29 protein-coding genes and 1 pseudogene (1 of these 30 running past the window's edge) are annotated in these 42929 nt (G+C 63.4%); 17 read left to right on the top strand and 13 right to left on the bottom strand.

Features of this window, described 5'->3' with window-relative positions; all coding sequences use genetic code 11:
* The 6 genes from accC to YY7_RS0116315 all read right to left on the bottom strand — a co-directional run.
* Window positions 1-985 carry the 5' portion of an acetyl-CoA carboxylase biotin carboxylase subunit gene (gene accC, locus YY7_RS0116285; RefSeq protein ID WP_028164174.1) on the bottom strand. It extends 368 nt beyond the left edge of the window, so the window shows 985 of its 1353 coding nt (coding positions 1-985); its start codon is at window positions 983-985; the stop codon falls past the left edge of the window.
* A gap of 83 nt (window positions 986-1068) precedes the next feature.
* Window positions 1069-1560, bottom strand: coding sequence for an acetyl-CoA carboxylase biotin carboxyl carrier protein (accB, locus tag YY7_RS0116290; RefSeq protein WP_028164175.1), 492 nt, complete (start codon window positions 1558-1560; stop codon window positions 1069-1071).
* A gap of 41 nt (window positions 1561-1601) precedes the next feature.
* The gene (gene aroQ, locus YY7_RS0116295; protein ID WP_028164176.1) at window positions 1602-2069 is read right to left on the bottom strand and encodes a type II 3-dehydroquinate dehydratase; all 468 of its coding nucleotides are present in this window, start codon (window positions 2067-2069) and stop codon (window positions 1602-1604) included.
* A 288-nt stretch (window positions 2070-2357) separates the two neighbouring features.
* Window positions 2358-3170: a DUF1236 domain-containing protein gene (locus tag YY7_RS0116300; protein ID WP_028164177.1), complete on the bottom strand. Its 813-nt coding sequence runs from the start codon at window positions 3168-3170 to the stop codon at window positions 2358-2360.
* A gap of 194 nt (window positions 3171-3364) precedes the next feature.
* The gene (locus tag YY7_RS0116310) at window positions 3365-4132 is read right to left on the bottom strand and encodes a DsbA family protein (protein WP_028164178.1); all 768 of its coding nucleotides are present in this window, start codon (window positions 4130-4132) and stop codon (window positions 3365-3367) included.
* Window positions 4133-4184: 52 nt separating this feature from the next.
* On the bottom strand, window positions 4185-5588 hold the full coding sequence (locus YY7_RS0116315) for a M48 family metalloprotease (protein WP_028164179.1): 1404 nt from the start codon (window positions 5586-5588) through the stop codon (window positions 4185-4187).
* A 135-nt stretch (window positions 5589-5723) separates the two neighbouring features.
* Between YY7_RS0116315 and YY7_RS0116320 the strand changes: the two genes are divergently transcribed.
* The 7 genes from YY7_RS0116320 (at window position 5724) to YY7_RS0116350 (ending at window position 13616) form a co-directional block, all read left to right on the top strand.
* Window positions 5724-6911, top strand: a complete 1188-nt coding sequence (locus YY7_RS0116320) for a pyridoxal phosphate-dependent aminotransferase (protein ID WP_028164180.1) — start codon at window positions 5724-5726, stop codon at window positions 6909-6911.
* Between the two features lie 92 nt (window positions 6912-7003).
* Window positions 7004-7561, top strand: a complete 558-nt coding sequence (locus YY7_RS0116325) for a biotin transporter BioY (RefSeq protein WP_028164181.1) — start codon at window positions 7004-7006, stop codon at window positions 7559-7561.
* A gap of 103 nt (window positions 7562-7664) precedes the next feature.
* A complete protein-coding gene (locus tag YY7_RS0116330) occupies window positions 7665-9002 on the top strand; it encodes a dicarboxylate/amino acid:cation symporter (RefSeq protein ID WP_028164182.1) in 1338 nt (445 codons plus the stop codon).
* 327 nt (window positions 9003-9329) lie between these two features.
* Window positions 9330-10367 carry a 2-keto-3-deoxygluconate permease gene (locus YY7_RS51820; RefSeq protein ID WP_035690246.1) on the top strand — a complete coding sequence of 346 codons (1038 nt, stop codon included), beginning with the start codon at window positions 9330-9332 and terminating at the stop codon, window positions 10365-10367.
* A gap of 2 nt (window positions 10368-10369) precedes the next feature.
* Window positions 10370-11677 (top strand): four-carbon acid sugar kinase family protein, encoded by a 1308-nt coding sequence (locus tag YY7_RS0116340; protein ID WP_080663717.1) that lies wholly within the window; start codon window positions 10370-10372, stop codon window positions 11675-11677.
* Window positions 11674-12672 (top strand): 4-hydroxythreonine-4-phosphate dehydrogenase PdxA, encoded by a 999-nt coding sequence (gene pdxA, locus YY7_RS0116345; RefSeq protein WP_028164184.1) that lies wholly within the window; start codon window positions 11674-11676, stop codon window positions 12670-12672. Before YY7_RS0116340 ends, pdxA begins: the two co-directional genes overlap by 4 nt.
* Before the next feature lie 176 nt (window positions 12673-12848).
* Window positions 12849-13616: a DeoR/GlpR family DNA-binding transcription regulator gene (locus YY7_RS0116350; protein ID WP_028164185.1), complete on the top strand. Its 768-nt coding sequence runs from the start codon at window positions 12849-12851 to the stop codon at window positions 13614-13616.
* Window positions 13617-13778: 162 nt separating this feature from the next.
* Here the strand turns inward: YY7_RS0116350 and YY7_RS0116355 are convergent, their stop codons facing one another.
* Window positions 13779-16283 (bottom strand): Rne/Rng family ribonuclease, encoded by a 2505-nt coding sequence (locus tag YY7_RS0116355; RefSeq protein ID WP_433994501.1) that lies wholly within the window; start codon window positions 16281-16283, stop codon window positions 13779-13781.
* Window positions 16284-16316: 33 nt separating this feature from the next.
* On the opposite strand from YY7_RS0116355, the gene YY7_RS65040 reads away from it, so the two are divergent.
* The 4 genes from YY7_RS65040 to prfB all read left to right on the top strand — a co-directional run bounded on the left by YY7_RS65040 (window position 16317) and on the right by prfB (window position 22944).
* Window positions 16317-17027, top strand: a complete 711-nt coding sequence (locus YY7_RS65040; RefSeq protein ID WP_433994502.1) for a hypothetical protein — start codon at window positions 16317-16319, stop codon at window positions 17025-17027.
* Between the two features lie 755 nt (window positions 17028-17782).
* A complete protein-coding gene (locus YY7_RS0116365; protein ID WP_433994503.1) occupies window positions 17783-18988 on the top strand; it encodes an N-acetylmuramoyl-L-alanine amidase in 1206 nt (401 codons plus the stop codon).
* Between the two features lie 229 nt (window positions 18989-19217).
* On the top strand, window positions 19218-21704 hold the full coding sequence (locus tag YY7_RS0116370; RefSeq protein ID WP_028164188.1) for a penicillin-binding protein 1A: 2487 nt from the start codon (window positions 19218-19220) through the stop codon (window positions 21702-21704).
* 108 nt (window positions 21705-21812) lie between these two features.
* Window positions 21813-22944 (top strand): peptide chain release factor 2 gene (gene prfB, locus YY7_RS0116375; protein ID WP_130227885.1). Its coding sequence is split into 2 segments (ribosomal slippage): window positions 21813-21881 and window positions 21883-22944, totalling 1131 coding nucleotides; the frame shifts between segments, so codons are not numbered across the junction.
* Between the two features lie 17 nt (window positions 22945-22961).
* Here the strand turns inward: prfB and YY7_RS0116380 are convergent.
* From YY7_RS0116380 to YY7_RS0116390, 3 genes are all read right to left on the bottom strand, one after another.
* Window positions 22962-25118, bottom strand: coding sequence for a carbamoyltransferase C-terminal domain-containing protein (locus YY7_RS0116380; protein ID WP_035690307.1), 2157 nt, complete (start codon window positions 25116-25118; stop codon window positions 22962-22964).
* A gap of 204 nt (window positions 25119-25322) precedes the next feature.
* Window positions 25323-26684, bottom strand: coding sequence for a M23 family metallopeptidase (locus tag YY7_RS0116385; RefSeq protein WP_028164191.1), 1362 nt, complete (start codon window positions 26682-26684; stop codon window positions 25323-25325).
* A gap of 99 nt (window positions 26685-26783) precedes the next feature.
* Window positions 26784-27488 (bottom strand): peroxiredoxin, encoded by a 705-nt coding sequence (locus YY7_RS0116390; protein WP_080663719.1) that lies wholly within the window; start codon window positions 27486-27488, stop codon window positions 26784-26786.
* A 227-nt stretch (window positions 27489-27715) separates the two neighbouring features.
* Here YY7_RS0116390 and YY7_RS51825 point away from each other — a divergent pair, with 227 nt between their 5' ends.
* The 4 genes from YY7_RS51825 (at window position 27716) to YY7_RS0116410 (ending at window position 37521) form a co-directional block, all read left to right on the top strand.
* Entirely contained in the window at window positions 27716-31450 is a 3735-nt protein-coding gene (locus YY7_RS51825) for a hypothetical protein (RefSeq protein ID WP_035690253.1), read from the top strand.
* 364 nt (window positions 31451-31814) lie between these two features.
* On the top strand, window positions 31815-34244 hold the full coding sequence (locus YY7_RS0116400) for a phosphoketolase family protein (RefSeq protein WP_283807006.1): 2430 nt from the start codon (window positions 31815-31817) through the stop codon (window positions 34242-34244).
* 104 nt (window positions 34245-34348) lie between these two features.
* On the top strand, window positions 34349-35104 hold the full coding sequence (locus YY7_RS0116405; RefSeq protein WP_051396742.1) for an HAD family hydrolase: 756 nt from the start codon (window positions 34349-34351) through the stop codon (window positions 35102-35104).
* A gap of 35 nt (window positions 35105-35139) precedes the next feature.
* Window positions 35140-37521, top strand: coding sequence for a glycoside hydrolase family 65 protein (locus tag YY7_RS0116410; RefSeq protein WP_028164195.1), 2382 nt, complete (start codon window positions 35140-35142; stop codon window positions 37519-37521).
* 79 nt (window positions 37522-37600) lie between these two features.
* Here YY7_RS0116410 and YY7_RS51830 read toward each other — a convergent pair whose 3' ends face one another.
* The gene (locus YY7_RS51830) at window positions 37601-39373 is read right to left on the bottom strand and encodes a CYTH and CHAD domain-containing protein (protein ID WP_035690255.1); all 1773 of its coding nucleotides are present in this window, start codon (window positions 39371-39373) and stop codon (window positions 37601-37603) included.
* Between the two features lie 701 nt (window positions 39374-40074).
* Here YY7_RS51830 and YY7_RS0116425 point away from each other — a divergent pair.
* The gene (locus YY7_RS0116425; RefSeq protein WP_028164196.1) at window positions 40075-40470 is read left to right on the top strand and encodes a nuclear transport factor 2 family protein; all 396 of its coding nucleotides are present in this window, start codon (window positions 40075-40077) and stop codon (window positions 40468-40470) included.
* A gap of 40 nt (window positions 40471-40510) precedes the next feature.
* Here the strand turns inward: YY7_RS0116425 and YY7_RS0116430 are convergent, their stop codons facing one another.
* Window positions 40511-42205: a methyl-accepting chemotaxis protein gene (locus tag YY7_RS0116430; RefSeq protein ID WP_028164197.1), complete on the bottom strand. Its 1695-nt coding sequence runs from the start codon at window positions 42203-42205 to the stop codon at window positions 40511-40513.
* Window positions 42206-42232: 27 nt separating this feature from the next.
* On the opposite strand from YY7_RS0116430, the gene YY7_RS60385 reads away from it, so the two are divergent.
* Window positions 42233-42457, top strand: a complete 225-nt coding sequence (locus YY7_RS60385) for a hypothetical protein (RefSeq protein ID WP_155255210.1) — start codon at window positions 42233-42235, stop codon at window positions 42455-42457.
* Window positions 42458-42584: 127 nt separating this feature from the next.
* Here the strand turns inward: YY7_RS60385 and YY7_RS0116440 are convergent.
* Window positions 42585-42929, bottom strand: a pseudogene (locus YY7_RS0116440) (methyl-accepting chemotaxis protein); the annotation flags it as partial.

The raw sequence follows: 42929 nt of genomic DNA on the forward strand, positions 1-42929 counted from the left end.
TCGCGACCTCGTCCTGCTTCGCGGGCAGGTCGCCGCCGGCGGCAATCCGGATCTGCTCAAGCACGAGGTCGATATCGGTGATGCTCTCGGTGACGGGATGCTCGACCTGGATGCGGGTGTTCATCTCTATGAAATAGAACTCGCCGTCCTCGTAGAGGAATTCGATCGTGCCAGCGCCGAGATATTTCAGATCCCGCATCGCCTTCGCGCAGGTTTCGCCGATCTTTGCGCGCTGGGCGGCCGAGAGGACCGGCGAGGGACCTTCTTCCCAGACCTTCTGGTGGCGCCGCTGCAGCGAGCAGTCGCGCTCGCCGAGATGAATGGCGCCGCCGCGGCCGTCGCCGAGCACCTGGATCTCGATGTGGCGCGGCTTCTGCAGGTATTTCTCCAGATACACCGACGCGTCGCCGAAGGCGGATTTCGCTTCGGTTGCGGCGGTGGAGAGCGCCAGCGCCAGATCGGCTTCGCTGTGCGCGACTTTCATGCCGCGCCCGCCGCCGCCGGCGGCGGCCTTCACCAGCACCGGGAAGCCGATCGACCTGGCGATCGCCATTGCATCGTCATCAGAGCTTACGGCGCCGTCGGAGCCGGGAACGACGGGAATGCCCAGTCGCTTGGCGGTCTTCTTGGCCTCGATCTTGTCGCCCATCAGGCGGATGTGCTCGGCCTTCGGACCGATGAAATGCAGATTGTGCTCGGCCAGGATCTCGGCGAAGCGGGCGTTTTCGGAGAGAAAGCCGTAGCCGGGGTGCACCGCCTCGGCGCCCGTGATCTCGCAGGCCGCGAGCAGGGCGGGAATGTTGAGATAGGAGTCCTTCGACGGCGGCGGCCCGATGCAGACGCTCTCGTCCGCAAGCCGCACATGCATGGCATCCGCGTCAGCGGTCGAATGCACGGCCACCGTCGAAATGCCGAGCTCCTTGCAGGCGCGCAGCACGCGAAGCGCGATTTCACCGCGGTTGGCTATGAGGATCTTGTCGAACATGTGCTTCCAGCTCGCGGGCGGCGAATGGCGACTAGCGAGTGGAGTTGTCTCTTCACCATTCGCTATCCGCTACGCGCCATTCGCTATTCGATAATTACCAGCGGCTCGCCGAATTCGACGGGCTGGCCGTCCTCGACGAGGATCTGCGTCACGGTGCCCGCGCGTGGGGACGGAATCTGGTTCATCGTCTTCATCGCTTCGATGATCAGCAGCGTCTGTCCGGCTGATACCTTGCTGCCGACCTCGATGAAGGGCTTTGCGCCCGGCTCCGGCGCCCAATATGCGGTGCCGACCATGGGCGAGGGCACTACGCCCGGATGTTTGGCGAGGTCGGTCGCGGCAGTGGCAGCCACGGGTGCAGCCACCGACAGGGCCGGTGCGACGGCCGCCGGCACGGCCGCGGCAATGCTGACGTTGCGCGCGACACGCAGGCGGACGCCCGCGCGCTCGATCTCGATCTCGGTCAGTTGGGTCTCGTCGAGCAGGAGCGCGAGTTCGCGGATGAGCGCGGCGTCATCCTTGTCGTTGTCTTTGCCGGGCTTTGCGGCGGATTTGTCGTCTGGCTGGCGCGCCATGATCTTGGTCCGAAACTCTCTGTCTGATGACGGGGAATGCGTCAGGCTGTCGCCTTGGCGCCGATCCTGGCGGCGAGGCCTGATATCGCGAGGCGATAGCCATCGATGCCGAAGCCGCAAAGCGACGCAAAGGCGGCTTTAGCAGTGAAGGAATGATGCCGGAAGCTCTCGCGGGCATAAATATTGCTGATATGCACCTCGACGGTCGGAATTTTCACCCCGACCAGCGCGTCATGCAGTGCGATCGAGGTATGGGAATAGGCCCCAGCATTGATGATGATGCCGACCGCCTGCTTCGCCCGCGCCTCATGGATGAAGTCGACCAACTCGCCCTCGCGATTGGACTGCCGGCAGTCCGCGATGAGGCCAAACTGGGCCGCGGTATCCCTGCAGAGCTTCTCGACATCGGCGAGCGTGGCATGGCCATAGGTCTCGGGTTCACGGGTCCCGAGCAGATTGAGGTTCGGGCCGTTGAGCACGTAGATCGTTGCGGCAGGGACCTGGGCCATCCGGAATTCCAAGAAATAGCGCTAAAGCGTTCTGGCAGGACCCTTTCGGAAACCGGGGGGTCCGGGTCCTGCTCCAAGTCGCGGGTTTATAGGTAACAACGGACCAGAGGGAAAGCTTTAGGTTTGTGGGAAACCGGTTCAAGCGGCTCATTCGCGCCGTCAGATAAGCCGGCTAACTCATGGAAAACGCTAATTAACCAACTTCTGTGGAAAAAGCCCCACGGGCGGCGCCCGGCGGGCAGGAAAAAACGAGGGCGGGTCTAACCCGCCCTCGTTTGGGAGCTGCCGTTAACCCTCAAGAATGTAGACGATCTCATGCGTCTCGGGACGCACGATCACGTAGCGGCCGCCAACCAGGATGAACTGATAGCCGCGCCACTCCGGATAGATCTCGACGATCCGGGACGGCAGTGGATGGAAACGCACCGTCGAAGGCACGGCGGTGCCGACTGCGACGTTGAAGTTCACGTTCTTGACTTCCTCGACCCGCTCCGACCTGATCGCGGAGACGATCTGGGTCCGCTTCTCGGGCGGCGGAGCCGCGGTTGCCGAGGTTGCGGCATTACCGGTCGTGGTCTGCGAGCGGCTGGTGTCGGTTGCACCCTTCTGCGTCTCCACGCCGCTCTTGTCGCGGCTTTCGGCGGCGGTGCCGCCGCTCTTGTCGCGAGTCTCGGCATTCATGCGATCGCGACCTTCGGCGTTCATGTTGCTCCGGTCACGATTGTCGCGACCTTCAGCCTTCATGTCCTTGTCGCCTCTGGTCCTCTCGTTATCCGAGCTCATGCTCTTCGACTTCTGACCGGGCGCGTTGGTATCCTGCGCATTCCTGTCGGCCGCGCCAGCCTTGTCGGAATCCGACCTCATGCCGGACGAGCCTGAGCTCTTTCCAGACTGCTCGGCGCCACTCGTACCCGTGGTGCCGTGTTCACGGTTCATCGTGCCCGAAGACGCGCCGCCACCGGATGGCGAGCTGTGCTGCGTTGTGGCGCCGCCACCGGACGACGGTGACTCTCGACCCATGCCGGTGCCCTGCGCGTTCGCAAAGCCGGTTCCCGCGATCAGGGCCGCTGTCGCGACCGAAATCAACAAGCGGTTAGTCATTTCGATTCCTCCTCACAAAGTCCTGCATTGCCCGCGCCGACAACGAAAGCAGGAGAGCGATGTTCCGAGCTGAGAGCGGTTCCACGCGGTTTGTTTTGTGAATGCGCGATGAACGGAAGCGTGCAGAAACGCTCAAACAAAAAGGCCGGCTGCGAAGCCGGCCTTTGCGCATCCGAGATTGTCTCGCAGTGATGTCAGCACGTCGCCTTGCCGCAACGGGCGATGCCGATCTTTTCTTTCAGATTCTCCAGCCCGACCGCGCCGATCACGACCTGCTTGCCGATGACGTAGCTTGGCGTGCCGTTCATGCCCATGGCTTCCGCGAGCTTGAAGTTCTCCTCGATGGTCGCCTTCGCTTCCGGGCCCGCCATATCCTTCTCGAGCCTGGCCATGTCGAGGCCGACTTCCTTGGCGACCGCCATTGCGCGTGCCTTGTCGGCCGCGCCGCGACCGCCGAGCAGCTTCTGGTGGAAGTCGAGATATTTCTTGCCTGTCGGATCCTGCATGCGCACGGCGACGGCGACTTGCGCCGCTTCCACCGAGCCCTGGCTCAGCACCGGAAATTCCTTCAGCACGACTTTCAGCTTGGGATCGGCCTTCATGAGGTCGATCATGTCGACCATCGCGCGTTTGCAGTAGCCGCAGTTGTAGTCGAAGAATTCCACGAAGGTGACGTCGCCGTCCTTGTTGCCGAGCGTCACGCCGCGCGGCGAGTTGAAGATCACATCCGCATTCTTCGCGATGCTCGCCTGATGCTTCTCGGCCTCGGCCGCGGCCTGGCGCTTGGTCAGCTCGGTCATCGCCTCCTCGAGCACCTCGGGATGCGTGATCAGGTAATTGCGCACGATGCTCTCGATGTCGCTGCGTTGCGTATCGGAGAAGCCTTGCGCGGATGCGGGCAGGGAGGCGCCTGCGAGCGCTGCGGTGAGCAGGGCGGGAGCAAGAAAACGGAGCGGGCGCATGTGCAAATCCTTGTGAGGTTTGGCAATCGTTGTAGACGATTTACGTTGATGGCTAGTTGTTTTTCTGACCCGGCAGCGGCTTGGCGCTCACAATATCGTCAGCCTTGACCCAGCCGGGGGTTCCGACGGCAAAGCGCGTCTTGGCACGCGAGGCCAGCTCGCGCGCGGTCTTGCTGTCGCCGCGCAGATAGGCGGCCTGGGCGGAAGCGAGGTCCGCTTGCGCATAATCGCCCTTGCGGCCATAGGCCATGGCAAGCTGGGTATAGCCGATCGGCGCCTCGCTCTCGCGCGCCACCGCGGCGCGCAGGATGTTGATGGCTTCATCGGTGTAGGCGTTGTTGCTGGTCGCGACCAGCGCCTGGCCCAGCAGCATCTCGATCAGGGGCGCGTTGCCCGAGAGCTGCACCGCCCTTCGCAATGGCGCGATCGCCTCCGCCGGCCTGCCGCCCTCGAGCAGCGCCTGGCCGCGCAATTCATAGAAATAGGCGTTGTTGGGCTGCGCCTGAATCAGGCCGTCGATTTGGGCCAGCGCACTGCGGAGATCGCCGTGCAGATAGGTCGAGATCGCCCGCGCATAGCGGGCGGGCAGGCCGTTGTTGGACGAAGGATAGCGGCGATAGACGGTGTCCTGCCGCTCCATGAAAGCGGAGATCTTGGCGCGCACCATGTCGTGGCGCATTTGCAGCGCGGGATCGTCCTTCTTGTCCCAATAGGCGCTGGAGCGCGCGATCTCCGCCAGCGCCGCCACGCGATCAGCGGGCATTGGATGCGACATCAGATACGGATCGGCGCCGCGAGCTGCGAACAGGCTTTCGTCGGTGAAGCGCTTGAACGTTTCGTACATGCCCTTGGCGGACTGGCCAGTCGCGTTCAGGAATTTCACGCCGGCGCGGTCGGCGTTCTCTTCCTGCTGGCGCTGATAGGAGAGCAGCGTTCGGCGGATCACTTCCTGCGGCGCCGCGACCGCCGCGGCACCGGCATTGGCGAGGCCGTTGCTGCTGCCACCGCGTGCGCCTGCGACCATCGCGCCGGCGCCGAGCAGCATGGCGATGATCATCTGGGTCTGCGCCTGCGCCAGTTGCTCGCGGAGCTTTGCGAGATGGCCGCCGGCAAGATGTCCTGTCTCGTGCGCGAGCACGCCGATGATCTGGTTCGGCGTCTCCGACTGCATGAGCGCGCCGTAATTGACGAAGATACGCCGGCCGTCCGCAACGAAAGCGTTGAACGTGCCATCGTTGATGATGACCATCTGGATGTTCTGCTTCTCCAGTCCCGCAGCGCGCAGGATCGGCCTCGTATAGTCGCGCAGCAATTGCTCGGACTCGGTGTCGCGAAGGATCGGCGGGCCCTTGTTCTCCTGCGCCAGCGCCATCGTCGGCGCGACCGCCAGCGCGATCGCGGTGGCGAGTGCGGTCAATTTCAGGGTCTTCTTGCGAAGCGCGAAACGGAGCAGCATGGAGCGGTCTTAGCGATTGGCGGCGGGCCACGGACAATATATGCCCTAACAAACCGCCGAATGCGGCCAGTCTGGGGCGCAACCGGTCGTTACGGAACCCGAAACCGGCGACGCCGGCCCAAATAGCAGATATCCATGCCCGAAGCGACATTTAGAGACCGCGTGAATCACCTTTTGACCGCTTCGGGCAGGAGCGAGGTTCCGCCCTTCATGGTTATGGACGTGATGGCGGCGGCGGCGCGAATCGAGGCGGCCGGCGGGCATGTGATCCACATGGAGGTCGGCCAACCGGCGGCGCCGGCGCCGAAAGCGGCGATCGCGGCAGCTCACGCGGCGCTCGACGATGGACGCATCGACTACACCTCCGCGCTCGGTATTCCCTCGCTGCGTGCGCGCATCGCGCGGCATTATCGCGAGACGTATGGATGCGAGGTCGATGCCGAGCGCGTCGTGATCACGACGGGCTCGTCGGGCGGCTTCATCCTGGCGTTTCTCGCGATGTTCGAGCCGGGCGATCGCGTTGCGGTGACCGTGCCCGGCTATCCGCCGTACCGGCATATCCTGAGTGCGCTCGGCTGCGAGCCGGTGCTGATCGAGACGACGAACGAAACGCGGCATGCGCTGACCGGCGAGGCCCTGCTCGACGCGCATCGCAAGGCGCCGCTCAAAGGCGTTCTGGTGGGCAGCCCCGCCAATCCGACCGGCACGATGATGTCGCGCGAGGCTCTTGCAAGCCTGATGGCGGCTGCCGAGAGCGCCGGCATCCGCTTCATCTCGGACGAGATCTATCACGGGCTCGATTACGCCTTTCCGGCGGTCACTGCAGCCGAATTGTCCCCACACGCCCTCGTGATCAACTCGTTCTCGAAATATTTCTGCATGACCGGTTGGCGGGTCGGCTGGATGGTCGTGCCCGAGCCGCTGGTGCGCCCGATCGAGCGGCTGCAGCAGAACCTCTCGATTTCGGTGCCGACGCTGTCTCAGATTGCAGCCGAAGCCGCCTTCGATGGCCGCGAGGAGATGGAAGCGATCAAGCGCGGCTATCAGGAGAACCGGCGTATCCTGATCGAGGGGCTGCCGAAGGCGGGGCTGACCAAGTTCCTGCCCGCGGATGGCGCATTCTACCTTTATGCCGATGTGTCGGACTTTACGTCCGACAGCTTCGAATTCGCCCGCCAGATGTTGGAAAAGGCTCATGTCGCGGCGACGCCGGGTGTCGATTTCGACCCGATCCATGGCCGCGCCTTCATCCGTTTTTCCTATGCGCGGTCCGCAGAGGAGATGCAGGAAGCGGTTGCGCGGATCGCTGGTTGGCTTAAATAGCGCGCCAGCTTGTCACACCCCCGGAGTTGGCCTTGTCCGTCAGATCGGTATCTGTTTCCGCCGCCGCCAGGCATTTTCCTCTTGCTTCGGTGCTGTGGCCGAACCGGTCGGGCGATTTCTCCGGATTGTTGCGCGGGATCGTCCTGGTATTCCTGGGCACGGCGCTGCTGACGCTGTCGGCCAAGGTCAATCTGCCGCTGCCCTATGTGCCGATGACGCTGCAGACGCTGGTGGTGCTGATGATCGGCGCTGCCTACGGCTCATGGCTCGGAACGGCGACCGTGATCGCCTATCTGGCGGAAGGCGCGATCGGCTTTCCGGTGTTTGCCGGACCGGTCGGCGGCCTCGCACCGCTGATGGGGCCGACGGCCGGCTATCTGTTCGGCTTCGTGGCGGCGGCGTTCGTCACCGGCTGGCTCGCCGAGCGCGGGTTTGACCGAAGCGTCGTCCGGCTGTTTGCAGCGATGGCGCTCGGCCACATCATCATCCTCGCGGCCGGTTTTAGCTGGCTCGCCTTCGGTGTCGGCCTGGGGGCCGAGAAGGCATGGCTGGTCGGGATCGTGCCGTTCATCGCGGGCACGCTCGTCAAGACCGCGCTCGGGGCCGCGCTGCTGCCGGCCGCACGGCGGCTCGCCGATCGCCGCCTGTAAGCGAGCCTCGGGCGAGGCGCCTGCCAATCTGATTTTTCGAGATGGTCATCGCCGCATCGCTCGGCGGATCGACCTTGCGCATCTTCGAGTAGGAGTGAGACTCATGGCAACGATTGCGACGAGCGAGCCTGCCGAGGCCAGCACATCAAAACCGTGGTACCGAATCCTCTATGTCCAGGTGCTGATCGCGATCGTGCTCGGCGTCGTGGTCGGCTGGTTGTGGCCGGCGCTCGCGACAAATGACTGGATCAAGGCGCTCGGCGACGGCTTCATCAAGCTGATCAAGATGGTGATCGCTCCGATCATCTTCTGCACGGTGGTCTCGGGCATCTCCCATATCCAGGACGCCAGTAAGGTCGGGCGCGTCGGGATCAAGGCGCTGCTCTATTTCGAGATCGTCTCCACCTTTGCGCTGATCCTCGGCCTGATCATGGGCAACCTGTTCCAGATCGGCCATGGGCTCGCAGCAAAACCCGGGGCGGCGGACGTCGCGAACGCCACCAAGTACGCGGATCAAGCGCACGCTCAGAAGTCGGTCGATTTTGTCCTCAACATCATCCCCGACAGCGTGTTCGGCGCGTTCGCGCGCGGCGACATCCTGCAGGTGCTGCTGTTTGCGATCCTCTTCGGCTTCGCGCTGATGGCGATGGGCAAACGCGGCGAGCGGCTGCGCGATATCATCGACGATGGCGCACATGCGGTGTTCGGCGTGATCAGCATCGTCATGAAAGCGGCGCCCGTCGGCGCGTTCGGCGCGATGGCCTTCACCATCGGCAAGTTCGGTCCCGCGGCGCTCGGCAACCTGATCGGCCTGATCGCGCTGTTCTACGGCACCGCCGCGCTGTTCGTGGTGCTGGTGCTCGGCCTGATCGCGCGGGTGATGGGCTTCAGCATCTTCAAGTTCATCGCCTACATCAAGGATGAGCTGTTGATCGTGCTTGGCACCAGCTCGTCCGAGAGCGCGCTGCCGCAATTGATGGAAAAGCTGGAGCGGCTCGGCTGCTCCAAGCCGGTGGTCGGGCTGGTGGTGCCGACCGGCTACTCCTTCAATCTCGACGGCACCAACATCTACATGACGCTGGCGACGCTGTTCATCGCGCAGGCACTTGGCGTCGATCTCTCCTTCGGCCAGCAACTGACCATCCTGGTCGTCGCGATGCTGACCTCGAAGGGGGCGAGCGGCGTCACCGGGGCGGGTTTCATCACGCTCGCGGCGACGCTGAGCGTGGTCAATCCGGCGCTGGTGCCGGGCATGGCCATCGTGTTCTCGATCGACAAGTTCATGAGCGAGGTGCGCGCACTGACCAACATCACCGGCAACGGCATCGCCGCGGTGTTCGTCTCATGGTGGGAGGGCGAGCTCGACCACAAGAAGCTGCACGCCAACCTGAACAAGCAGATCGATCCGTCCGACGTCGAGACGGCGATCACCACGGACTGACATGCCGGCGAGCTTTTCTGCGCGGCAAACGCAACGATAACGGGGCGCACCATTTCCCATGGTGCGCCCCGTTCCACATGGAGCAAATCGTTCTGAAGGAAGCCAGCTAGGACTGGCGGTAGACGACCAGGCGAAGATCAGGCCCGCCGACACTCCGTCCAAGTGTCCCGTTTGGCGGTCGATCGCCCGTATGGCCATTTTGCGCGAAATGCGCAATAAACCTTGAATATTGCGTAATGCGAGCATATACGGGCGGCTGTTTGCTCGTTTCTCTGGCGGAAATGCGCAAAATGATCGAATGAGTGCTTTGCGCGGGAGAAAACAGAAATGCAGGTTCCAATTAAGCGGGCGATCGAGAAGGTCCCTGGCGGGATGATGGTGGTCCCGCTGTTGGTCGGGGCGCTTATTGCGACCTTCTTTCCCGATACTCCGAAGTTCTTCGGCTCCTTCACCGGCGCGCTGTTCTCTGGCGCACTGACGATTCTCGCCGTGTTTTACGTTTGCATGGGCGCGAGCATCGATTTCCGCGCGACCCCCTACATCGTGAAGAAGGGCGGCACCCTGCTGATCGTGAAGGTTGGCGTTGCCGTTGTCCTCGGCCTGATCTTCGGCCGCATTTTGGGAGAAGCGCCGGTCGCTGCTGGCATGTTCGCGGGTGTGTCGACTCTCGCGATCGTCGCCGCCATGAACGACACCAATGGCGGCCTCTATATGGCGTTGATGGGCCAATATGGACGTCCGCGTGACGTCGGCGCCTATACCATCATGTCGCTGGAGAGCGGTCCTTTCCTCACCATGATCACCTTGGGCGTCGCCGGCCTCTCGGCATTTCCATGGCAGACCCTCGTCGGCGCTATCTTGCCTCTGATGGTGGGCATGATCATCGGCAATCTCGATCGCGAGATGCGCGACTTCCTGAGCCGCGCGGTGCCTGTGATGATCCCGTTCTTCGCCTTCGCGCTCGGCGCCGGCCTCGATCTGTCGAAGGTCTGGCACGCCGGTCTACTCGGCCTCGGCATGGGAGTGGCCGTGGTGGTTCTGACCGGCATCCCGCTGTTCTTGGCCGATCGCATCACTGGCGGGAATGGTGTCGCGGGTGTTGCGGCGGCCTCGACGGCCGGTAATGCGGCGGCAGTCCCGGCGATTGTCGCCGCGGCCAATCCGGCCTATGCGGACGCGGCGCGGCCTGCGACCATCCTCGTCGCGGCATGCGTCGTGGTTACCGCAATCCTCGTGCCGATCGTTACCGCCTGGACGGCGCGCGTTGTTGGTCGCGACGTCGAGGAGCCTGCAGAAAAGGACCAGGCTTCTGCCGGCAACATGACCCCCGCGGTGCGCTCGGCTGTCACTGAGGCAGGTCACTGAAGATGGCTCTTAAAGCGTTTTCGAGCGAAGTGGATACCGGTTCGCGTCAAGAAAATGCGCCAAGCCAGAGCTGGCTGATCGTCGCTGACGATCTCACCGGTGCCGCGGATTGTGCGATCGCCTTCGGCAGAAGGGGGCGTGCGGCTGCGGTGACGTGGGGTGAGGTGACCGACGCGTCGGGTTACCGGCTGCCCGTCCTGGCCTACGATGCAGCGAGTCGCGGCCTTTCGGCCGCGGCCGCTGCAGTCCGCCATGCCGATGTGCTGACGCGCCTCTGCCAACCCGGACGTATTCTTTTCAAAAAAATTGACTCGACGCTGCGGGGGCAACCTGCAGCGGAGACTGCCGCCGCGCTTGCGCATCTCAAGTCACGGTCGGGTCCGGCCTTCGGCGTGTTCGCGCCGGCCTTTCCGGCCACCGGCCGCACCACAATCGACGGGCGCATCCTGGTCAAAGGCCGCCCCCTCGAGGAGGCCGAGGTCTGGCGGCGCGACCACACCTATTCGAATGCCGATCTTGTCGACGTTCTCGCGACCGCGGGCATTCGCGGTGAGAAGGTCAAGCTCGCTGCCGTGCGCGGTGGCGATCTCAAAGCCACATTCGCGAGGCTGGCCGGGGAGGGCGACGTGGTCGCGGCCTGCGACGCCGAGACCGAACACGATCTGCATTTGATCGCGGAGGCGAGCCTGCATGCATCGCCCGCAACCTTCTTCATCGGCAGCGCCGGCCTTGCGCACGCGCTGGCCGGCCTCGAAGTCAGCCATGCCGTCGAGCCGCTGCGCATTCCGACGAGCGCATCCGGCACCCTGATCGTGGTGGGCTCGCTCGCCGGCGCATCTCGCACTGCCGCGCGCCGGCTGGAGGCGACCGGCACCGTGGTGCATTTCCCGGTCGCGCCGGAGACGCTGCTCAACGATGGTGCCGGCCGGGCGGCGCTCGCCGCGGACGTGATGGAACGACTTGCCGGCGGCGGCGATGCACTGGTTGAGATCATGATGGATGATCATCCCGACATGTCGCTCGGCCCACAGCTCGCCAAGGGTCTTGCCGACGCTCTGGAGGCCGTCGCACCCGCGATCGGCGCCTTTGCTGCGACCGGCGGTGAAACCGCCGCGGCGCTGCTGTCGCGCTTCGGCGTCAACGGCATCCGTCTTGCCGACGAAATCGAGCCGGGCGTGTCGCTCGGCCTCACTCTTGGCCGATTATCCGTTCCGATCGCCACCAAAGCGGGCGCGTTCGGTGACGAGCACAGCCTCATCCGCATCAGCGAGCGCCTTCGCGCCGTCCGAACCAGAGGAAGTTTCATATGACCAGTCCGACCATTGCGATCACCATGGGAGATCCGGCCGGTATCGGGCCCGAGGTGATCATGAAGGCGCTGGCGCAGCCGGAGGTGCAGGCGATCTGCAATGCGCTGGTGATCGGCGATGCCAACCGTTTGCGCAAGGCCGGTCAGATCGTCGGCCTCTCGCTCGAGGTCGATGCGCTGAGCGACGCGAAGGAGGCGAATTTTGCGTCGAAGGCGGTGCAGTGCGTTGACCTGAAGCTGGTGCCGGACGATCTGCCGTTCGGCAAGGTTTCGGCAACGGCAGGTGAGGCGGCTTATCGCTATATCGAGAAAGCCGTGCAGGTGGTGCAGGCAGGGCTCGCTCAGGGCATCTGCACCGCGCCGCTCTCCAAGGAAGCGCTGCATGCTGCCGGCCACAAATATCCCGGCCATACCGAGCTCCTGGCGCATCTGACCGGCACGCCGGAAGTGTCGATGATGCTGGTGTCGCCGAAACTCCGCGTCATTCACGTGACCACGCATATCGGCCTGCTCGATGCGATCGAGAAGATCGAGCCCGGCCTCGTCGAGCGTGTCATCGCACGCGGACATGACGTGCTGGTGCGCGCCGGCATCGCCAATCCGAAGATCGGCGTCTGCGCCATCAATCCGCATGCCGGCGAGAACGGGTTGTTCGGTCGCGGCGAGGAAGCCGCCAAGATCACGCCGGCCGTGGAAGCCTGTCAGCGCAAGGGCTGGGACGTGCGCGGCCCCCTGCCTGCCGACACGCTGTTCTTCCTGGCCGGCCGCGGCGACTACGACATGGTGGTCGCGATGTATCACGATCAGGGCCATGGACCCATCAAGGTGCTGGGGTTGGAAGCCGGTGTGAACATCACGGTTGGCCTGCCGGTGATCCGCACCTCGGTCGATCACGGGACCGCCTTCGACATCGCGGGCAAGGGCATCGCCGACGAACGCAGCTTGATCGAGGCGCTGCGGCAGGCGGTCGATCTCGCGCCGAAGAAGGCGGCTTGAGGGGCTGGGCCTTATCGTTCGAGACGCCCGGTACGCGGGCTCCTCAGGATGAGGAGCTCGATGTGGGTTAAGCGCTTGTATTGCGCGGCCGATGCATCGTGGTATCCATCGGCCGTGCCGCGGAGCCGATACGGTCGAGCTCGGCTGACGGCAATGAATCTGTGGGCCGAGGTTCGATGTCGATGCGCAGCAAGGAGCGTCACGCTCGTCTGTTGGAGGCGCTGAACGCAGGAGAGATCGATGTCGACGATCTCGCGCGGCGCTTCGACGTCTCCGCCTCCACCGTGCGGCGCGACCTGCAGCATCTCTCCAAGAACAATGTCGTGCGCCGCACCTATGGCGGCGCCATTCTCACCGCCCACGCAAACGAGACGACGCTCGAGCAGCGCCTTGCGGTTCAGGGCAAACAGAAGCAGGCGATCGCGCACGCAGCGATCGATCTGATTGAGGACGGCGACACGCTGATTCTCGATGCCGGCTCGACGGTCGCAGCCTTCGGCCGACTGCTGCAGCAGCGGCGGCTGCGCATCATCACCAACAATCTCGCGCTGCTGCCCTTCCTCGCCAAGGCTCCGACCATAGAGCTTGTGGTGCTGGGCGGCGCGCTGCGCACCACCAGCATGAGCACCATGGGGCCGCTCGCCAACGAGGCGCTGCGCCGCATGACCGCGGACCGCGCCGTCATGAGCGCCGACGGCGTGGTGGATGGCCGTGGCCTGTGCGAAGCGGATCTCGAGCAGGTCGCACTGAAGTCGCTGATGATGCAGCAGTCGAAAGAAGTCATCGTTCTCGCCGACGCCAGCAAGCTCGGCCGCGCCGAACAAATGGCCTGGGCGCCGCTGCCGCCGCGCTGGACGCTGGTGACTGATCTCGGCGCATCCGACGAGCAGCGCAAGCGCCTCGCCGATGCGGGAGCGCGCTTGATCGTTGCTGGCGTTCGCTAGAGCATTTTTCGGTTCTGATGGAATCAGAACCGAACTCTAGATTCTAATTTTGACGCGTTTTCTGCGCAGATAAGTCTACGCAATCTGCGTAAACTTGATTGCTATGCGAACCGGTGTCCACCCTCGGATCAAGTCCGAGGGCATGCTTCGCTCGAAAACGCCCTAGCCCCCGCCACCAAAGCGGCGCGACCACCAGCCGGCCTTGCGGGGCGCCGGAGCCTCGGTCGCCGCTGCAGGCGCAGGTTCCGCGATGGCCGCAGGCGCAGGTTCGGCGGCCGGCGCGGCAGCGGGCTCTGCCGGCGGAATCGGCTCGGATTCGCTTTGCACCACGACGGGCTCGGGCTGCGAGGCGAAGCTCACTTTCTCGCGCACGGTCGAGCGGCGACGCATCGCGCGATCATTCTCCTGCGCAGGCTCCTCGGCCTCGGGCGCGGCGACGCTCACCGGCTCCGGCTGAGGGGGCGGGCTCTTGGCCGGCTCCAGCTCGAACTCGGGCTCGGCGACCGGGTCGGGCTGAACCAATGTCTGTGCAGGCTCGGGCGAGCCGCCGTCGAAATCGGCGACGGCGTCCGCGGCTTCCGGCTCCGCGCGCGGGCCGAGTTCGTCGGCAATCGAGGCGGCAAGACCCTCATCCGCACCATGGCCGCCACGGCGGCGGCGTCCGCCGCGCCGTCCACGCCGGCGCGGACGGCGTTCGCCGTTCTGGCCTTCACCACGAGCCGACTGCTCTTCGCTCTCGTCCTCGTCGGTCTCGACTTCCTCGGCGGCAATGCCGTCGTCGGTCTCGGGCGCAAGCGGCAACGCCTCGCCATCCTCGCGCGGCACACCGCCCTCGCGGACTTCGCCGCCGCCACCGCGGCCGCGACGCCGCCGGCGCCGCCTTCGGCGCGGACCGTCGGCCTCTTCGCCGGCGCTCGTTTCGTCGCTCAGGCCTTCCGTTTCCTCGGTCTCGATCTCCGCCTCGATGTCGAACGGTTCCTCGTCGTCATAGGCCTCTTCGAGCTGAGGCGGCGCGGACGCGGCCTGCGCCGCGAGCAGCGCCTTGGCGGCTTCCAGCGTGTGCACCTGCTCGCCGCGGTCAATGATGTAGGACTGCTGGCCGCTCACGGTCGCATCCGCCGCCACCGAGATCTGGACCTTGAAGGCGGTTTCGAGATCGCGCAGATGGCCGCGCTTGTGGTTGAGGACGTAGAGCGCGACGTCCGTGCGGGTGCGCACCACGAGATTGTGAGTCGCGCCCTTCATCAGGATTTCCTCGATGCCGCGCAGGAGCTGCAGCGCCACCGACGAGACCGAGCGGACATGCCCGGAGCCGCCGCAATGCGGGCAGGGCTCGGTCGAGCTCTCGAGCACGCTGGCGCGGATGCGCTGGCGCGACATCTCGAGCAGGCCGAAATGCGAGATGCGCCCGACCTGGATGCGTGCGCGGTCCTGCCGCAAGCAATCGGAGAGCTTGCGCTCGACCGCGCGGTTGTTGCGCTTCTCGTCCATGTCGATGAAGTCGATGACGATCAGGCCCGCGAGGTCGCGCAGGCGGAGCTGTCGCGCGACTTCCTCCGCTGCCTCAAGATTGGTCTTGAGCGCGGTGTCCTCGATGTGATGCTCGCGCGTGGCGCGGCCGGAGTTGACGTCGATCGAGACCAGCGCCTCGGTCTGGTTGATGACAATGTAGCCGCCAGAGCGTAGCTGCACAGTCGGGGAGAACATCGCGTCGAGCTGGCTTTCGACGCCCATCCGAGAGAACAGAGGCTGGCCGTCGCGGTACTGCTTCACCGCGCGGACATTCTCCGGCATCAGCATCTTCATGAAGTCGCGCGCTTCGCGGTAGCCGGCTTCGCCCGCCACCATGATCTCGTCGATCTCCTTGTTGTAGAGGTCGCGCAGCGAGCGCTTGATCAGCGAGCCTTCCTCGTAGACGAGGGTGGGGGCCTGCGACTTCAGGGTCAGGTCGCGCACGGTTTCCCACATGCGGATCAGATATTCGAAATCGCGCTTGATCTCCTGCTTCGAACGCGAGGCCCCGGCCGTGCGCAGGATGATGCCCATACCCTCGGGCACGTCGAGATCCTGCACCACTTCCTTGAGCCGCGAGCGATCCTGGGCCGAGGTGATCTTGCGGCTGATGCCTCCGCCGCGCGCGGTGTTAGGCATCAGCACCGCATAACGGCCGGCGAGCGAAAGATACGTCGTTAGCGCCGCGCCCTTGTTGCCGCGTTCTTCCTTGACGACCTGCACCAGCATCACCTGCCGGCGCTTGATGACTTCCTGGATCTTGTACTGGCGTCGCGGGCGGAAGGGGCGCTCCGGCACCTCCTCGAGCACGTCGTCGCCGCCAACGGATTCGACGACTTCCTCTTCTTCTTCGCCGTCTTCGCCTTCCTCGTCGTCCTCATCGTCATGCGTTTCGTCGCCGAGCGGCTCGGCGCCATGCTCGTCATGCGGCGCAGCCTCCGCGACGAGTTCCGCGGGGGCATGCTCATCGGACGCTGGATGCTCCTCGCCGGGCTCCGCGGTCGGTTGCGCATCCTCGGCGTGGGCGGCGTTTTCCTCGACCTGCTCCTCTCGCGCGCGCTCGGGCTCGTGGTTAACCTCGATCTCGGCCCCGACATCCGGAGCGGCAGCGGCGGCCGATGCCTCGACCGCGGCGACAACCGGGTCGGCTTGCACTTCCGCTGCAGCGGTTTCGCTCAGAGCAGGCGCATGATCATGGTCGTCATGAGCATGACGGTCGTCACGGGCATGTTCGTGTTCGCCGTGCTCGTGCCCATCATGATCGTGCTCGTCATGACGGTCGTGCTCGTCAGCATGCTCGTGTGCTTCGTGCTCATGGTGCTCATGCGCATCGGCGCCGAGCTCGTGCTGCTCGGCTTCCGCATGAAGCGCGTGATCCTCATCGGCCTGCGGATCGAGCGGCTCGGCACCCTCGACGACCTCGCTCTGAACGCGCTCGCCATGACCGCGGCGGCGGGCATTGCGGTGCCGGGAGCGGCGGCGGTGAGGCCGGCTTTCGCTCTCCTCCTCGGCCTCGCGATGGGCGCGTTCTTCGGCCTCGATCAGCGCCTGACGGTCGGCGACCGGTATCTGGTAATAGTCTGGATGGATTTCGCTGAAGGCAAGGAAGCCATGGCGGTTGCCGCCATACTCGATGAACGCCGCCTGCAGCGACGGCTCTACGCGCGTCACCTTGGCGAGGTAAATATTGCCGCGCAGTTGCTTGCGTTGGGCAGTCTCGAAATCAAATTCTTCGACGCGATTGCCGCGGACCACGACGACCCGGGTCTCTTCCGGGTGGGTGGCATCGATCAACATCTTGTTGGGCATTCTGGAGCTCTTGAAGGCGGCGGGCGCGTAGCATGGCGCGCGCAGATTGCGCCGCCCGGTGACGCGACGGTCCACCTGATTCGGGGGTGAGGGGAAGGCCAAAACGCAAATCGGAGCGCCGTGCGAAGCCCGGCCCCACCGGAACAAACCGACGTGCGGAGCTTTCGCCTCGCGTGGTCGCGATCGTCTCGGGGGTGTTGGTCGGCAACACAGTCTGGCGCATCAAGCGGTTGGCCCGTCTGAACATATTCTGGCGGCAAACAATACCGCCGCATCTTTCGCTGAAGGCCCGGCGCGGCGCCAAAGCGCTCGCCGGCCAATCGCATATTGGGCCCCTTCTTTGACCATGAACCTTTCGGAAAACTGGTGTCCAGTTTTCCGGATCATGCTCTGGGGCCGAATAATCAGTTCTGCCGTGTCTCGCCCCATGCCACACAGAATGTGTCTGGGGCTGAACGCCGCTCGGGCTCAAACCGCCACTCCATGTCAGCCGCGCGCAGCGCTGGCTGGGGAGGGACCGGGAAAAAACGCTGGCGCCTTCAGGCTCGAAGGTTCCACCGCTGCACCGGGAGGCTGAACGCGACACAACTGGGAGTATTAGCCGTCAGCACTCCGTACATACGTGGATTGGTCGCTGCACGCAAGGGAGCGTCGCGGCGAGGCAACAGTCGAACCATTTCGCCCGTGCGGTATTAGGGTCTCGTTAACCCTGTGGTTCTAATGCGGTATGACGACGGCTCGGAGGGCGCCGAATCGTGGCGGACCGCGTAAATCGATGGACTTCGCTGGGGTGCAGACTGTTGTGCGCCGCAGCGTTGGCGTGCGGCCCGATTGCTGTTTCGAGGGTGGCTGAAGCAACGCCGCCAAGTCCCTCTGCCGGCAGCGATTTTCCTGTCGTTTCTGAAGCCCGGCTTGCCGGAGACGCCAAGCAGACCCGGTTCATTGTCGACCTCGACAAGAAGATTCAGTTCCGCGCCTTCACACTCGCCGATCCCTACCGGGTGGTCGTGGATATTCCCCAGGTGACGTTCCAGCTCCCCGCCGGAACCGGAAATTCCGGGCGCGGGCTGGTGAAGGCATTCCGCTACGGGCTGGTGATGCCGGGCGGGTCGCGAATCGTCTTCGACCTCATGGGGCCGGCGAAGATCGCCAATTCCTACGTGCTGGACGCGGCCAACGGCCAGCCGCCGCGCCTGGTCCTGGAACTGGAGCAGGTTGACCGCAACGCGTTCACCCAGCAGCTTGCGCCGGACGACCGGCCGGAGCTGAAGCCGACCATAGCGGAAGCCAAGGCGGCGTTGCCGGCCGAGGGAACGCCCAACGCAAAGCCAGGCGAGCCGCCGGATTCGCGGCCCCTGATCGTGATCGATCCCGGGCATGGCGGCATCGACAACGGCACCCAGTCGAACGGCGAGCTGGAAAAGACCCTCGTGCTCGGCTTCGGGCTCGCATTGCGCGACCGGATCGAGAAGTCGGGCAAATACCGGGTCGTCATGACCCGCACCGATGACACGTTCATCCCGCTGAACGACCGGGTCAAAATCGCCCGCAGCCAGTCGGCGGCGCTGTTCGTCTCGATCCATGCCGACGCGCTGCCGCGCCGGGAAGGCGACGCCCAGGGCGCGACCATCTATACGCTGTCGGACAAGGCCTCCGACGCCGAAGCGGAGCGGCTGGCGGAAGCCGAGAACAAGGCGGACGCCATCGCCGGCGTGAACCTGTCCGATGAGCCGACCGAGGTCGCCGATATCCTGATTGATCTCGCGCGCCGCGAGACCAAGACATTCTCCAACCGTTTTGCGCGGCTGTTGGTGTCCGAGATGAAGACGACCGCGCGGATGCACAAGCACCCGCTGAAATCGGCGGGCTTTCGGGTCCTGAAGGCGCCCGACGTGCCCTCGGTCCTGGTCGAACTCGGCTATGTCTCCAACAAAGGCGACCTCGAACACCTGGTATCGGAGGACTGGCGCAACAAGGCGGTGGGATCGATGCTGCAGGCCATTGACGCCTTTTTTGCCAAGCGACTCGCGACGGCCACGCCGGACAAGTGACGGTGCCTGGACTAGAAAAGGCGCCGCTCGGAACCGGGAGGCCCTAGTTTGGCCACAGCGGCAACGGTATAGGACGTTGTCGGGGGCCTCGTGGAATCGGCCGATTTTGTCCGCGGAGCGCTCTATTGTTCGCCTCAAGCACCGGCAGGCTGTTAGGGCCGGGAGCATTCGCAACGAGGAAGTGTCGCCGGCCGGTCCGGCGCAATAGGGTTGGAACGGAACTTCGATAATGCGCTTGCTCGTGCGGTTCATGGGTTTCTTGTTCGCCGCGGGGACCGTCGTGTTCCTGGTTGGCGTGGCCGGCGTCGCGGGCGCGATCTGGCATTTCTCCAAGGACCTGCCGGATTATTCGCAGCTTCAGGACTATGAGCCGCCGGTGATGACGCGCGTGCATGCGTCCGACGGCTCGCTGCTCGGCGAATATTCGAAGGAGCGGCGGCTCTATCTGCCGATCCAGGCGGTGCCCAAGCTGGTCATCAACGCGTTCCTCGCGGCTGAAGACAAGAATTTCTACGAGCACGGCGGCATCGACTTTTCCGGCATGGCGCGCGCGGCGATCCTGTACGCGCAGAACTATGGCTCGGGCCGCCGGCCGCAGGGTGCGTCGACGATCACCCAGCAGGTCGCCAAGAACTTCCTGCTCACCAACGAGGTCTCGTTCGCGCGCAAGATCAAGGAAGCGCTGCTCGCGATGCGCATCGAGCGCGCTTACTCCAAGGATCGTATCCTCGAGCTCTATCTGAACGAAATCTATCTCGGCCTTGGTGCCTATGGCATCGCCGCCGCTTCGCTGGTTTATTTCGACAAGTCGGTGAATGAACTGACCGTCGCCGAAGCCGCTTATCTCGCCTCGCTGCCGAAGGCGCCGGCGGCGCTGCATCCGGTGCGCAACCGCGACCGCGCGATCGAGCGCCGCAACTACGTGATCGACCGCCTGCTCGAAAATGGCTGGATCAAGCAAGCCGACGCCGACAAGGCGCGCAAGGAGCAACTGGTCGTCACCAACCGCAGCAACGGCTCACATACCTTCGCCGGCGAATATTTTGCCGAGGAAGTCCGCCGCGACATCTTCGAGCGCTACGGCGAGAAGAAGCTTTACGAGGGCGGCCTGTCGGTGCGCACCACGCTCGATCCGAAGATCCAGGTGATGGCGCGCAAGACCATGGCCGCCGGCCTCGTCAACTACGACGAAGGGCAGGGCTGGAGGGGCCCGATCACCAAGCTCGATGTTTCCGGCGACTGGGGCGTGAAGCTCGCCGACGTCAAATCGCTCTCCGACATCTCGCCATGGCGAATGGCGGTCGTGCTCGAAACCAGTGACCAGTCGGCGCGCATCGGATTCCAGCCCGGCCGCGAACTCGGCGGCGCCGTCAGCAAGCAGCGGCAGACCGGCCTTATCACACTCGATGGCATGCGTTGGGCAAGGCCCACGTCCGGCGCGGCGCGCGGGCGGTCACCAACGGCGGTGTCGCAGGTGCTCGCGCCCGGTGACGTCATCTATGCCGATCCCCTGGTGACCAAGGAGGGCACGGCGGTCGAAGGCCAGTACCGGCTGCGGCAATTGCCGGAAATCTCCGGTGCCATGGTCGCAATGGATCCATGGACCGGCCGCGTGCTGGCCATGGTCGGCGGCTTCTCGTTCGACCAGAGCCAGTTCAACCGCGCCACCCAGGCCTATCGGCAGCCGGGATCGTCGTTCAAACCGATCGTGTATTCGACGGCGCTGGATAATGGCTACACGCCGTCCACAGTGGTGGTCGATGCGCCGATCGAAATCGACCAGGGGCAGGGCGCCGGCGTCTGGCGTCCGGAGAACTATTCGACCGGCAAGTATTACGGTCCGACCACGCTGCGCAATGCGCTGGCGCGCTCGCTGAACACCGTCACGGTGCGGCTGGCGCAGGACATCGGCATGCCTCTGATCGGCGAATACGCCAAGCGTTTCGGTGTCTATGACGAATTGCCGAATTATCTCTCCTACGCGCTCGGCGCTGGCGAGACCACGGTGATGCGGATGGTCACCGCCTATTCGATGTTCGCCAATGGCGGCCGCCGCGTGAAGCCGACGCTGATCGATCGCATCCAGGACCGTTACGGGCACACCATCTACCGGCACGACCAGCGCGAATGCCGCGGCTGTGACGTACCTGGAGGCTGGAAGAACCAGCCCGAACCGCAGCTCGTGGATCGCCGCGAGCAGGTGCTCGATCCGATGACGGCCTATCAGATCACCTCGATGATGGAAGGCGTGGTCCAGTACGGAACCGCCACGGCGGTGAAGGAGGTCGGCAAGCCGATCGCCGGCAAGACCGGCACCACCAACGACGAGAAGGACGTCTGGTTCATCGGCTTCTCGCCGGATCTCGTGGTTGGCGTCTATCTGGGCTACGACAAGCCGCGCAATCTCGGTCGTAAAGCCACCGGTGGCGCGTTGGCCGCGCCGGTCGCACGCGATTTCCTCAAACTTGCGCTGGCGGAGAAGCCGGCGACGCCGTTCAAGATCCCGGCCGGCATCAAGCTCGTGCGCGTCGATTCCAAGAGCGGCATGCGCGCTGGCCCGGGCGAGGGTGGACGCACCATCCTGGAAGCCTTCAAGCCGGGCACGGCGCCGCCGGATAGCTACTCCGCCATCGGCGTGGCCGATGCTGAGGGCCGGCTGCCGCCGGCCGTTGCGCCCGACGCGGGCGCGATCATGCGTCCCGGCGGATTGTATTAGCGCCTTGAGGCTCCAAATCATCGGGAAACAGGCCCGCGGCCGATTGCGCTTCCGCGCTTCGGCCGCTACATCCCTCACAAGACATTCATAATTCAGACCAGAAAGACCATGCGCGCGGAAGTCGAACGCCTAGTTGAAGAGATCAAGCAGTCAGTCGGGCTGCTGAGGAGGCATCTTTGACGTCGAGAAATCGACGGCACGGCTGGCCGAGCTGAACAAGCTCGCCGAAGATCCCGATCTCTGGAACGATCCCCAGAAAGCCCAGAAGCTGATGCAGGAGCGCACCTCGCTGGAGGATGCGCTGTCCGGCATCAGCAAGGTCGAGCGTGAGCTCGAGGACAATGTCGGCATGATCGAGCTCGGCGAGGCCGAGAACGATGAGGGCGTCGTCGCGGAAGCCGAGAAGGCGCTCAAGGACCTCAAGAAGGAAGTCGCCCGGCGCGAGCTGGAGGCGCTGCTGTCAGGCGAGGCCGACAAGTTCGACTCCTATCTCGAAGTCCATGCCGGCGCCGGCGGCACCGAGAGCCAGGACTGGGCGCAGATGCTGCTGCGGATGTACACGCGCTGGGCGGAGAACCATGGCTTCAAGGTCGAGTATCTCGAGGAATCCCAGGGCGAAGAGGCGGGCATCAAGTCCGCCACCATCCAGATCAGCGGCCATAACGCGTATGGCTGGCTGAAGACGGAGGCCGGCGTCCACCGGCTGGTCCGAATCTCGCCGTTCGATTCCAATGCGCGCCGGCATACCTCGTTCTCGAGCGTGACGATCTTTCCGGTTGTCGACGACAGCATCAAGATCGACATCAAGGAGTCGGATGTGCGCACCGACACCATGCGCTCCGGCGGCGCCGGCGGTCAGCACGTCAACAAGACCGAATCCGCGGTGCGTCTGACCCATATCCCGACCGGGATCGCCGTGGTCTGCCAGGCCGGCCGCTCCCAGCACAAGAACCGCGCGCAAGCGTGGGACATGCTGCGCGCCCGACTCTACGAGATCGAATTGAAGAAGCGCGAGGAGCAGGCAGCCGCGGATCAGGCCGCCAAGACCGATATCGGCTGGGGCCACCAGATCCGCTCCTATGTGCTGCAGCCCTACCAGATGGTGAAGGACCTGCGCACGGGCGTGCAGACCTCAGATACTGCAGGCGTGCTCGACGGCGACCTCGATGAGTTCATGGCGGCCACGTTGGCGCAAAAGGCATTCGGCACGACCGCTGGCGCGATCGAGGACGTCGATTAAAGGAGCGCGCGGCTTGGTCACGCAACCGGCTGCGCGCTCTTCCATTCCAAGAACCATCGTGTGAACCGGCCGCTGTCGCGCTCGCCGCCGTGCCACACGGCGTACACGGTCCCATCGCCTGCGACCATGATCACCGCGTCCAGTCCCTTGGAGCGGCGCAGCGTCTCGATGGCCTGGCTTGGCGTCTGCGCGATCGGGCCTGCGACATTGAACGACGTGTTGACCGACAGCTCGACGCCGATGCGGCGGCCGAGCGCCTTGAGATAGGCGTAGGTGAGGGGATCGTCCTGCTCGCGCACGATCTGGATGCGGCCGGTGCCGTCGGCGTGGATGACGGCCGGGATCTTGTCGCGCGCGTGCGGCTTCGAGCGGGCGGTCAGCACCATGTAGTTATAGGCGTTGTAGCCGTCGTCGGAAGCGCCGGGCAGCAGTTCGAAGTAATACTGCGCGGCCTCCAGCGTCGCCATCGGCGCCAAGGGTCGGATCGCCTCGCGATATTTCACGCGTTCGTTCAGGCGTTCGCGCGTGGCGGGATCGCAGGGATTGGCGAGGATCGAACGATGGCCGAGCGCGCGTGGCCCGGTCTCGGCCGCGCCCTGATAGATCGCGATGACGCCGTTCTGCGCCACCACTGATGCCATCAGGTCGGCGACGGCGTCGCGTCCCTCGGGAGTCGAAATGTCGCCGATCCGCTCTGAGGCGATGTCGTCCGCCTTCAGCGCAGCGATGATGTCGTCAGAAGCCGGCGGTGTGCCGCAGTAGAACGCATGCGTCATCGGCGCGCCGCGCGGAGCACCGGCGAGATGTGCGAACAGCCATGCGGCGCCGATGGTGACGCCGGGATCGCCGGGCACCGGCGGCACCCACAGATGCAATTGCGCGCGCCGGCCCTGCGCATTGGCAAACCAGCTCTCATCGAAATGCTCGATCAGCCGCATGTTGCCGACGGCGTTGAGCGCGACGCCGCCGGTCAGCACCAGCCGACGGGCACCTGTCACCCGCAACAGGTGATCCACGACATGGATCATTGCGTCCTCGAACACGAGCTGCGTCGCGGCGGCCTTGTCGAGGCGATCCTGCGTGTCGGGACGGTGCTTGATATCCTCGACGCGCAGCATCGCATCGGGATTCCAGAGTTGATCCGGCTTGAGCGGTTCGCCAAGAATCTCGGTCAACGCGGCCTTGTAGGGATTATCGAACGGGTCGCAGTACCAGTTCGCCATCGCGCGATTGAGCCAGACTTCGCCGTCGGCGCCGAGATGCAGCACCTTGCGGAGTCGCCGATAATAGGGATTGCCCGATCGGCTCATGTCGCCCCAGGCGGCTGCGCCCATGTAGCGCCCCTCGCTGGACAGCCAGGTCCAGCCGCCCTGGGTCGAGGAGATCACGCTGTAGAACGCGCCGAGTGAATCGAACATGCTCTCGTTGCAGTAGAGCCGGCGCATCGCGCCTTTCTCGACGACATAAAGCGAGACCGAGCCGAGATCGCCGGTGCCGTCGAGTACGGCGATGGCGACCGACTCGCTGTCGTCCCTGAAGGGAGAAGCTGCAAAGGAGAACCAGGCATGGTTGTCATGGTGTGGCAGGCAAATCAAAGGCACGCGCTCGGCAAGCTTGAGCTGGCGCGCGATGATCTTCGGCGTCCGCGTCATCTGCTCGAGGCGGCGGCTGTCGAAACCGGCGGCCTGCGTGGTGCGGAGCAGTTTCAGGCTTTGCGGCAATTCTTCCAGCACCGAACGCGCCAGCGTGCCGGCGAGCGTCGGATAGTCCCAGCTTGTCAGCCAAGCGTCGATCGCGCCGACGTCGTGACCCGTGCTGCGTAACGTCGCGACAACCGCGTCGATCGATTCTTGCGGATACTCCGTAGTGTGCTTGTTGCCGGAAAACCGTTCTTCTTCGTTGTTGACGATCAAGCGCGGACCGTCCCGCTGCGTCACTTCGACGAGCGCGATGCCTGAATTGTGCGTGCCGGGAGCACCTAAGCCCGCAAGATAAACGGTCTCACCGCGTGCGAGCTTGTCGCGCACGGCTGTGATCCGCGCGTTCGCAAAGTTGGAGCCGAGCTGATGGAAGCCAGCCGCTCCCATCGTCTTCGCCGCCAGCCACCGCGCGGCGCGAAAGCCTGCGGCGCCGAGCCTGCGATGTCGCGGACCAATTCGCGTGTTCGGTTCCAAGTCCAGCGCCTCTGTCAGTGCGATTGCCGATGCATCAATCACACTTGCCAGCGCACAACAATGCTGTTTCGTTGAGGCGGCTTGAACCGAGATGCCGCCGCTGGAGTCCCCGCCAGCCCGGGCATGACGATGGAGTATCGCCAGAGATTAGATTTCCCGTTCTTCCGCTTTCGCAATGGCGAGCGGGTCGGAGCGAGCGGCTGCCTAGCCCGCGCTTAAGCGCACGCCGGCGCGCAGGAATTTTTGCGGGTCGACTGCGTCACCGTCGATGCGTGTCTCGTAGTGGAGATGCGGGCCGGTCGAACGGCCGGTCGAGCCGACGGCGCCGATCACCTGGCCGATCTTGACGGTTTCGCCGACCTTGACGTTGATCTCGGACAGGTGGCCGTAGCGGGTGGAAAGGCCGTTGCCGTGATCGACCTCGACCATGCGGCCGTAACCACCGGCCCAGCCCGATGACACCACCTTGCCATTGGCGGTGGCGCGGACGGGATCGCCCATCGCGGCGCGGAAATCGAGGCCGGTATGCGTCGCCGGACGGCCGAGGAATGGATCGGTGCGGACGCCGAAGCCCGAGGTGAACTCGACTTCACCGATCACGGGCTTGCGGTAGGGCACCAGCGTCAGCGTGGCGTTCAAGCGCTGCATCTGCGCGCGGGTGATGTTGATGCGGTTGAGTTGTCGCTCGAACGGACCGGCGTCGGCAGGGAGCTTGACGGGCACGAAGGGACCGCCGATCGCCGAGCGCGGGGTGGCGGCTTCGAGTTGTGACATGTTGAGACCGAGGTCGGTGATCACGCCGCGCATCCGGCGCACGCGCGATTCCATCGTCTCCTCGGCCGAGCTTAGCGCTGCCATCTGGCGTCGCTCGACCTGGTCGAGCGAGGTCTGGAGGCGGACCAGGACATTGTCAAAACCCTGGAGCTTGGCGAACTGGTTTACCGGCGGCGCCGCTTTGATCGGGGCGCGGGATTCCAGCCGCGCCTCACGATCCGGTGGCGCCACGAAGATCACGGTGTCGCTGATCGGCGAGGGCTTTGGCGTCGCGGTCGTTTCCGGTGCGGCATTGCGCGCGGGCGGCCGGATCGAGCCGGTTGTTGCGACATCCGGCATCGAGCCCAGCGCGGTGGCGCGGGCTTCGAGCGCCGTCTGCCGGCGCATGATCTGCTCGAGCTTCTGATCAAACTGCTCCTGGTCCAGGAGCTGCCGGCTGGTGGTGCGGTCGACCTTGGCGCGCAATTCCGCGATCCGGTCCTCATAGGAAAATTGCATCTCGGCTTGGCGGGCGAGCAGCCGGGTCAGGACGTCGTCGCGAAACGCAAAATAGGTCGCGGTTGCGGCCGACCATATGCCGAGCAGGACTACCGAGCCGACCGCAGCCCAGAACAGGACCGGGCCAATGCGGACCTGCTTTCCGGCATGGACGAGGGTGTAGTCGTTCGCGGGCTGCGCGGCTGCTGACGCCGCGGCATGGGGTGCAGGGCGGCGAGGGGAGGTCCGCCCGTGCTCTCGTGGATGATGGTGCTGCTGGTGATGGTCGAAATGGTGACCGGAACGATAGGACATCGGCACTCCCGCGCCGGTCGGATCAAGTTCCGTACGGCCTCAGTTCGGGAGCGATTTGAGCCGGTCATGGTTAATTTTCTGGAAACGGAGCCTATTGGATCAGAGCGACCTCGCGGCGGCCAGGACCTCGTCGGCATGGCCGTCGACCCGCACATTGCGCCAGATCCTGGCGATCCGGCCGTCGGTGCCGAGCAGAACCGTGGTGCGAAGAATCCCAAGGAAGGTCCTGCCATACATGGATTTCTCGCCCCAGGCCCCATAGGCCTCCAGCATCTCGTGCTGCTCATCCGAGCCCAGGGGAATGGCGAGCTGATGCTTGTTCCTGAACGACTCCTGCGCCTTCACGGTGTCCCCGGAGACGCCGAGGATCTCGGTGCCGCTCTCGGCAAACGCATCCTTCAGTCGGGTGAAATCGATCGCCTCCTTGGTACAGCCGGGCGTATCCGCGCGCGGGTAGAAGAACAGCACCAGCTTCTTGCCGGCGAAGTCGGTGAGTGAGACCTCACTTCCTCCGTCGCGGGGCAGGCGGAAGTCGGGCGCCTTGGCACCCTCAAGCAGGGTGGTCGATTTGGTCGCAGCCGACGCAGCGGATTTTAACGATTTCGATGCGTCCTTGTGAGACGGTTTGGTGGATGCGGCTTTGGCCGCTTTGCTGGATTTCTTTGCGACCGCCTTGCGGGCCTTTGCCGCGGGCGGCTTGACCGATGCGACGGCCTTACTGCGGACTGCCGTGGCCCGAGACGATTTGGCCGGAGACGATTTGGCTGTGGTCTTGGAGGATTTCTTGCGCGTTTTCTTGGACATACGCCTTCCTTTCGTCGCTTTCCGGAGCTCAACCATTGTATCAGTGCGGCGCTTGTCGGCGGCGATCGGATTTCTGCCGACTGCTGGGCAAGTGTGATGGCGCGGAAGTATGGTCACAAGGATTTCGATGCGTCATCCGTCCGCTCGCCTAACCTGCTTTGAATGTTCGCTCAAATGTTCACTTGGGGCTGAGGGCGACTAACAGTATTAAGCGAGGATTGGCAGCGATGCCGGCACAGGAGCGCTCGATACAGATCGATGGGCGTGCCTTGGGCGGCGATCAACCTCAGCGCCTGCACCGAGAGGCAATGGCAAAGAATACGTCGTCCCAAGGATCGAGCTCCCAAGGATCGCTCCAAGGTCACAGCCCGAATCCGCGTGCCGACGCCCAGTATCGCGGCTGGGGCGACGATGTCGGCTGGGAGGAGCATGACGAGGCTGCCGGCCATCGCGCGCGGCGGCTGTTGTCGCGCTCAGATTCCGGCCTGCACCGGATCGGTGACTTCTTCGGCCCCAGGCGGCGATCGACTCACGGCGGGCGCTGGGTCAAGCGCATCGCCCTGGTGCTGGGCGTGCTGGCGGCGATTTTCATGAGCTGCTTCGGCGCGCTGTGGTGGCGGCTGGGGGCAGGGCCGATCAATCTCGATATGGCGACACCGTGGCTCGCGACTGCGATCGAGGACAATATCGGCCACGGCAACACGGTTGAGGTCGGCGGCACCCAGATCGAGCGCGCCGGTCCGATTCGAATCGCGGTGCGCATCCGCGACATCATCGTACGCGACCGCGACCATGCGATCGTCGCGAGCGCGCCGAAAGCCGAGGTCAAACTGTCCGGCACCGCGCTGCTGATGGGCCAGCTCCGCGCTGAAAGCCTCAACCTCGTTGATGCCGAACTCGCGATCCGGATCACGCCGGACGGCTATGTGACCGTTTCCGCCGGCGATACCGCCAAGCCGCTCGCGACCGGTGTCGCTTCCAAGCATGAGGCGGGCCTACCTCCGACATTCCCGCGACCGGTGCCCCCACCGCCGCCGTTATCGCCACCTTCGTCGCCGTCCGTCAGCGTCCCGGCGCCGTCTGAGAGCGCGCAGAGCGGTTTGCTCGCCGGCCTCGACTGGCTCGATAGCCTCAGCCTGACCGGTCTCGACGGCCAGAACCTCAACGAGATCGGCCTGAAGAACGGCAACCTTGTCGTTGACGATCAGCAGCGTGGCGGCAAATGGACCTTCGAAAATATCAGCCTGAGCCTGCGGCGGCCGAGCGGCGGCGGCGTGGCGCTGAGCGTCGGCGAAGAGGGCGCCCGTCCATGGTCGCTGCGCGTCGCGGTCGGACCGCTGAGGGATGGCGTGCGGGCGGTCGACCTGCGCGCCGACAAGCTGCCGTCCGCCAATATCCTGCTGGCGCTCAGGGTGAAGGATCTCACCTACGATGCCGAGCTGCCGCTGTCCGGCGACCTGAAGGGTGAACTCGGGCGCGACGGCCTGCCGACCTATTTCCGCGGCAAGATCACCGCCGGCCCCGGCAACCTGATCGACACCGATACACCGGACTATCCGATGGCGATCGATTCGGCCGAAGTGAATGTCGAATGGGACGCTGGACGCCGCGTGCTGCTGGCGCCGTTCAAGATCGTCTCCGGCGCCAACCGCGTCACGCTGCTCGCTCATCTCGAGCCGCCGAATGACGACATCAACGACTGGCAGCTCGGCCTGAGCGGCGGCACCATCCTGCTCGCGGGCATCGACAACGAGCCGCCGCTGATCTTCAACCGCATCGCCGTTGGCTTCCGTTTCGACACCGACAAGAAGCGTGTGCTGCTGACGCAGGCCGATATCAGCAATGGCGAGATCGGCATCGCCGGCACCGGCAGCATCGACTATTCCGGCGAACCGCGGCTGCAGCTCGGTTTTGCGGGCACGCCGATGTCGGCCTCCGCGCTGAAGCGAGTCTGGCCCGCGCTAGTCGTGCCGGAACTGCGCGAATGGGTGATCGAGCGGATCGAGCGCGGCACGCTCCAGCGCATCGAGATCGGCGTCAACTCGCCGGTGCGCAACCTGTCGCGCAAGGGGCCTCCGATCCCGGATGACGGGCTTGCCGTCAACATCGTCGCGAGCGGTGTAGCGGTGCGTCCGGTGGACGAGATGCCCGTGGTTCATGACGCGGATTTGCGGGCGCGGGTGACGGGCCGCACCGCCACCGTCAATATCGCCCAGGGCATCGTCGACACGCCGGGTGGGCGCAAGATCACGCTGTCCGACTTCTCTTTCGAAGTCCCGGACATGGTGCCGAAACCCTCGCCGGCGAAGATCCGGTTCCGCGTCGATTGTTCGGTGCCGGCTTGCGCTGAAATCCTCGCCTCCGATCGCCTCAGCGATGTCTCGGGGACGACATTTGTCGATCCCAATGCGAGCAAGGGAACGGTCTCGGCCACGATCAATCTCGGCCTGCCGGTCAAGGGCGTGCTGACCAAGGAGGACACCACTTACGCCGTCACCGCCGATCTCGGCAGCGTCGCGATCGACAGGCTGGTGATGAACCAGAAGCTCGAGGCCAACGCGCTGAAGGTCGTTGCCAACAATGCGGGCTATCAGGTCAAGGGCGACGTCAAGATCAACGGCCAGCCGGCTTCGCTGGATTACCGCAAGCCGAGCGAGGGCGATGCCGATATCAAGCTGCAGTCAACGCTTGACGATGCCGGCCGCGCGCGACTCGGGCTCGACCTCGGATCCGCGGTGAGCGGCGCAATCCCGGTGAAGGTCGTGGGCAAAATTGCGAGCAGCAGCGATCACGACACCAAGCTCGGCGTCGAGGCGGATCTGACCCAGCTCCGGCTCGACAACATCCTACCGGGTTGGGTGAAGAGTCCCGGCAAGTCGGGCAAGGTCACCTTCAACGTGGTGCAGAAGCCGCAATCGACGCGCTTTGAGGACATCGTCGTCGATGGCGCGGGCGCGTCGATCAAGGGATCGGTGGAGGTCGACCAGAACGGCGATCTCATGAACGTCAACTTCCCGACCTATTCGCCCTCGGAAGGTGACAAGACCACGCTGCGCGCCGACCGCGGGCCCGACGGCGTCTTGAAGGTCTCCATGCGCGGCGACGTGTTCGATGGCCGCGGCTTCCTGCGCACGGCGATTTCGGGCCGCGATGACCCGAAGAACAAGACCAAGAATATCGATTACGACATCGACCTCAAGCTCGGCGCGGTTGCCGGCTTCAATGGCGAAGCGTTGCGCAGCGTCGATGCGAAGGTGTCCAAGCGCAACGGCGCCTTCAAGAGTTTTGCGCTGACAGGCAAGATCGGGCGCGATACGCCCGTGACCGCCGATCTGCGCGGCCGCCAGCAGGGGCGCGAGGTGGTCTACCTGCAGACCAATGACGCCGGCGCGTTCTTCCGCTTCACCGATTTCTATTCGAAGATCGTGGGTGGCCAGCTCACGCTCGCGATGGAGCCGCCGGCGGCGGAGCCGAGCCCCAAGGAAGGACTGATCAACATCCGTGACTTCTCCGTCAAAGGTCAACCCGAGCTCGACCGGATTGCAGCCGGCGGGGCGCCCGGCACGACGAGCGGTGTCGCGTTCAGCGCCTTGCGCGCCGAGTTCACGCGGCAGAGCGGACTGCTCACGATCCGCGACGGCGTCGTGAAGGGGCCGGCGATCGGCGCGACCATCGAAGGCAGCATCGACAACAACGCCAACCAGGTGCGCATGAGCGGCACGTTCGTGCCGATGTATGGGCTGAACAACATGTTCGGCCAGTTGCCGGTGATCGGCCTGGTCCTCGGCGGCGGGAGCAATGAGGGCTTGATCGGCGTGACCTACGAGGTCGTGGGCACACCGGCGCAACCGGTGTTGCGGGTCAATCCCATCTCGGCGATCTTTCCCGGCGTGACGCGGAAGATCATGGAATTCAACACCGGCAAGCAGAACAACCAGATAGAATTCCCGCCGAACAACTGAGTGGCTTGCGGCCTCCCGTTCCTGGCCCGCCGAGCTCAAGCCGCACGTTTCGTCGCTTGAGCCAGAATGTCCGGAATCCACACGCCCAACCGGGGCGTGCGGCGGATATGCCTGCATCGAGCAGATGTCCCTAAGCGGACATGCGTTGATCTGGATCAATGAAGGCCATGCCGCGGCGGTTCTCTCTCTTGGGCAGCCCCTCAGGATCCGGCGCCGGACCTGCGCCTTGGCGGGACGAGAACCTAGTTTCCAGCGAGAAGGCTCTCTATCGCCCCTGCGGATTTGAGCGCGGCGGCGAACGCCAGGCGACAATGCTGCGCTACAGCACCGAGACTGCCGCGCCGATTGATAATCGGCTCACTCGATAAGACGGAGTCAGGAGGAAACGATGGCAAACACGTTGTCTGATAAAGAGCGGGCAATGATGGATGCGTATTGGCGAGCGTCCAACTATCTTTCGGTCGGTCAGATCTATCTCTACGACAACCCGCTGCTTAAGCAGCCGCTCACGAAGGAACACATCAAGCCGCGGCTTCTCGGTCACTGGGGGACCTCACCCGGTTTGAACTTCATCTACGTCCACTTGAATCGCATCATCAAGAAACACGACCTCGACATGATCTACATCACGGGCCCCGGGCACGGCGGCCCCAGTCTGGTCGCGCATGCCTATCTCGAGGGAACCTACAGCGAGGTCTACCCGAACATCTCGCCCGACGAGCAGGGCATGAAGCGGCTGTTCACCCAGTTCTCGTTCCCTGGCGGTATTCCTAGTCATGTGGCGCCGGAGACCCCGGGCTCAATTCACGAAGGCGGCGAACTCGGGTACGCGCTGTCGCATGCCTATGGGGCTGCCTTCGACAATCCGGATCTGATTGTTGCCTGCGTTGTCGGCGACGGCGAAGCGGAGACGGGACCGCTGGCAACGAGCTGGCATTCCAACAAGTTCTTGAATCCGGCGACCGACGGGGTGGTTTTGCCGATCCTCCATTTGAACGGCTACAAGATTGCCAATCCCTGCATTCTCGCCCGCATCAGCCATGAAGAGCTGGATCAGTTGTTTCGCGGCTACGGCTACACGCCCTATTTCGTCGAGGGGGATGAGCCGGAAAAAATGCACGAACTGATGGCCTCCACGCTGGACAAGATCACCGACGAAATTCAGCGGATAAAGGCGGATGCGCGACGCAGCGGCTTTAGGGAGCGGCCACGTTGGCCGATGATCGTGCTGCGCACCCCCAAGGGTTGGACTTGTCCGAAGGAAATCGATGGCAAGCGGACCGAGGGCTACTGGCGCTCCCATCAAGTGCCGATGGGTGCGATGCACGAGAACAACGCCCATGTCCGCCTGCTTGAAGAGTGGATGAAGAGCTACCGACCCGCGGAGCTTTTCGACGACCGCGGGCGGCTTCGCCCCGAGTTGGCCGACCTTGCTCCTCGAGGAACGCGTCGCATGAGCGCCAATCCGCACACCAATGGCGGACTACTGCTGCGTGAACTGCGACTGCCGGATTTCCGCGAATATGCAGTCGAGGTGCGCGAACCCGGCGCCGCTATCGCAGAGTCAACACGGATCATGGGGCGGTTTCTGCGCGACGTGATGAAGCTCAATATGGAGCATCGGAATTTCCGGCTTTTCAGTCCGGATGAGAACAACTCCAACCGATGGCAAGACGTGCTGGAGGTCACCAACCGTGCCTGGGTCGCGGAAACCTATCCGTGGGACGACCATCTGGCGCCGGATGGGCGCGTAATGGAAATGCTCAGCGAGCACCAGTGTCAGGGGTGGCTCGAGGGCTATCTACTGACCGGTCGGCACGGCTTCTTCTCGTGCTATGAGGCGTTCATCCACATCATCGATTCCATGTTCAACCAGCACGCCAAGTGGTTGAAGGTCTGCAGCCACATCCCCTGGCGACGCCCTATCGGTTCCCTGAACTATCTTTTGTCCAGCCATGTCTGGCGCCAGGACCACAACGGTTTCAGCCATCAAGACCCCGGGTTCATCGATCATGTCGTGAACAAGAAAGCTGAAGTCATCCGGGTGTATCTGCCACCCGACGCGAATTGTCTGCTCTCTGTCACTGACCATTGCCTGCGCAGCCGGAACTACGTCAACGTCGTCGTCGCGGGCAAGCAGCCTGCTCCTCAGTGGCTGACAATGAGCGAGGCGGTCAAGCACTGCGAAGCTGGATTAGGCATCTGGCAGTGGGCCAGCAACGACAAGGGTGGCGAGCCCGATGTCGTGATGGCTTGTTGTGGTGACGTGCCGACACTGGAGACGCTTGCCGCCGTCGACCTGCTTAGACGGCATGCGCCCGATCTCAAGGTGCGCGTCATCAACATTGTCAATCTGATGAAACTGCAGCCACCGAGCGAACACCCACACGGTCTCTCGGATCAGGATTTCGATGCGTTGTTCACCACGGACAAGCCGATCATCTTTGCCTTCCATGGTTATCCCTGGCTGATTCACCGATTGACCTACCGGCGCACCGGCCATGACAATCTCCATGTGCGCGGCTACAGGGAGGAGGGTACCACCACGACTCCGTTCGACATGTGCGTGCTCAACGATCTCGATCGCTTCCACCTCGTGGCTGACGTCATTGACCGTGTGCCAAAGCTCGGATCGCGGGCGGCTTATGCCAAGCAGGCCATTCGCGACAAGCTGATCGATCACAAGGCGTACATTGCCCGGTATGGGGACGATATGCCCGAGATCACGGGCTGGAGATGGGGGAAAGAGGCAGCGTCCACCGCGGTTCGTTCCACAGAGGCGGATAACGTCTAACCCGGTCGGCGGGAGACGAACGTGAAGGTGTTCGCGATGTCGTCTCACAAGACCCGCCGGGCGGTTCCGGTGGGTAGGTCCTTGGGTCAAGAGGAGGGTGATCCATGCCGCAACCCGAGAGCAAACGCATCAACCGCGACCAGTACGACGCCGTCCTTTTTGACCTCGATGGTGTATTGACGGATACGGCCAATCTCCACGCGACCTGTTGGAAGCAGATGTTCGATGAGTATCTGCTGGAGCGTGCGAGGCAGACGGGGACAGCATTTCGTCCGTTCGACATCGACGCCGACTACCGGCTGCACGTGGATGGCAAACCCCGTTACGATGGCGTGCGTGATTTCCTGAGATCGCGCGGCATCGAACTTCCCGAGGGAGACCCAGGGGACCCTGCACAAGTCGAGACAGTGTACGGGCTCGGAAACCGCAAGGACGACCTGGTGGACCGCGCGATCGTGGAGGTTGGCGTAGAGCCTTACGCCGGAAGTCTGCAATTCATCCATCAGCTCCGCCGCAATGGCTTCAAGATTGCTGTAGTCACCTCGAGTCAAAACTGCGCGTCTGTCCTGAGGGCGGCTGGGCTGGACGAGTTCTTCGAGGTGCGGGTCGACGGCAACGTGATCCTGGAGCAACGTCTCTCCGGAAAGCCGGCTCCGGACACATTCCTGCTCGCGGCAAGGCTCCTCGGCGTTGAACCGATACGGACGATCGTGATCGAGGATGCCATTTCGGGAGTCCAAGCCGGATCCAATGGAAACTTTGGGCTGGTGATCGGTGTCGCTCGCAAGGGAAATGCGGATGAGCTGAAGCATCATGGTGCTCATCTGGTAGTCGGCGACTTGGCCGAACTAACCGATTGATCAATGCCAAATGCTGCCTTGGGAGAAACAGCCCGATGCTACACCATGAACGGCTCCGGCCCCCATCGCGCGATTATCCGGCCGATGAGTGGAACGTTATCGAAAGGTCCTTTCGACCGGATTTTCTGGCCCAGCTCGAAACGATGCTGGCTCTCGGCAATGGATATGTTGGCCTGCGCGGCGGCCCGGAGGAAGGCGGCCCGAACGTCGAGAACGGCACATTCATCAACGGGTTTTATGAAACCTGGCCTATCGTCTACGGAGAAGACGCTTTTGGCTTCGCCAAAACTGGCCAGACGATCTGCAATGTGACGGACAGCAAGATCATCAAGCTCTTCGTGGACGACGAACCGTTCTGGTTACCCGATGCACAGCTCCTGGCTTACGACCGGCGTCTCAACATGAAGGCCGGCACACTCGATCGGACCGTGCTCTGGGAGACACCCTCCGGCAAGCAGGTGTCGATCACGTCCCGGCGTCTGGTCTCCTTCGCGAACAGGCATGTGGTCGCTATCTCGTATCGTGTGACACTCGTCGATGCTCAGGCATTTGTCGCAATTTCCTCGGAGATGGCTACCAATAAACCAAGCGACGGCGGCAATCGCGATGATCCGCGCCTGGCAAGGGCGTTTTCCGGGCGAGTACTTCATCCACAAACCAACTACTCCAAAGATCAGCGCATCGTGTTGTGCCATGCGACGGAAAAGAGCCGCTGTATGTTGGCATGTGCGACGGACCACACGATGGAGAGTTCCTGCTCGCACTCGCATAAGGCCGCCTGCACCCCTGACTTCGGCCAGGTTGCTTACACGGTCGATGCCAAGCCCGGCTGTCCGATCCAGCTCACCAAGTACATGGTCTATCACACCTCCCAGACGGCATCGGCCGAAGAGCTCTGCGGCCGCGCTGAATGGACATTGGATCGGGTCGTGACCCAGGGATTCCAGCCGCTGCTGGCCTCTCAAGGGCAGTACATGGACGATTTTTGGCGCCGAAGCGATGTTCATATCAAGGACATCAGTGAACACCGAGCAAAGCGCAGCACCGTAGAGATCCAGCAAGCGATCCGCTTCAATCTGTTTCATATTCTGCAAGCCTCCGCTCGCGCGGAGGGAGCGGGCGTGCCGGCGAAAGGACTTACCGGACAGGCTTATGAAGGACACTACTTCTGGGATGCGGAAATCTACGTGTTGCCGTTTCTGATCTATACGTCCCCGCGGATCGCAAGGAACCTTCTGGCGTTTCGTTACAAAATGCTCCCTCAGGCGCGGGCACGCGCGAGAGAATTGGGCCATCGAGGGGCGATGTACCCCTGGCGCACGATCAGCGGAGAGGAAGCATCCGCATACTACGCCGCGGGCACCGCGCAATATCACATCAACGCCGACATTATGTACGCAGTACGCAAGTACGTGCAGGCGACGGGTGACGACGCGTTCTTGCGAAAGTATGGAGCCGAAATGCTCGTTGAAACAGCCCGACTGTGGCTGGACCTTGGCTTCTATTCGGACGCAAAGGGGGGACAGTTTTGCATCAACGGTGTCACTGGGCCTGATGAATACAACGCGGTCGTAAACAACAACGCCTATACGAACTTGATGGCTCGCGAAAACCTTCGTTACGCCGCCGAGGTTGTCGAAGTTCTACGTGCAGCAGAACCAGACGCATACGACGAGCTTGCGCGAAAAACCGCGCTCGATCTCTCCGAGGTGAGCGCATGGATGCGAGCGGCGGAGAACATGTATGTGCCGTCGGACGAAACGCAGAAGGTTATTCTTCAGGATGACAACTTTCTCGACAGGGAGCCGTGGGATTTCCGCAACACACCGCGCGAGCACTATCCGCTGCTGCTGTTTTATCACCCGCTGAACATCTACCGAAAGCAGGTGATCAAGCAGGCAGATGTGGTGTTGGCGATGTTCCTGTTGGGCGACGCCTTCTCGTCAGAAGTCAAGAAGCGCAACTTCGATTTCTACGATCCATTGACGACAGGCGACTCGTCACTGTCCTCCTGCGTCGAGGCAATCATTGCCGCCCAAGTCGGCGACATGGACAAAGCAATCCGGTACGGCATGGCGGCCCTGCTGATGGACCTGGCCGATGTGGGAGGCAACGTGAAGGATGGTTGCCATATCGCCTCTATGGGCGGCACGTGGATGATGCTTACCTACGGTTTTGGCGGGATGCGGGACGATGATGGAACGTTATCGTTCTGGCCACGCCGTGCGCCCGAGGAAAACGCAATCCTTCGATTCCCCATAACCTACCGTGGCCAGTTGCTGGAGGTCGAAATTGGCCTGGAGACGGTGGAGTACGCGTTGCGTGAAGGTGAACGCCTCGTGATCCGCCACGAGAAGCAAGAGGTGGAGCTGACACGGGAGCATCCGGTGGCCGTTCGGCCGGTTTCGAGAAGGTGAGCGAGCCTGGATGACGGAGATAGGCCACAGCAACCGGAAACGGACGCGGCCTAAACGCCCGGGCGGAGGTGAGAAGCAATCACGCCTCTGCTGCCCTCAACCACGGTGCTTTTGTTTTCCTGAAATCCTGCCACGCGTTTCGCAGGCGCGCCTCAACGCCGATCGATGCGTGTGCCTGCCAGCCGGTTATGGCGGCTGCAGCGGTGCCGCTTTGGGAGAACTCGTCACCGAGCTCAGCGAAAAGACCGTCTGTGATCGCCATGTCGTTAAAGGAACCAAGTTCCTCCTGCAGGTCGGCCAGCCCGCGAGAGAATCGCCTGACGGACTTTCGCTCTCCATAGAGCGGTAACAGGAAGTCGGCGACGTAGCGCAGTCGCTTCGCAGCGAGCCTCAACCGGTGCAGTTTTTCCGCCGGAAGCGATTTGAAGCGGCGGCCGCGCTTGAGCACTTTCGCATGCTGCTCGGACAGGATGCGTCCGGCAAAGTTGATGGCGGGCTCGACCAGTCGTCCAAGGTCTTCGGGTGAGACGTCGCTACGCCACCCCCTGGCCTCAATCCAGCCGCCGAGGCCGATCAGGAAACTTGAGCAGCGGCGGTCAGCCAGCGCGAGACGTACCTTCTGGTAGGCGGCAGATCGGCGTTTCTCTGCGAGCTGTTCCAGGGCATCAAAGCCCGCGACCGAGGGACAGGCCTGCGCGATGGTCGGCAGCGTGCCCCGTTGAAACATATCCCAATCGCGTGCAGGGGAAAGGTTTCGTGCCAGCCACCTTGCTTCCGACCGGAACGAGTCGAGGTTGCTCAACGGCCCAACGGATCGCATCAAGTCCAGAGCCGCGCGAAGGCGGCGCAGCGACACGCGAAGCTGATGGACTCCCTCAGGATCGCGACCGTCCTCGGCGGCCGCGAGAGACCCAAGAAGATGGTGGAGGCAGGAGCGCAGAATCTTTGCGAAGGCCTCATCGAGCGATATTGACGGATCGAGGCGAAGCTTTCGTGGCTTCCGCAGGGCGGGGGACGCGTTGGCCGCGAGCTCAAAGCCGCGCGCCGACTTGCTGCGGATTGACGGTCGCACGGACCCATAGTCCGCGAGCCGAAGTGCGAGGTCGTAAATCGCGCTGGCGCTTCCAGCCTTGAGCTCCAATTCGATTTCGCTCACAGGCATCGATTGATCGCCTGACTTCAGCACTCCCTGGTCGAAAGCGACCTCGATCGTTCCGGATGGCAGCTCAACGATGCGCGTGTGCCGGTGGATATCCGCGGTGAAGATTGCCTCGAGCTGATGACGTCTAAGCTCCGAGCGAAGTTTGGGCGGGATGAAGGGGATCGCCAGTTCGACATCGGGAGCAATGGAAGGGATATTTGCCTCCCACTCGCCGCGCCGGAGCGGATCGTCTCCGAGTTCGGCTTTCACGGTCTGCACGAACCGTGCGCCGTTCTGACGAACCCGCAGGCTTAATCCATTTCGTCTCAGCGTCTGCTCGGGCGTATCGTAATAGACGGACTTGAGGTGTTTTCGTGTGCCCTTGTTGCGCGCGTTCGTCGCGATGATCGGAGCGGCGTTGAAATCCGCCATGCGATCAGCATCAACAAGAAGCTTGAGCTCGATCTCGCTGCCGCCGGGCGTGGCACCGTTTTGCGCAGGGATTTCTGACGTTACGTCATTCCTCTGATATTGCGCCTGATGAAGTGGATCGTTCGGCGGTTCCTGCGAACGGGCCTCCACGGCGGCGTGTTGCCCGGCGGCAACAGAGTCGTTCGGCCTTTTGTTGTCCTGTGTGGCAATGGTGCCATCAAGCCCGTGGGCGGCGCGTGCACTTTCCCGGGCGGCCTCTGGCGTATCAGTTTCTGACATGTACGATTGTGTGACGGTTGGATGACGATTCGATAACACATCGCACCGCCATCCAAAAGGAAGAACGACATCAATCTACTCGGAGACCTCATCCGTTTGGGTGAGCCAAATCAAGCGGGTTTTTCGCGCTCGAAATCAGTCCGGTCCTCCCGATGGAACCGACGCATCGTCGCACAAGTCGGACAGCAGCGGCCGATACTGCTGGATTGAGCTTTCATCGCTCGCGGAACGCAGCCTACATTGCAAAAGGAGGAAAACCGCCAAAAGCCGAATTGCCGCGCGAAATCCATTTGCCGCCATTCGATGCGAGTGATTGAGTTATTTGGCAATTCGACTCGTTGAAATCCGGAAAATGCAAAGGTCAGCGAGGTTTACGCTATGCTTGCCGAGAAGTTCTTTCTGGTATTGGAGACGCTGAGAAGCCACGCATCGGATGGTGAACCCCAGATCGTGATCAGCACCACGCAACATGTTCCAATCTCTGTGCTGCGCAGGAAGCCAGTCAAAGGCTGAGTGACGTCGCTACCTGGAGAAATGAGACCAAGTCTTGCGGGGCGCTGACATCCGAGTTGGGCCCTGAGCCAAACCGTGCTCGAGCTTTCACCTGTCTGATCGCACGCACCGCTAGCGTATTGTGGAATTAGGTTTAGGCCAGTTACACTGGAGCAATTAGACGTGCTTTGCGCAGGTGGGAGATCGAGATGAATGATCGAACCGTGCGGACGGCGTTGGAGCGCCATTGGTATGCTTCAGACGCGGGCGATTTCCAGGTCGAGCATGAAATCTATCATGAGGACGCTGTGCTTGATTATCCGCAATCGGGCGAGCGGATCCGCGGACGGCAGAACATTCAAGACAGCCGATTCCTCCAGCCAAACAAGAAGCGTTTTACGGTCCGTCGAATTGTCGGCAGCGGCGATCTCTGGATCACAGAATTCGTACTTACCTATGACGGCATACCGTCCTACACGGTGAGTATCATGGAATTCCGCGAAGGGCTGGTGGCCCACGAAACACAATATTTCGCCGATCGATTTGACCCTGCACCCTCGCGTGCGCATCTTGTCGAGCGAGTAGGCGAAGTCACATCATTCTAGATGTCTGGACTTCGCTCTAGCTCCTCGCAACGAGACTGGCTCACGCGGCGCGTACGCCGGCGAGGAAGGTCGAGACTTCGCCGGAGAGCTGCTCAGCCTGCTTGGACAGGTTGCTGGCTGCGGTCAGAACGAGGCCCGCGGCGTTGCCGGTCTCGTTGGCGGCAGCGCTGACGCCGCCGATATTGGTGGTGACCTCCTTGGTCGCTTCCGCCGTCTGCGACACGCTGCGTGCGATTTCGGCGGTTGCCGCGCCCTGTTGCTCGATCGCGGAGCCGATCGATGTCGCAATCGTGCTGACTTCCTCGATCGTGGCGGTGATGCCGTCGATCGCCTCGACGGCTTCCTTGGTCGCGCCCTGGATCTGCGCGATGCGCGTGCCGATCTCCTTGGTGGCTTCNGCGGTCTGGCTTGCGAGGCTCTTGACCTCGGAGGCGACCACGGCAAANCCGCGGCCGGCCTCGCCGGCACGCGCGGCTTCGATGGTGGCGTTGAGCGCCAGCAGGTTGGTCTGCTCGGCAATGCTGGAGATCAGCTCGGCGACATGCTCGATCTGCTGGGCGCCATCGGCGAGCGCCCGCACGATGGTATCGGTGCGGCGCGCGCTTGCGACGGCGCGGCCGGTGACATTGGCCGACTGGGCGACCTGGCGGCTGATCTCGGAGATCGACGAGGACAATTCCTCGGCNGCCGAGGCCACGGTCTGCACGCGGGAGCTTGCCTCCGTTGCCGCCGAGCCGACCACNGAGGCCCGGTGATTGGTGCCCTCGGCGGTTGCGGACATCGACTTTGCGGTGGCNTCCANTTCGCTGGATCCCGACGCCATCAGTCCGACNAGCTGGCCGACCGATGCATCGAAGCGATCGGCGAGNGCGATCAAGGCGNCGCGCTTTTCCTNCTCGCTCCGCTCNTTGGTTGCATCCTGTTCCGCTTCCAGCGCCCGTGCNGTNATCGCGGTCTGCCGCAGCACCTCGAGCGTTTCCGCCATGCGCCCGATCTCGTCGCCGCGGCTCGTCTCCTCGACCGCTTCGTCGAGCGAGCCTTCGGCGATCCGCTGCATCCGGTTCTTCTGGCGATCGAGGGCTCCGACCACGTCGCGGGCAATCAGCCATGACAACAGCCCCATCAGCAGCATCAGACCGCCGCCGACCGCGCCGAGCTCCAGCAGCAGCGCATTCACATCGGCGTCGATATCATCGACATAGAGCCCGTAGCTCAAGAAGACGTTCCATGGCTCGAAGCTGCGGGCAAAGACCATTTTCCGCAGCGCCACGGTCTGCCCGGGGCGTGGATAAAGGTAGGACGTGGTGCCGCCGTCTGGGCTCTGCCGGGCGGCCGCGATAATGGCGTCGACGATCACGATGCCATTAGCGTCCTTCAGGCCGTTGGCCTTGCCTTCGAGCTTGGGATTGGCGCTGTTCACCATCACCGAAGCATCGGCATTATAGGCGATGGGATAGCCTTGGCCGTTGTTGAAGGTCATCTTCCGGCCGCGCCGGCGAAACTGCTCCTTGGCCTCGGCGACGGTCATCTTCCCCGCGGCGACCTCGTCCTGCAGCGACTGCGCCACGCCGTAGAGCAGGTCGACCGCCGTCCGCATCTGTACGACGCGATCGTCCAGCATGCGGCTTCGGCTGAGCCAGGCCGATCCCGCGACGATCGCGAACACGGTCAGTGCGGCAAGAGCCAGCATGCTTGTGAGTTTGGTGCGGATCGTCAGTTTGCTGAGCAGGTTCATTGCAGCCTCGGCAGGAATTGGTTCCTAGTGCGTAGCAGCAACTGTCTTACCAATCGTGAATCGAGCAATGCGATTCCAAACGGCGCGCACTGCGGCATGCAACATCCGGAGCGAATTTACGCTGCGCACGACGACGGATTGCCGATCGTTCCGCTACTCTTTTCTCGTCGCGTTGATCAGCGCAGCAGCGCGGGCACGACCGGAAACGGAATCATTCCGAGCAGCACATTGATCGGCGTGAACGCGGATTGAATATCTTCAGCGCGGTCGCTGTAATCAGCGGCCGGCGCGAACCGATCATGATGGCGAAGCAGCAATCAGGCAGCCTCGCTCGAGAACGCTTACAGTTTCTCGCAGCATCAGACTGCAGGACGGCGGCTCACGCGGCGCGAACGCCGGCGAGGAAGGTCGAGACTTCGCCGGAGAGCTGTTCGGCCTGCTTGGACAGGTTGCTGGCTGCGGTCAGAACGAGGCCCGCGGCGTTGCCGGTCTCGTTGGCGGCGGCGCTGACGCCGCCGATATTGGTCGTGACCTCCTTGGTCGCTTCCGCCGTCTGCGACACGCTGCGTGCGATTTCGGCGGTTGCCGCGCCCTGTTGCTCGATCGCGGAGCCGATCGAGGTGGCGATGGTGCTGACTTCCTCGATCGTGGCGGTGATGCCGTCGATCGCCTCGACGGCTTCCTTGGTCGCGCCCTGGATCTGCGCGATGCGCGTGCCGATCTC

The sequence above is a fragment of the Bradyrhizobium elkanii WSM2783 genome, assembly GCF_000472865.1.
Classification (GTDB): Bacteria; Pseudomonadota; Alphaproteobacteria; order Rhizobiales; family Xanthobacteraceae; genus Bradyrhizobium; species Bradyrhizobium elkanii_A.

Coding starts and splice junctions, on each gene's coding strand:
- YY7_RS0116340 (WP_080663717.1), top strand. CDS start 10,370: ATGGCTCTTAAAGCGTTTTCGAGCGAAGTGGATACCGGTTCGCGTCAA.
- YY7_RS51830 (WP_035690255.1), bottom strand. CDS start 39,373: ATGTCAGAAACTGATACGCCAGAGGCCGCCCGGGAAAGTGCACGCGCC.
- YY7_RS0116425 (WP_028164196.1), top strand. CDS start 40,075: ATGAATGATCGAACCGTGCGGACGGCGTTGGAGCGCCATTGGTATGCT.
- pdxA (WP_028164184.1), top strand. CDS start 11,674: ATGACCAGTCCGACCATTGCGATCACCATGGGAGATCCGGCCGGTATC.
- YY7_RS0116385 (WP_028164191.1), bottom strand. CDS start 26,684: ATGTCCTATCGTTCCGGTCACCATTTCGACCATCACCAGCAGCACCAT.
- YY7_RS0116315 (WP_028164179.1), bottom strand. CDS start 5,588: ATGCTGCTCCGTTTCGCGCTTCGCAAGAAGACCCTGAAATTGACCGCA.
- YY7_RS0116310 (WP_028164178.1), bottom strand. CDS start 4,132: ATGCGCCCGCTCCGTTTTCTTGCTCCCGCCCTGCTCACCGCAGCGCTC.
- YY7_RS51825 (WP_035690253.1), top strand. CDS start 27,716: ATGCCGGCACAGGAGCGCTCGATACAGATCGATGGGCGTGCCTTGGGC.
- YY7_RS0116330 (WP_028164182.1), top strand. CDS start 7,665: ATGGCAACGATTGCGACGAGCGAGCCTGCCGAGGCCAGCACATCAAAA.
- accB (WP_028164175.1), bottom strand. CDS start 1,560: ATGGCGCGCCAGCCAGACGACAAATCCGCCGCAAAGCCCGGCAAAGAC.
- YY7_RS65040 (WP_433994502.1), top strand. CDS start 16,317: ATGATCATGGTCGTCATGAGCATGACGGTCGTCACGGGCATGTTCGTG.
- YY7_RS0116370 (WP_028164188.1), top strand. CDS start 19,218: ATGCGCTTGCTCGTGCGGTTCATGGGTTTCTTGTTCGCCGCGGGGACC.
- YY7_RS0116390 (WP_080663719.1), bottom strand. CDS start 27,488: ATGTCCAAGAAAACGCGCAAGAAATCCTCCAAGACCACAGCCAAATCG.
- YY7_RS51820 (WP_035690246.1), top strand. CDS start 9,330: ATGCAGGTTCCAATTAAGCGGGCGATCGAGAAGGTCCCTGGCGGGATG.
- YY7_RS0116320 (WP_028164180.1), top strand. CDS start 5,724: ATGCCCGAAGCGACATTTAGAGACCGCGTGAATCACCTTTTGACCGCT.
- aroQ (WP_028164176.1), bottom strand. CDS start 2,069: ATGGCCCAGGTCCCTGCCGCAACGATCTACGTGCTCAACGGCCCGAAC.
- YY7_RS0116350 (WP_028164185.1), top strand. CDS start 12,849: ATGTCGATGCGCAGCAAGGAGCGTCACGCTCGTCTGTTGGAGGCGCTG.
- YY7_RS0116300 (WP_028164177.1), bottom strand. CDS start 3,170: ATGACTAACCGCTTGTTGATTTCGGTCGCGACAGCGGCCCTGATCGCG.
- YY7_RS0116410 (WP_028164195.1), top strand. CDS start 35,140: ATGCTACACCATGAACGGCTCCGGCCCCCATCGCGCGATTATCCGGCC.
- YY7_RS0116405 (WP_051396742.1), top strand. CDS start 34,349: ATGCCGCAACCCGAGAGCAAACGCATCAACCGCGACCAGTACGACGCC.